This is a genomic window from Bradyrhizobium sp. MI1.3 (genome assembly GCF_055811695.1).
In genome coordinates, this window is sequence record NZ_JBVVPQ010000034.1 from 1 (window position 1) to 56,049 (window position 56,049).

Annotated in this window: 54 protein-coding genes and 1 pseudogene (1 of these 55 only partly in view); 32 read left to right on the top strand and 23 right to left on the bottom strand. The window is 63.5% G+C overall.

The annotated features are described in order from the left end of the window. Positions 1 to 159: 159 nt before the first annotated feature. The 4 genes from fabA to AC0L3A_RS23560 form a co-directional block, all read right to left on the bottom strand. Complete coding sequence (gene fabA / locus AC0L3A_RS23545) at positions 160 to 690, bottom strand: bifunctional 3-hydroxydecanoyl-ACP dehydratase/trans-2-decenoyl-ACP isomerase (RefSeq protein ID WP_354128165.1); 531 nt, start codon at positions 688 to 690, stop codon at positions 160 to 162. Positions 691 to 798: 108 nt separating this feature from the next. Next, entirely contained in the window at positions 799 to 1,866 is a 1,068-nt protein-coding gene (locus AC0L3A_RS23550; RefSeq protein ID WP_354128166.1) for a GGDEF domain-containing protein, read from the bottom strand. 166 nt (positions 1,867 to 2,032) lie between these two features. Continuing rightward, complete coding sequence (locus AC0L3A_RS23555; protein ID WP_354128167.1) at positions 2,033 to 3,619, bottom strand: DEAD/DEAH box helicase; 1,587 nt, start codon at positions 3,617 to 3,619, stop codon at positions 2,033 to 2,035. A 298-nt stretch (positions 3,620 to 3,917) separates the two neighbouring features. Continuing rightward, positions 3,918 to 4,883, bottom strand: coding sequence for an AraC family transcriptional regulator (locus tag AC0L3A_RS23560; RefSeq protein WP_354128168.1), 966 nt, complete (start codon positions 4,881 to 4,883; stop codon positions 3,918 to 3,920). 211 nt (positions 4,884 to 5,094) lie between these two features. Between AC0L3A_RS23560 and AC0L3A_RS23565 the strand changes: the two genes are divergently transcribed. Further along, positions 5,095 to 6,609 (top strand): caspase family protein, encoded by a 1,515-nt coding sequence (locus tag AC0L3A_RS23565; RefSeq protein WP_354128169.1) that lies wholly within the window; start codon positions 5,095 to 5,097, stop codon positions 6,607 to 6,609. A gap of 142 nt (positions 6,610 to 6,751) precedes the next feature. Here AC0L3A_RS23565 and AC0L3A_RS23570 read toward each other — a convergent pair whose 3' ends face one another. After that, positions 6,752 to 6,892, bottom strand: coding sequence for a hypothetical protein (locus AC0L3A_RS23570; RefSeq protein WP_245285860.1), 141 nt, complete (start codon positions 6,890 to 6,892; stop codon positions 6,752 to 6,754). A gap of 151 nt (positions 6,893 to 7,043) precedes the next feature. Here AC0L3A_RS23570 and AC0L3A_RS23575 point away from each other — a divergent pair, with 151 nt between their 5' ends. After that, the gene (locus AC0L3A_RS23575) at positions 7,044 to 8,261 is read left to right on the top strand and encodes an FAD-dependent oxidoreductase (protein ID WP_473255320.1); all 1,218 of its coding nucleotides are present in this window, start codon (positions 7,044 to 7,046) and stop codon (positions 8,259 to 8,261) included. 179 nt (positions 8,262 to 8,440) lie between these two features. Beyond that, entirely contained in the window at positions 8,441 to 9,208 is a 768-nt protein-coding gene (locus AC0L3A_RS23580; protein ID WP_007591542.1) for an outer membrane protein, read from the top strand. 109 nt (positions 9,209 to 9,317) lie between these two features. Here AC0L3A_RS23580 and AC0L3A_RS23585 read toward each other — a convergent pair whose 3' ends face one another. From AC0L3A_RS23585 to parE, 4 genes are all read right to left on the bottom strand, one after another. Further along, on the bottom strand, positions 9,318 to 10,088 hold the full coding sequence (locus AC0L3A_RS23585; protein ID WP_007591541.1) for an SDR family NAD(P)-dependent oxidoreductase: 771 nt from the start codon (positions 10,086 to 10,088) through the stop codon (positions 9,318 to 9,320). Between the two features lie 21 nt (positions 10,089 to 10,109). Next, positions 10,110 to 10,295, bottom strand: a complete 186-nt coding sequence (locus AC0L3A_RS23590) for a hypothetical protein (protein WP_007591540.1) — start codon at positions 10,293 to 10,295, stop codon at positions 10,110 to 10,112. A gap of 222 nt (positions 10,296 to 10,517) precedes the next feature. Continuing rightward, on the bottom strand, positions 10,518 to 11,300 hold the full coding sequence (locus AC0L3A_RS23595) for an outer membrane protein (protein ID WP_007591537.1): 783 nt from the start codon (positions 11,298 to 11,300) through the stop codon (positions 10,518 to 10,520). 480 nt (positions 11,301 to 11,780) lie between these two features. Further along, positions 11,781 to 13,823 carry a DNA topoisomerase IV subunit B gene (gene parE / locus AC0L3A_RS23600; RefSeq protein ID WP_247286189.1) on the bottom strand — a complete coding sequence of 681 codons (2,043 nt, stop codon included), beginning with the start codon at positions 13,821 to 13,823 and terminating at the stop codon, positions 11,781 to 11,783. 273 nt (positions 13,824 to 14,096) lie between these two features. Between parE and AC0L3A_RS23605 the strand changes: the two genes are divergently transcribed. The 6 genes from AC0L3A_RS23605 (at position 14,097) to AC0L3A_RS23630 (ending at position 21,110) form a co-directional block, all read left to right on the top strand. Beyond that, positions 14,097 to 14,627 (top strand): DedA family protein, encoded by a 531-nt coding sequence (locus tag AC0L3A_RS23605; protein ID WP_354128171.1) that lies wholly within the window; start codon positions 14,097 to 14,099, stop codon positions 14,625 to 14,627. A gap of 174 nt (positions 14,628 to 14,801) precedes the next feature. After that, positions 14,802 to 17,402: a DUF3857 domain-containing protein gene (locus tag AC0L3A_RS23610; RefSeq protein WP_354128172.1), complete on the top strand. Its 2,601-nt coding sequence runs from the start codon at positions 14,802 to 14,804 to the stop codon at positions 17,400 to 17,402. 297 nt (positions 17,403 to 17,699) lie between these two features. Further along, entirely contained in the window at positions 17,700 to 18,368 is a 669-nt protein-coding gene (locus AC0L3A_RS23615) for an FMN-binding negative transcriptional regulator (protein ID WP_007591532.1), read from the top strand. Beyond that, entirely contained in the window at positions 18,365 to 19,363 is a 999-nt protein-coding gene (argC, locus tag AC0L3A_RS23620; RefSeq protein ID WP_007591530.1) for an N-acetyl-gamma-glutamyl-phosphate reductase, read from the top strand. Before AC0L3A_RS23615 ends, argC (AC0L3A_RS23620) begins: the two co-directional genes overlap by 4 nt. Positions 19,364 to 19,462: 99 nt before the next feature. After that, complete coding sequence (gene argC, locus AC0L3A_RS23625) at positions 19,463 to 20,392, top strand: N-acetyl-gamma-glutamyl-phosphate reductase (protein ID WP_473255321.1); 930 nt, start codon at positions 19,463 to 19,465, stop codon at positions 20,390 to 20,392. A gap of 130 nt (positions 20,393 to 20,522) precedes the next feature. Then, the gene (locus AC0L3A_RS23630; RefSeq protein ID WP_007591528.1) at positions 20,523 to 21,110 is read left to right on the top strand and encodes a class I SAM-dependent methyltransferase; all 588 of its coding nucleotides are present in this window, start codon (positions 20,523 to 20,525) and stop codon (positions 21,108 to 21,110) included. Between the two features lie 22 nt (positions 21,111 to 21,132). Here the strand turns inward: AC0L3A_RS23630 and AC0L3A_RS23635 are convergent, their stop codons facing one another. Further along, the gene (locus AC0L3A_RS23635) at positions 21,133 to 21,531 is read right to left on the bottom strand and encodes an MAPEG family protein (protein WP_007591527.1); all 399 of its coding nucleotides are present in this window, start codon (positions 21,529 to 21,531) and stop codon (positions 21,133 to 21,135) included. Positions 21,532 to 21,596: 65 nt separating this feature from the next. Further along, entirely contained in the window at positions 21,597 to 23,405 is a 1,809-nt protein-coding gene (locus tag AC0L3A_RS23640; RefSeq protein WP_007591526.1) for a PHA/PHB synthase family protein, read from the bottom strand. Between the two features lie 255 nt (positions 23,406 to 23,660). Between AC0L3A_RS23640 and AC0L3A_RS23645 the strand changes: the two genes are divergently transcribed. From AC0L3A_RS23645 to glpX, 4 genes are all read left to right on the top strand, one after another. Next, the gene (locus tag AC0L3A_RS23645; RefSeq protein ID WP_035992760.1) at positions 23,661 to 23,936 is read left to right on the top strand and encodes a hypothetical protein; all 276 of its coding nucleotides are present in this window, start codon (positions 23,661 to 23,663) and stop codon (positions 23,934 to 23,936) included. Positions 23,937 to 24,150: 214 nt separating this feature from the next. Further along, complete coding sequence (locus AC0L3A_RS23650; protein WP_007591524.1) at positions 24,151 to 25,371, top strand: LL-diaminopimelate aminotransferase; 1,221 nt, start codon at positions 24,151 to 24,153, stop codon at positions 25,369 to 25,371. A gap of 29 nt (positions 25,372 to 25,400) precedes the next feature. Continuing rightward, the gene (locus AC0L3A_RS23655) at positions 25,401 to 26,717 is read left to right on the top strand and encodes a homoserine dehydrogenase (protein WP_007591523.1); all 1,317 of its coding nucleotides are present in this window, start codon (positions 25,401 to 25,403) and stop codon (positions 26,715 to 26,717) included. A 138-nt stretch (positions 26,718 to 26,855) separates the two neighbouring features. Continuing rightward, a complete protein-coding gene (glpX, locus tag AC0L3A_RS23660; protein WP_007591522.1) occupies positions 26,856 to 27,857 on the top strand; it encodes a class II fructose-bisphosphatase in 1,002 nt (333 codons plus the stop codon). Between the two features lie 91 nt (positions 27,858 to 27,948). Here glpX and AC0L3A_RS23665 read toward each other — a convergent pair whose 3' ends face one another. Then, entirely contained in the window at positions 27,949 to 28,845 is an 897-nt protein-coding gene (locus AC0L3A_RS23665) for a hypothetical protein (protein WP_354128173.1), read from the bottom strand. A 465-nt stretch (positions 28,846 to 29,310) separates the two neighbouring features. Here AC0L3A_RS23665 and AC0L3A_RS23670 point away from each other — a divergent pair, with 465 nt between their 5' ends. Beyond that, positions 29,311 to 30,039 (top strand): haloacid dehalogenase type II, encoded by a 729-nt coding sequence (locus AC0L3A_RS23670; RefSeq protein WP_219680299.1) that lies wholly within the window; start codon positions 29,311 to 29,313, stop codon positions 30,037 to 30,039. A gap of 30 nt (positions 30,040 to 30,069) precedes the next feature. Here the strand turns inward: AC0L3A_RS23670 and AC0L3A_RS23675 are convergent, their stop codons facing one another. The 3 genes from AC0L3A_RS23675 to AC0L3A_RS23685 form a co-directional block, all read right to left on the bottom strand. Continuing rightward, positions 30,070 to 31,890 (bottom strand): peroxidase family protein, encoded by a 1,821-nt coding sequence (locus AC0L3A_RS23675; protein ID WP_354128174.1) that lies wholly within the window; start codon positions 31,888 to 31,890, stop codon positions 30,070 to 30,072. Between the two features lie 192 nt (positions 31,891 to 32,082). Then, on the bottom strand, positions 32,083 to 33,054 hold the full coding sequence (locus tag AC0L3A_RS23680) for an MBL fold metallo-hydrolase (protein WP_007591519.1): 972 nt from the start codon (positions 33,052 to 33,054) through the stop codon (positions 32,083 to 32,085). A 190-nt stretch (positions 33,055 to 33,244) separates the two neighbouring features. Continuing rightward, a complete protein-coding gene (locus AC0L3A_RS23685) occupies positions 33,245 to 33,910 on the bottom strand; it encodes a GntR family transcriptional regulator (RefSeq protein WP_088940849.1) in 666 nt (221 codons plus the stop codon). 118 nt (positions 33,911 to 34,028) lie between these two features. Here AC0L3A_RS23685 and AC0L3A_RS23690 point away from each other — a divergent pair, with 118 nt between their 5' ends. From AC0L3A_RS23690 to AC0L3A_RS23730, 9 genes are all read left to right on the top strand, one after another. After that, positions 34,029 to 34,823, top strand: a complete 795-nt coding sequence (locus AC0L3A_RS23690) for an enoyl-CoA hydratase/isomerase family protein (protein WP_219680291.1) — start codon at positions 34,029 to 34,031, stop codon at positions 34,821 to 34,823. Between the two features lie 9 nt (positions 34,824 to 34,832). Continuing rightward, positions 34,833 to 36,092, top strand: a complete 1,260-nt coding sequence (locus AC0L3A_RS23695) for a CaiB/BaiF CoA transferase family protein (protein WP_007591516.1) — start codon at positions 34,833 to 34,835, stop codon at positions 36,090 to 36,092. Positions 36,093 to 36,138: 46 nt separating this feature from the next. Beyond that, positions 36,139 to 37,131: a Bug family tripartite tricarboxylate transporter substrate binding protein gene (locus AC0L3A_RS23700; RefSeq protein ID WP_007591514.1), complete on the top strand. Its 993-nt coding sequence runs from the start codon at positions 36,139 to 36,141 to the stop codon at positions 37,129 to 37,131. Positions 37,132 to 37,324: 193 nt separating this feature from the next. After that, positions 37,325 to 37,807, top strand: a complete 483-nt coding sequence (locus tag AC0L3A_RS23705) for a tripartite tricarboxylate transporter TctB family protein (RefSeq protein ID WP_035992756.1) — start codon at positions 37,325 to 37,327, stop codon at positions 37,805 to 37,807. 11 nt (positions 37,808 to 37,818) lie between these two features. Further along, positions 37,819 to 39,381 carry a tripartite tricarboxylate transporter permease gene (locus AC0L3A_RS23710; protein WP_007591511.1) on the top strand — a complete coding sequence of 521 codons (1,563 nt, stop codon included), beginning with the start codon at positions 37,819 to 37,821 and terminating at the stop codon, positions 39,379 to 39,381. Continuing rightward, on the top strand, positions 39,378 to 40,382 hold the full coding sequence (locus AC0L3A_RS23715) for a 4-hydroxythreonine-4-phosphate dehydrogenase PdxA (protein ID WP_354128175.1): 1,005 nt from the start codon (positions 39,378 to 39,380) through the stop codon (positions 40,380 to 40,382). The genes AC0L3A_RS23710 and AC0L3A_RS23715 overlap by 4 nt, the downstream gene beginning before the upstream one ends. Positions 40,383 to 40,519: 137 nt before the next feature. Continuing rightward, positions 40,520 to 40,681, top strand: coding sequence for a hypothetical protein (locus AC0L3A_RS23720; protein ID WP_473255322.1), 162 nt, complete (start codon positions 40,520 to 40,522; stop codon positions 40,679 to 40,681). A gap of 135 nt (positions 40,682 to 40,816) precedes the next feature. Continuing rightward, positions 40,817 to 41,878, top strand: coding sequence for a glycosyltransferase family 4 protein (locus tag AC0L3A_RS23725; RefSeq protein ID WP_219680282.1), 1,062 nt, complete (start codon positions 40,817 to 40,819; stop codon positions 41,876 to 41,878). 12 nt (positions 41,879 to 41,890) lie between these two features. Beyond that, a complete protein-coding gene (locus AC0L3A_RS23730; RefSeq protein ID WP_219680279.1) occupies positions 41,891 to 42,889 on the top strand; it encodes a L,D-transpeptidase family protein in 999 nt (332 codons plus the stop codon). Between the two features lie 41 nt (positions 42,890 to 42,930). Here AC0L3A_RS23730 and AC0L3A_RS23735 read toward each other — a convergent pair whose 3' ends face one another. From AC0L3A_RS23735 to AC0L3A_RS23750, 4 genes are all read right to left on the bottom strand, one after another. Further along, positions 42,931 to 43,347, bottom strand: a complete 417-nt coding sequence (locus AC0L3A_RS23735) for a cupin domain-containing protein (RefSeq protein WP_354128177.1) — start codon at positions 43,345 to 43,347, stop codon at positions 42,931 to 42,933. 10 nt (positions 43,348 to 43,357) lie between these two features. After that, positions 43,358 to 44,101 (bottom strand): SDR family oxidoreductase, encoded by a 744-nt coding sequence (locus tag AC0L3A_RS23740; RefSeq protein ID WP_007591489.1) that lies wholly within the window; start codon positions 44,099 to 44,101, stop codon positions 43,358 to 43,360. 237 nt (positions 44,102 to 44,338) lie between these two features. After that, on the bottom strand, positions 44,339 to 45,352 hold the full coding sequence (locus AC0L3A_RS23745) for a formylglycine-generating enzyme family protein (protein WP_354128178.1): 1,014 nt from the start codon (positions 45,350 to 45,352) through the stop codon (positions 44,339 to 44,341). Positions 45,353 to 45,764: 412 nt separating this feature from the next. Then, entirely contained in the window at positions 45,765 to 45,920 is a 156-nt protein-coding gene (locus tag AC0L3A_RS23750) for a hypothetical protein (RefSeq protein WP_473255325.1), read from the bottom strand. Here AC0L3A_RS23750 and AC0L3A_RS23755 point away from each other — a divergent pair. After that, complete coding sequence (locus AC0L3A_RS23755; RefSeq protein ID WP_007591473.1) at positions 45,852 to 46,838, top strand: helix-turn-helix domain-containing protein; 987 nt, start codon at positions 45,852 to 45,854, stop codon at positions 46,836 to 46,838. The genes AC0L3A_RS23750 and AC0L3A_RS23755 overlap by 69 nt on opposite strands. 160 nt (positions 46,839 to 46,998) lie before the next feature. Here the strand turns inward: AC0L3A_RS23755 and AC0L3A_RS23760 are convergent, their stop codons facing one another. Next, the gene (locus AC0L3A_RS23760) at positions 46,999 to 48,075 is read right to left on the bottom strand and encodes a methyl-accepting chemotaxis protein (protein ID WP_007591471.1); all 1,077 of its coding nucleotides are present in this window, start codon (positions 48,073 to 48,075) and stop codon (positions 46,999 to 47,001) included. Positions 48,076 to 48,353: 278 nt separating this feature from the next. Here AC0L3A_RS23760 and recJ point away from each other — a divergent pair, with 278 nt between their 5' ends. The 3 genes and pseudogenes from recJ to AC0L3A_RS23775 all read left to right on the top strand — a co-directional run bounded on the left by recJ (position 48,354) and on the right by AC0L3A_RS23775 (position 51,957). Continuing rightward, positions 48,354 to 50,195, top strand: coding sequence for a single-stranded-DNA-specific exonuclease RecJ (recJ, locus tag AC0L3A_RS23765; RefSeq protein WP_354128179.1), 1,842 nt, complete (start codon positions 48,354 to 48,356; stop codon positions 50,193 to 50,195). Between the two features lie 44 nt (positions 50,196 to 50,239). Then, complete coding sequence (locus tag AC0L3A_RS23770; protein ID WP_473255323.1) at positions 50,240 to 51,049, top strand: SDR family NAD(P)-dependent oxidoreductase; 810 nt, start codon at positions 50,240 to 50,242, stop codon at positions 51,047 to 51,049. Between the two features lie 109 nt (positions 51,050 to 51,158). Then, positions 51,159 to 51,957 (top strand): annotated as a pseudogene (locus AC0L3A_RS23775) (aldolase). A gap of 31 nt (positions 51,958 to 51,988) precedes the next feature. Here the strand turns inward: AC0L3A_RS23775 and AC0L3A_RS23780 are convergent. Next, positions 51,989 to 53,209, bottom strand: a complete 1,221-nt coding sequence (locus tag AC0L3A_RS23780) for a lytic murein transglycosylase (protein ID WP_354128181.1) — start codon at positions 53,207 to 53,209, stop codon at positions 51,989 to 51,991. A 135-nt stretch (positions 53,210 to 53,344) separates the two neighbouring features. On the opposite strand from AC0L3A_RS23780, the gene AC0L3A_RS23785 reads away from it, so the two are divergent. From AC0L3A_RS23785 to AC0L3A_RS23795, 3 genes are all read left to right on the top strand, one after another. Then, positions 53,345 to 53,605, top strand: a complete 261-nt coding sequence (locus AC0L3A_RS23785) for a hypothetical protein (RefSeq protein WP_007591459.1) — start codon at positions 53,345 to 53,347, stop codon at positions 53,603 to 53,605. A gap of 59 nt (positions 53,606 to 53,664) precedes the next feature. Then, complete coding sequence (locus AC0L3A_RS23790; RefSeq protein WP_007591458.1) at positions 53,665 to 53,916, top strand: hypothetical protein; 252 nt, start codon at positions 53,665 to 53,667, stop codon at positions 53,914 to 53,916. Positions 53,917 to 53,991: 75 nt separating this feature from the next. Beyond that, positions 53,992 to 54,174, top strand: coding sequence for a hypothetical protein (locus AC0L3A_RS23795; protein WP_007591457.1), 183 nt, complete (start codon positions 53,992 to 53,994; stop codon positions 54,172 to 54,174). An 18-nt stretch (positions 54,175 to 54,192) separates the two neighbouring features. Here the strand turns inward: AC0L3A_RS23795 and AC0L3A_RS23800 are convergent, their stop codons facing one another. Then, entirely contained in the window at positions 54,193 to 54,714 is a 522-nt protein-coding gene (locus AC0L3A_RS23800; RefSeq protein WP_007591456.1) for a MarR family winged helix-turn-helix transcriptional regulator, read from the bottom strand. Positions 54,715 to 54,768: 54 nt separating this feature from the next. Between AC0L3A_RS23800 and AC0L3A_RS23805 the strand changes: the two genes are divergently transcribed. Both AC0L3A_RS23805 and AC0L3A_RS23810 read left to right on the top strand, forming a co-directional pair. Then, on the top strand, positions 54,769 to 55,248 hold the full coding sequence (locus tag AC0L3A_RS23805; RefSeq protein WP_354128182.1) for a carboxymuconolactone decarboxylase family protein: 480 nt from the start codon (positions 54,769 to 54,771) through the stop codon (positions 55,246 to 55,248). A gap of 21 nt (positions 55,249 to 55,269) precedes the next feature. After that, a complete protein-coding gene (locus AC0L3A_RS23810; protein ID WP_007591444.1) occupies positions 55,270 to 55,773 on the top strand; it encodes a cupin domain-containing protein in 504 nt (167 codons plus the stop codon). Between the two features lie 100 nt (positions 55,774 to 55,873). Here the strand turns inward: AC0L3A_RS23810 and AC0L3A_RS23815 are convergent, their stop codons facing one another. Next, positions 55,874 to 56,049, bottom strand: partial view of an amino acid ABC transporter substrate-binding protein gene (locus AC0L3A_RS23815; RefSeq protein WP_354128183.1) — the 3' portion only. It continues 733 nt past the right edge of the window; 176 of the gene's 909 nt are visible here — the last part of the coding sequence; the start codon falls outside the window, past its right edge; its stop codon occupies positions 55,874 to 55,876.

Below are 56,049 nucleotides of genomic sequence, written 5' to 3' on the forward strand. Positions count from 1 at the left end.
GGTGCAAACCGCGGCAGGCCATTCCTCACGGAACAGGTCGAGAATAACTGATCGCGCTATTACAAGGGTGGGCAAAGGCGCTTAGCGCCGTGCCCACCATCTTCCCGCGATTGCGACCTGTAATGGTGGGCACGCTTCGCTTTGCCTCACCCTACGACTTCACTCCACGGTCTTGGTCAGACCAACCCGCATGTCCGTGGCGGTGAAGACGCAGATGCCGTCGGCCAGCACGCGACCGTCGGCAATTCCGAGCACCAGCTTGCCGCGCCGGACCATCCTCATGGAGACTTCGTAGCGCACGCGTTGCGCGTTCGGCGTGACCTCGCCCGTGCACGCGACCTCGCCGACGCCGATGGCGCGGCCCTTGCCCGGGGAGCCCGACCATCCCAGCCAATAGCCGACCATCTGCCACATGGCATCCAGCCCCAGAGAGGCCGGCATCGTGGCATCGCCGCGATAGTGGCAATCGAAGAACCAATGGCCCGGCGCGATGTCGAGCTCGCCGACGATATGGCCCTTGCCGAACTCGCCGCCGTCCAGGCTGATCTCCGTGATGCGATCCATCATCAGCATCGGCGGCGCCGGTAATTGCGCATTGCCCGGGCCGAAATAGCCGCCCTCGCTCGATCTCAGCAGCTCATCCCTCGTGTAGGACGGTTGCGGCGTGTGAAAATCATGCGGGTTGGGCAAGACGACAAGTCCTCCGGATGCTCGCGGGCGGACCCCTCAAGGCGGCGAGAGAGATGTCGTTCGTCCGGTCAGAATGTCAAGCGCGGGTGGCGGTGCGTGGCTTCGGCGTCACGCCACCCGGTTGTGCGTCTCGACTGCGAATTCCGGATCGGCCTCGCAGATCACGCGGTTGCGGCCGTTGCGTTTGGCGGCGTAGAGGCAGGCATCCGCGCGTTCGATCAGCGCATCGGTGTCGTCGCCCGGCTTGAGCATGGAGACGCCGACCGAGATGGTGACGCGGCCGAGGATTTCGCCGGTGGACTTCTTTTTCAATTCCTTGGCCATCACCGCGCGGCGGATGTGATCGGCCACCGTGAGGGCCTGGCGCAGCGCGGTGTTGGGCAGCACGACCGCGAATTCCTCGCCGCCATAGCGGGCGGTGATGTCCTGGCCCTTGATGGTCTGCTTCAGCGACAGGCCGACCAGCCGCAGCACCTGGTCGCCGGTGAGATGACCGTAGGAATCGTTGAACGACTTGAAATGATCGATGTCGACCAGCAGCAGCGACAGCGGCTCACCGGAGGCGAGCGCGCCTTCCACGGCCATGTCGATCATGCGATCGAAATATTTGCGGTTGCCGAGCCCCGTCAGCGGATCGGTGAGGCTCTCTGCGCGGATCGCCTCCAGGCTCTGCTGGAGGTTGCTGATCTCGCTCTTCGACAGCGTCAGCCGGTCTTCCAGCGCCTTGTTGGTCTCGCGCATCTCGCGGGTCGAATGCAGCAGCGTCTCGACGATCGACTTGAGCTGCTCGCGGCTCTTGGCCGATGACAGCTTTTCGGTCGCGCCCGACAGGCTGGCATCGTAGGAGCCGGTCATCCCGAGCGCGTCGCCGAGGACCTTCATCACGTCGTCGATCTCGCCGATGACGCGCGCGCCGACCTTGTCGATGCGGTCGGTAGTCTTGATGTGGGAGAGGTAGGTCTCGTAGATCTGATCGAGATCGGCTTCGGTGAGCTTGCCGCTCCGCGCCAGCGTCTCGTTGATGATCTTGTTGAGTGGAGCGTTGTAGCCGGTGGCGTAGACGTACCAGATCTCGTAATTGCGGGGAATTGCCGTCTGCCGTAGCGATCGGATCTGACCGAGCGCTACCTCGGCGAACGCCATCGTGCGTTCGTGTTCGTCGAGCACCTTGACCACGGAACATACCCCACAGCGATCAGCGTGCCGGCGACCGCAGCAATACTTAAATTATGTTCGTAGGCTAACGGACGATCGTGAACGCCCCGTAAATATACGTCCACGAATGCATCCGAAAAAGTGCGCGCCAGCTTGGTTTCAACCAAAGCCGGGCGCGTATCGTGCTTCAGGCGCCGGCGGGGGAGCGAACCGGACGCAGCAGAAATGCCGGCAGATGCGAGTGGTCGCCCGGCTCGCTGTCGGCCTCGCGTTGGCGGCGCGGCTCGGGACGGCCGATCGACGGCACATGCGACGGATTGGCCTGCTGGCGCGCACCGTCACGCGGCTCGGATGCTGGCCTGGCTTCGCGCGGAGGTCTTGCCTCACGCGAAGGTCTGGCTTCACGCGAAGGTCTTGCTTCACGCGAAGGTCTTGCCTCGCGCGCGGGCTTTGCTTCGGAAGCGGGCCTTGCCTCGGGAACGGACCGTGCTTCGACAGAAGGCTGTGCCTCGCCACGTGGTTCGCGCGGCTCATGGCTGCGTTCGCGATCGCGACCGCGCTGCGGCTTGCCGCGTCCGCCGCGTGAACGTTCACGGCCGCGCTGCTCGCGCGGACGCTCGCTCGCATCGGATGCATCGGTGCGGACTTCGAAATCGCCTTCGGCGCGCGGAATGCTCTGGCCGATCAGCTTCTCGATCGCCACCATCGACTTCTGGTCGAGCGGCGTAACGAGCGAGATCGCCATGCCGGACCGGCCTGCGCGACCGGTGCGGCCGACGCGATGGACATAGTCGTCGGGATGGTGGGGAACGTCGAAATTGAAGACGTGGCTGACCTCGGGGATGTCGAGGCCGCGGGCGGCGACGTCGGACGCGACCAGGAGGGGCAGCTCGCCCTTGCGGAACTGCTCGAGTGCCGCCGTGCGGGCCGACTGGTCCATGTCGCCATGAAGCGCACCGACGCTGAAGCCGTGCTTTTGCAGCGATTTGTGAACGACGGCGACGTCGCGTTTGCGATTGCAGAAGATGATCGCGTTCTGGAGATCCTTGGCCTCGCGCAGCAGTCGGCGAAGCAGCTCGCGCTTCTCGTGCGCCTCGCGCCCGGCCGGGACCTGGCACTGCGTAACGGTGACAGCGGTCGTGGCAGGCTTCGATACCTCGACCTTCTGCGGATTGTGCAGGAAGGTTTCGGTGATGCGCCGGATCTCCGGCGGCATGGTCGCGGTGAAGAACAGGGTCTGCCGCGTGAACGGGACGAGCTTGCAGACGCGCTCGATGTCGGGAATGAAGCCCATGTCCAGCATGCGGTCGGCTTCGTCGATGACGAGCAGCTCGACGCCGGTGAGCAGCAGGCCGCCGCGCTCCGTGTGGTCGAGCAGGCGGCCGGGAGTTGCGATCAGCACGTCAACGCCGCGCGTCAGCTTGGCATCTTGGTCGCCGAAGGAAACGCCGCCGATCAGGAGGGCGACGTTGAGTTTCTGGCCCGCGCCGTAGCGGTCGAAGTTTTCCTTCACCTGCGCCGCGAGTTCGCGGGTCGGCTCGAGGATCAGGGTGCGCGGCATGCGCGCCCGGGCGCGGCCCTTTTCAAGAATGGTGAGCATCGGCAGCACGAAGGCCGCGGTCTTGCCGGTGCCGGTCTGGGCGATGCCGAGCACGTCCTTGCGAGCGAGGACGTGAGGGATCGCCTGTTCCTGAATGGGGGTGGGGGTGGTGTAACCGGTGGCCGCCACTGCGGCGAGGACTTTTTCGGATAGTCCGAGATGGGTAAAAGACATTGAGCCTCTGGTCGAAACCGCCGTTCGGAATCGAGGGTAATAAGGCTGTCGCGTTCCACCCCGAAACGGCGCGCTCTCAAAGAAGCTGGGGGTGCTGACTCACGCGAACAAAGCGCCAGGCTCAGGAATCGCTCTTCGATCTGAGCCGCGTCGCCACGGAACATAGGCGGGAATCGGCCAAAGTCAATGGAGCAGGCGCGGGAAGGCCCTAAAAAACCTGAGGTTTTCGCCCAAATAGCGGGCGAGGCTGCGGTTTTCCGCCCAATCCGGCGATCGGCCGGAGCTGTCCAAACGTCGGCTAACGTCCTTCCGAACCTTGGGCCCGGAAGTCGCCGGGGGCCATCCCGTAGGCGGCGTTGAAGACTCGGTAATAGGTCGCGAGGCTGTCGAAGCCGCAGGAGGTCGCGATGTCGGCGATCAACCGGTCCGGGGCTTCGCGCATCAAGCGGCGGCTCCGGTTCAGGCGTTCCTCCGTCACGGTTTGCGAGAAACTCTTGGCCGCGCTTTCGAACAGCATATGCAGGTGACGCACGGAGATGCCGAGCAGGTCGGCCACCATGGTCGGCGCCAGATTTGGGTCTTGCAGGTGGCGCGCGATCAGGCGCCGTGCGTGCGAGAGCCGGGCGGTCCGCAGCGCGGCCTGCCCGAGGCGGCCGCTGGACCGCAGGATGCCGCGCTCGATCAACGCCAGATGGGCTAAAGCCTGGACGAGGGAAGCGGCATCGGCGGCGCCGTCGTCACCTGCGGCAACCGCACCGAGATCGGCGAAGCAGGCGCCAAGCAGGGGCGCCAGGGTGGAATCGTCGAACGTCCGGGGCGCAAGCTCGCGCATGCGCTTGTCCTGCGTGGAGAGGCCGATCACGGGAATCTTCAGGATCCGCAGGTGGAAGCCTCCTGCGCCGAGGGGCGTCGTGCGATAGGGCAGGTCCGTATGGCTGGTGGCGAAGCTGCCATTGGCGATCGTGAAATCGCTGCCGCGCATGCCGCCGAACCAGCCGCCGCTGCCAAGCTGCTGATAGACGCAGATGCTGTCGCCCGGCGCGTGAGCGATGTCGGTCATGCTGCGCTCGACATTGTAGTGCGAGGCCTTCAGCTCGACGAGGCCCGCTCCGCCAAGCTGACGCAGCGAGAATTCGCCGAAGAAGTCGGCGCGGCGTTCGCGCTCGAGTTCGGCGGTGACGCCGAACAGGCCCTTGGCGCGCACCTCGCGCCAAAAGTCGAAGCGATCGTGCGGCTCGACCTCGTCGGTGCACCAGCGATACACGGCGGCCCCTCGCTTCCAGCGGAATTGCCCACAAGAATTGATTGAGAAAAAGCAGATTCCAGCGGGATCTGCCATAGGCTAGACGACAGAACCTGAGTCCTCAGGGCTGTTGAACCAGCGCTATGGCTGGGCCGACTATCACATCAACGACGCGGTTCCCATGAACCGCTGTTCGAAGGAACCGGCGTGGGCTGTTCTTGAGGGATTTTCGATGACGCGTCGGCTTTTCAGAGTACTGGCAGCGCTTGGCCTCGCGGCCGGCCTCAGCGGTTTCGCGCTTCCCGCCTGTGCCGAGAAGCGCGTTGCGCTCGTCGTCGGCAACAACGACTACAGGAATGTTCCGAAACTGCTCAAGGCGGTCAACGACGCCCGCACCATGGGCGATACGCTAAAGCAGCTCGGCTTCTCGGTGATGGTCGCCGAAAACCAGAGCCGGCAGCAATTTTCGGAGACGCTGCTCGCGTTCGATCGGACGATCGAGCCCGGCGACACCGCGTTCTTCTTCTATGCCGGCCACGGCTTCGAAATCGCAGGCCAGAACTACCTGCTGCCGACGGACGTGCCGGCGGCCACGGAAGGGCAGGAAGAGCTGGTGCGTGACGCCTCCATCCTGGCCGATCGCATCGTCGAGCGCCTCCAGAACAAGAAGGCGCGAACCTCGATCCTGGTGTTCGACGCCTGCCGCAACAACCCGTTCGAGCGCAAGGGTACCCGCGCCGTCGCCGGTGGCGGCGGGCTTGCCTCGATGGTGCAGCTGCCCGAAGGCGTGTTCTCGGTCTTCTCCGCGGGCCCGCGCCAGACCGCGCTCGACCGTCTCTCCAATGACGACGCCAATCCCAATTCGGTGTTTACGCGCACCTTCGCCAAGGAACTGCTCCAGCCCGGCGAGAACCTGGTGCAAGTGGCGCAGCGTACGCGCCGTCTCGTCAGCGAGATGGCCGACACCGTCAAGCACAGGCAAGTGCCGGTCTATTTCGATCAGATGGTCGATGACGTCTTCCTCGGCGGCGTCGCGAAGGATGCCGCCGCGCGCCCGGCCGATCCGCCGGCGCAGAAGCTCGCGGCGCTGCCACCGGTCTCGGTGCCGCGCGTGCCGAAGGAGGAGACCACCAACGCGCCGATCGCGAGCTTCTCGCGCCACAATGGCGGCTGGAGCGTGGTGTTCTCCTTTGCCGATCCGACCCTCGGCGTTTCCTGGCGCATGGCCGGCAATGGCGACTTCCGCGAAACCGGCTTCATCGATACGCTCGACCCGCGCACGCGCAAGAGAATGCCGAACCCGTCGATCGAATTGCCGCCGGACGCGCAAGCCGGCACCATCGAGGTCCGCTATGTCGACCAGTCCGGTGACATGCAGGGCCCGTTCCCGATCAGGTTCAATCCCGAAGCCGCGCTGATCCGCGACCAGCGCAAGATCCTCGACATGACCGCGACGAGCTGGCTGTCATTCCGCGAGTTCAACGGGCTGCTGGTCTACTACACGCACCTCGTGTCCTACCGCTGCGCCATCCGCGAGGTGCGCATCGGCATCGACACCGCCGTTCCGAACCAGGTCTTGAAGATGCCGGGCTGCGACATGCGCGATCCCAGCGCGATCAGCGCCGGCATGCCGCTCTACATGAAGCTCGCGCCGGCAACGCAGTTCATCTCGGTGGAGCTGACCTATCGCGACGGCAGCGTGTCGGAGATCAAGAGCTTCCGCAGCGCGAACCGCAGCAACAATTGAGGTGTCGAGCAGGACGCGTCCGCCGTAGCTATTCGCGGCGCTTCCTGATGAAGCGCTTGACGGCCTCGATCAAGGGCGGAGTCGGCAAGAAGAACGCGCCCATCGCGATCGAGATGATGACGCGGCGCAGCAGGAACTTCTCCTACTCCTCGTACGGATAACCGTTCTGTTCGATGCGCACCGGCGCAAGCGGCGGCCTGCGCGGTGCGATCATGATCAAGACGAAAAGCACGTTGATCAGGATCCAGACGCCGAGCAGTATGAGGATTGTCTGCACTGCCATGTCCTGAATCAGTCGGAATTGGTGGCAAGGCTAACGGCCATTCACAATCGCGGCAAATGAATCTTGCTTGCTGCACTGCACAGAAACCTTGACCCGTAAATGAGGGCCCGGCCGTGAAACCCGTACCTCGCAGCATCCCCAGGGCTCTTCGTTGAAAGTGCGGTGCTGCATCGTCGGCGGCGGACCGGCCGGCATGATGCTCGGCTATCTCCTCGGGCGCGCCGGCATCGATGTTGTGGTGCTGGAGAAGCATGCGGATTTCTTCCGCGACTTCCGCGGCGACACCGTGCATCCCTCGACACTCCAGGTGATGGACGAGCTCGGCCTGATCGACGGATTTCTGAAGCTGCCGCATCAGCGCTTGCAGAAGATGGACGGCCTGTTCGGCGGTCCCCGCGTTCGCATCGCCGATCTCAGCCGCCTCCGCACCAAGTACCCGTTCATCGCTTTCATGCCGCAATGGGATTTCCTGAATTTCCTGCGCGAGGCCGGCCAGCGCTTCGCTTCGCTGAAGGTGATGATGAACACGGAGGCCGTCGATCTGATCCGCCACGGCGAGACCATCGCCGGCGTGCGGGCGAACACGCCTGATGGCATCGTGGACATCGAAGCCGATCTCACCATCGCCTGTGACGGCCGGCATTCGACCGTGCGACAGCATTCCGGCCTCGAGGTCGAGGAGATCGGCGCGCCAATGGACGTGCTGTGGTTTCGCGTCGGCCGCAAGGCGAACGAGACCGAGAACGTGTTCGCGCGCGTCGAGCCCGGCAAGATGATGATCACCTTCGACCGCGGCGACTATTGGCAGTGCGCCTATGTCATCGCCAAGGGACAATACGACGCGGTGAAGGCGAGGGGATTGCAGGCGCTGCTTGACGAGGTCGTCCGCATGGCGCCGATCCTGAAGAACGGCATTGCCGACGTGAAGAGCTTCGACGATTTCAAGCTGCTGACCGTTGCGATCAACCGCCTGAAGCGCTGGACGCAGCCGGGCCTGCTTCTCATCGGCGACGCCGCCCATGCGATGTCGCCGGTCGGCGGCGTCGGCGTCAATCTCGCCGTGCAGGATGCGGTCGCGACCGCAAATTTGCTGGCGGACAAGCTGCAGCACGGCTGTCCGTCGGAGAACGAGCTCGACGCCGTGCGCCGTCGCCGCGAATTCCCGGTGAAGATGACGCAGCGAATGCAGATGATCGTGCAGAACAACATCATCAGCGGCGCCTTGCGAGGCGGCGACCGGCCGTTGAAAGTGCCGCTGATCGTGCGCCTGATCACCGCGCTGCCGTGGCTCCAGGGCATTCCGGCGCGCCTGATCGCGCTTGGCGTCCGGCCCGAGCACGTGCAGTCGAAGGCTGCGGCGGCACGGTAGCGCAAGGACCCGGTAGGGATAACGCGGCGTTAAATCGCGCTCAGGGCGTTGCCTGCGTACAACAGTTCAGATGGATTGAAGGCGCGCTGCTTGCCAATCCGGCGTCTTAACTGTCTTGATTCAAATTTGAGTAAGACCTGCGTGTGAGCGTGCACCCATCAAAGGACACGGGGTGTACCATGCGTACCAAGTTGATTGCCGCCTTCGCCTGCACGACCGCTCTGGTTTCGACGGGCGCCGCTTCCGCCGCCGATCTCGGCGCGCGCTACACGAAGGCGCCGGCCTATATGGAGTCGATGTTCAACTGGACCGGCTTCTATGTCGGCGGCCACATCGGCGGCGCATGGACCAACGAGCAGTTCATCAACAACGGGACCGGCGCGCCGTTCGGCGATCTGACCCTGGGGCAGGGCTACCGTCAGCGCAGCGCCGGCATCATGGGCGGCGCCCAGATCGGCTACAACTGGCAGGCCAACAACTACGTCTTCGGTATGGAAGGCACGATCTCCGGCCTCGACAACAAGGGCACGGTCGTGAACACGGCATTTGCTCCGGGCGGCAACGTCTTTGATTGGCGCGCCAATGTGCTTGCCACCGTCGTCGGTCGCGCGGGCTTCGCCGTGCAGAACAACCTGTTCTACATCAAAGGCGGCTATGCCGGCGTGAACAACCGTCTGTCGGTCACCGATACGGTCGGTCCGGCCACCGGTTCCGGCGGTCAAACCCATTGGGCCAACGGCTGGACCGTCGGTGCCGGCTGGGAATACGGCATCACCCGCAACTGGATCGTCGGCCTCGAATACAACTACGCAGCCTTCGCCAGCCAGACCTATCAACTTGGCGGCACGTCGGGCAACTACAGCTTCGATGCCAAGCCGCGCGACATCCAGTGGGCCGTCGTGCGCGCCAGCTACAAGTTCGACGCGCCAGTCATCGCCCGCTACTGAGTGGGTCAACGAACGACCAAGCAGCCATAAAAGACGATCACTACCCAAATTCAAAAGCCCCGGCATTGTCCGGGGCTTCTTTTTTGTGTGCAGGTTTATCGCGTACGATCTACGCCATCACCGAGAACCCGCCATCGACGGGGATCGCGGTGCCGGTGACGAAGTTAGAGGCGGACGAGGCAAGGAACACGGTAATGCCGGCGAAATCGTCGATGTCGCCCCACCGCCCCGCAGGCGTGCGTGCCAGCACCCGCTCGTGCAATCCCGATACCTGCTGCCGCGCACCGCGGGTCAGGTCAGTGTCGATCCAGCCCGGCAGGATGGCATTGACCTGGATGTTGTCGGGCGCCCATGCGTTGGCGCAGGCGCGCGTGTACTGAACGATGCCGCCCTTGCTCGCCGCGTAGGCCGTCGCGAAGCTCGCGCCGAAGATCGACATCATCGAGCCGATGTTGATCACCTTGCCGTTGCCGGACGCCTTCAGCGCCGGATAGGCCAGCTTCGAGCACAGGAAGGCGCTGGTGAGGTTGGTGTTGATCACCGTATTCCACTCGTCGAGCTCGAGCTCGTGCGGCGGCTTGCGGATGCTCATGCCGGCATTGTTGATGAGGATGTCGATGCGGCCGAGGTCCCCGACGACACGCTCGACCATCGCGGCGATGGCCGCCTTGTCGGTGACGTCGGTGGGAACACTGATCGCCTTCACGCCGCGTTGACTGAGATCGGCAACGGCGGCGGTAGATTTGGCTTCGTTGCGTCCGACCACGGCGATGTTGGCGCCGGCGTCGGCGAGGCCACGGGCCATGCCGAGCCCGATGCCGCCATTGCCTCCCGTGACGATCGCGACCTTGCCGCGGAGATCGAACCGACTGGATGTCATGCTGCTATTCCCTGGTTTCTTTTATTGGTTGCTCTGCCAGATCAGCACCAGCCCGAAGCCGGCCATGGCTGCGCCATAGCCGGCCCATTGCAACTGGTTGACCATGAAGCTCGATCGCGGCCACGCGACGGTGCCCGTGCCCTGTCCGATCCAGAGCAGCCCGACGGCAAGGGCAAACAGGCCTGCTACAAGCAGAAATCTGCGCATGCATTCCTCCCCATTGGTCCGCTCTGTCGTGCCGCAGCATGACGATAGCCGCGGCCCGAAAACTTGCCGGGAGACTAGCCGTAGCCGTGGTCGGGATACAATGGCTGCTGATGCAGGCCGCAGGGTGAATGCATGTCCACGCAAGGTCCGCTGAAGCACCGTACAACGAAAAAGCCCCGGCGATGCCGGGGCTTTGACGTCTGAAGATTAGGTCAGATCAGATCAGTACTTCGCGACGACCGGACCGGTCCAGTTGAAGCGGTAGACCAGCGAAGTCGAGATCGTCTGGTTCCAGGTGTTGGCGCGGATGTCGCGGCCCACAAGGACGTTGCCAGCATCGAACAGTTCGTTCTGGGTCTTGGCGTTGTAGAAGGCCGAGCGATATTCGGTCTTCATGAACCAGCCGGGCGACTGGATGCCGAAGATGTTCAGGTTGTTCTCGACGCCGCCGCCGACGAACCAGCCATTGCGGTTGTAGCTGTTGAGATGGATACCGGCGGGCACGCCGGCCAGGGTCATGAAGTTGGTCTGGCCGAAGTGAGCGCCCGAGTAACCGCCGTTGACGTAGGAGAGAACGTTCGGAGCGACCAGCCAGCCGAGGCGGACACCAGCGGCCCAGGAATCTTCCAGCTTCTGGTTGCCAGTGATGCCAGCGATCGGATCCTGGATGGTAGCACGGATGCTGCCGAACTGACCGTCAGCGAATACGCCGGCGACCCAGGTGCCGCTGAACTGCCAGTCGTAGCCGAGACCGACGGTGCCGAACCAGCCCGAGCCACCCTGGCGCTGATCGATCGTCAGGGGAACTGCGCCGACCGTGGTCTGCACGCGCTGGTCAGCGGCCGAGAGGCCGCCGCCGGCGCCGCCGAAGAGATAGAAGCCGGTCCAGCTGGCGACAGGCGCTGCCATCGGGGCCTTCACGTAGGGACGGGCGCCAAGGTCAGCGGCCGAGGCCGAACCGGTCATCGCGGCAACCGCGGTCAGTGCGAGCAAAATCTTCTTCATCTTAAAATCCCCAAGCTTTGGTCTGTCTGGCAGGCGCGAGCGCACTGAAGTCCGTGTCATCTGATGTCCCGGACTATACCTGCTTCTCTCCGAAATGCTGTTGCAGAGCAGGCACAGTTGCCGGGAAACGCCGCACGGCAGGGATTCCGAGTGTCGCTGTCGAAGTATGAAATAACCCTGCATTATCAAAGTGATACGCCGAATTTTGCGATTTGTATTTTGGTAACTTCTCGTTAGTGAATCCGGCTTTGTCCGAAACGGAGGCAATCCTGCATCAGCCTGACTGGGTGAGTCGTTGGCCGAGTCGCGATGCGACGAGGCAGGGAATCACCGAAATCGAGGCGGACCGTTGGCAGGATGGTCGGGCAGGATCGGCGGGCAGGATCGGCGGGAAAGAGCGGTTGTCGTCCCCAAAAACAAAAGAGCCCCGGGCTTCATGCCGGGGCTCTGGATGGGATACGACCGGGTAGCGCCTGCGGATCAGACGTCCAGCAAATCGTCATTGGCGAATTCGGCCTTGTCCGAGATGAACGCGAAGCGCGCTTCGGCCTTGGTGCCCATCAAGCGCTCCACCGAATCCGCCGTGGTGTCGCGGTCGTCGGCGAGCAGAACCACTTTCAGCATGGTCCGCTTTGCCGGATCCATGGTGGTTTCCTTGAGCTGCGCCGGCATCATTTCGCCGAGGCCTTTGAAGCGATTGACCTCCACCTTGGCGTTGGCGTTGAACTCGCTCTTGATCAGCGCTGCCTTGTGCGCGTCATCGCGGGCGTAGACCGACTTCGTGCCGTTGGTCAGCTTGTAGAGCGGCGGCACGGCGAGGAAGAGATGGCCTTCGTCGATCAGCCGCGGCATCTGCCGGTAGAAGAAGGTGATCAGCAGCGAAGCGATGTGCGCACCGTCGACATCGGCGTCGGTCATGATGATGATGCGCTGATAGCGCAGATCCTCTTCGCGATACTGCGCGAGCATCCCGCAGCCGATCGCCTGCACGAGGTCGGCGAGCTGCGTATTTGCCGTCAGCTTGTCCTTGCCGGCGGACGCGACGTTGAGGATCTTGCCGCGCAGCGGCAGCACGGCCTGGGTTTTGCGGTCGCGCGCCTGCTTGGCGCTGCCGCCGGCCGAGTCTCCCTCGACGATGAAGAGTTCCGAGCCGTCCAGACCGGCATCGCTGCAATCGGCGAGCTTCCCGGGCAGACGCAGCTTCTTGCCGGCGGTCTTGCGCGCGGTCTCCTTCTCTTGCCGGCGGCGCAGCCGCTCCTCGGCGCGGTCAACCACGAAGTCGAGCAGCCTGTTCGCCTGGTTCGGATTGCCCGACAGCCAATGGTCGAACGGATCCTTCATCGCCTGTTCGACGATGCGCTGCGCTTCGGCCGTGGCAAGGCGATCCTTGGTCTGGCCCTGGAATTCGGGCTCGCGCACGAATACCGAGAGCATCACGGCTGCGCCGACCATCACATCTTCAGACGTAATGGACGACGCGCGCTTTCCCTGGCCGACGCGCTCGGCGTGATCCTTCAGGCCGCGCAGCAGCGCGCTGCGCAGGCCGGATTCGTGCGTACCGCCGTCGGGCGTGGGCACGGTGTTGGTGTAGGAGGAGAGGAAGCCGTCGGCATCCGCGGTCCAAGCCACCGCCCATTCGCAGGCGCCATGCGCGCCGTTGCGGCCCGATTTGCCGGAGAAGATGTCGGGATGCACCAGCGTGTCGGCATGGATCGCGGCGGCCAGATAGTCCTTGAGCCCACCTGGAAAGTGGAACGTCGCTTCCGCCGGCACGTCGTCGACGCCTTTGAGCAGTTCGGGCGCGCAATTCCAGCGGATCTCGACACCGCCGAACAGATACGCCTTCGAACGCGTCATCTTGAACAGGCGCTGCGGCTTGAACGCGGCTTTGGCACCGAAGATATCGGTGTCCGGCTTGAAGCGCACGCGGGTTCCGCGGCGGTTGTTGATCTTGCCGAGATCCTCGAGCTTGCCCTTCGGGTGCCCGCGCTCGAACGTCATGCGATAGAGTTTCTGGCTGCGCGCGACCTCGACCTCGAGCAGCGAGGAGAGGGCGTTCACCACGGAGATGCCGACGCCGTGCAGGCCGCCCGAGGTCTCGTAGACCTTGGAGTCGAACTTGCCGCCCGAATGCAGCGTGCACATGATGACTTCGAGCGCCGACTTCTTCGGGAATTTTGGATGCGGATCGATCGGGATGCCGCGGCCGTTGTCTGTGACGGTCAAAAAGCCGTCCGCGCTCAACTCGACTCCGATGAAGGTCGCGTGCCCCGCCAGCGCCTCGTCCATCGAGTTGTCGATAACTTCGGCGAAGAGGTGATGCAGCGCCTTCTCGTCGGTGCCGCCGATATACATTCCGGGCCGGCGGCGCACCGGTTCCAGACCTTCGAGCACCTCGATGTCGGCTGCCGTGTAGTCGGCCTCGGCGCCGCCCGCACGTGGGGCGGCCTTGGCGGCGCGGGGCTTGGGCTCATCGCCGCCGAAAAAATCGTCTTTTGCTTTGGGCTTCAACTGCTTGGACATATATCTTTATGCGCTTTGAGGGCCGCATGAGCGGCGAATCGGTTGGGCCGACTATGCCACTTCTGACCTGGAAAGGTTATCGCAGGCCGGGCCGGGCGGTGTGGTTGGGAGCCAATCCCGGCGATTTTACGCCGCAGCCCCATCAATTCCCGCCAATGTGACGTTCCGGTCCGGTCTGGATCGGACTTTGTGACTTGATGTCACACAAGTCCTTGGCTTACCAGTCCTTTTCATCGAGCAGCACCTTCAGGCAGGGCGGAAAGGCTATTTTGAATGGAGCAGTATGCGCACGCGCTGGCCGATTTCGTGCGCGCTCATCAGACGTGGGCAGCTCCCATCGTGTTCGTGCTCGCCTTCGGGGAGTCACTCGCGTTCATCTCGCTGCTGATCCCGGCCTGGGGCGCGCTGGTCGCGATCGGCGCGCTGATCGGGGTGAGCGGCATCAGCTTCTACCCGGTCTGGATCGCCGGCGGCATCGGCGCAGCACTCGGGGACTGGGTCTCCTACTGGTTCGGCTATCGCTACAAGGAGCATGTCGCCCAGATGTGGCCGCTCTCGCGCTATCCGGAACTCCTGCCCAGGGGTGAGGCTTTCGTGCGCAGCTGGGGCGTGCCGAGCATTTTCATCGGACGCTTCTTCGGCCCCTTGCGTGCCTCCGTGCCACTTGCAGCCGGCATTTTCGAGATGCCCTATTGGAGCTTCCAGGCCGCCAATTTCGTCTCGGCGCTGATCTGGTCGGCGGCGCTGCTGCTGTTCGGCGACGTGATCGCGAAGATCATGGAATGGCTCTGGCGCGTGGTGTGACAAAGCGCGCGGCTTGGAAGGTCGTGGAGAAACTTAAAAGTTGTTCTTTCCGAGAGTGCGGCTGGTAATTTTCACCTGCTAGTTGAGCTGCCGACCTGACGGCCGAGCGCTCAGCATATGATCGTACGAATTTGTTCAGCTTTTCTGGCAGCATCGCTACTCTCGTCGCCGTGCATGAAACTGCGTGCCGCCGAGTCACCGGATAGCGACGGTAGGCCCGGCTGGATCGACCCGGGCTGGCGCCGAACGGTGGCCCGCGATGCCGTTAGCTTCGATGAGAACGGGCTCAGCACCGAGGTCTTCGAGTTCGAAATCAAGGCGCTCGACGAGAAGGGCGCAGCAGCCATCGCGCAGCAACGTTTTCAATACAACAGCTATTTTGACGATTTGACGTCAATCGAGCTTGCCACTCTCAAGGCAGACGGCGGCGTGGTCGCGGTGGATCAGCGCGCCATTCGCGATCAACCGGCATCGACAGATTCCTCATCTCCCTATTTCGACGAGGTGCGCGACAGGATCATCGCCTTTCCGCATGTTGCTCCCGGCGACAGCATCCGCGGGCGTCTGGTCTACAAGGCCAAGCAGCCGAGATTTCCGGGTGAGTTTGCGCGCTTTTGGAGCGAGCCGGCTAACCAGCCACCCGAGTTACTCGAAGTGACCGTTGACGGACCGGCATCCAGGCCGCTGCGGATCGCATTGCGCAACGTCGAGCACCATGAAGAGAGAGTGAACGATCGGATCATCCATCGGGTGCGTTTCCGGCGAGACGCGCCGAGACCCCGGCAGATCGACGAGGAGACTCTCGCGGGTGCAGAGCGTTTCGAGGTGAGCACGTTTGCTGACTATTCCGCTTTCGCGGCGACGCTGAACTCCCGCAACGCCCCCATGGCGCGACCGGATGAGAGGATTACACGACTTTCGCAGGAGATCGTCGGCGACGCCATCGGCGCACGCGCGAAGATCGAGCGCATCTACAATTGGGTGGCCCGTAATATCCGCTACGTCGGCATTGGCCTCGAGGACGGCGGCTGGACGTCTCAGCCCGCCTCGGCCGTGCTTGCGTCGCGCTATGGCGACTGCAAGGCGCACGCGACACTGTTCAAGGCGCTGCTCGCCGCCCAGGGCATAGAAGCCAATCTGGTCGCGGTGAACTCGGACGCAAGGTACATGCTCACCGAAGTGGCGACGCCAAATTTTGACCACGCGATCGCTTACGTCCCGGAGATTGACCAGTACCTCGATCCGACAGCCTCTCTCTTTGCCTTCGGATCGCTGCCGCCGGAGCTTGCGGGCAAGCCGGTCCTCAACATCGACAGAGGTGCCTTGGGCCGCATCCCCATGACCGAGCCGGCGCGCTTCCGGCTGGCCGCGGAAACGGACTACGTCCTTGGCAAGGACGGGAAGCGCGAGGTCCGGTCGATCCTGTCCGGGACAGGCGTCGGTGCACAATTAGGACGCGTGGTCGCGCAGGGCTTGGATGATGCGGATCGGCGGATGGCCGCCAGCCGGCTGATCGAGCAGGCCGGCCTGACCGGCACCGGTGATTATACTTACCCCAATCCGCGCGAGCTGACGGACAACTACGCCATCACGTCAACATTTCAGATCAGCAAAGCCCTCGAAGTTGATCGGCCCACGCGCGTCAGGATGTTGCCTTTGACGGATCCAAGGCAATCGCTCTTGCGGTTGGTTGCGCGCCAGGCGAGCGGGCGGCCGTTTGTTTGTCGGCCGATGGAATACCGCGAGGCCGCTTCGCTCACGATTCCCGAAAACACTTTCTTCTACGAAAAACCGGCGCCGGTCGTCTATTCGGCGACTTTCGAGGGCAGGACAGGCTACGGAGACGTTCACGGCCGGATTGACGTGAGTGGTACCATTGACCTCGATGGCCGAACCATTCGTTCCAACGCAGTTCTTCGCCTTACACTCGATGCGCCGGTCTGTCCGGCAGAGTTTGCTCCGGCAATCGAGAAAGGGTTCGATAAGCTTGACGAGTTCAAGTACGGGCTGATCGGCGTGACCTCGAAAGGCGGATCCTCGGTCATCGACGTCAGCGCCGACTTCAAGGACGGCGTGAGCGCATATCTTGCGCATGATTTTGAACGCGCGATGGAGCGCTTGAAGCCGCTGGCTGAAATCGGAAGCGCACGTGCGCAATTCTATCTGGGAGCGATGTACCGGAACGGAAGTGGGACTAAGCGCAATAGCGCGGAGGCCATCAAATGGTTTCGCCTGTCTGCCGAACAGGGCGATGCCTACGGCCAGGAGAGTCTTGCGTACGTCTATGAGATGGGCCTGGGTACAGCTCGCGACGAGAAGCAGGCGGCCGACTGGTACGCCAAGGCGGCGGATCAGGGGAACGCTTTTAGCCAATCCCGACTTGCAGCTATGTACTGGGACGGACGCGGCGTTCCCCAAGACTTCTCTTTGGCTTTCGATCTGTTTTCGAAGGCGGCTGACCAGGGCTTGACGTTCGCGCAAACACGTCTGGGCCTCTTGCACATCAAAGGCGAAGGCGTGCCGCAGGATCTCGCCAAGGGTATATCCTTGCTGCGCAAGGCCGCTGATCAGAACGACGGGTTGGCCCAATACAATCTGGGGTGGGCGTATGAGAGCGGCACGGGCGTGTCCAAGGACACCCGGCAGGCGATCAAGTGGTACAGCAAGGCGTCCAATCTTGGAAACGGCCAGGCAAGCGCCCATTTATACGAGCTAACCCGCGCAGGTTCCTTTTGGGAGATTCTCTTCAGCCAGCTCGGCATGGCCAGGTGGTAGCGACGGCGAGTGCAGGCCAGCCGATCGAGCGCACCGGCCCCCTCTCTTGGCTACGGCAGCCCGGAATGACCGGTTCCAATACCTTGACGGCTCGCCGATCTGGCCTTATAGCCGCCCGCCATGATCAACGCCGCGACCATTTTGTTCGCCCGCCGCCGCCGCCGCTCTTTAGCGGTTTGGGCGGTCGATCGCGTTTGAGATCATCGTCTTTGCCGCTGGATCCGATCCGCGGCATTCTCTCTCCTGTCAGCGCGATCTGATCCGGCGGCCCCCAAGGAGGCCCAGCAGGAGACAACGATGTACACGCCACCCTTTTTCAAGCAAGACCGCGCCGCGAGCCTGAAATTTGCGGACACGCGCGGCTTCGGCACCGTGTGCGCCTTCGACGGCCACAAGCCGGTCGCCTCGCCAATTCCGTTCTATCTGACCTATGCCGCGGACGGCACGCCGCAGGCTGCCTTTCATGTCGCCCGTCACAATCCCCTGCTAAAGCTTGCGGACGGGACGAGCTCCTGGCTGCTCGCGGTCAACGGCCCCGATGCCTACGTGTCGCCGGACTGGTACGTCTCGCCGGATCAGGTGCCGACCTGGCTGTACCAGTCGGTGCATCTCAGCGGGCCGGTGCGGCTTCTGTCGGATGACGAGCTGGCGGTGCAGATCGACACGCTCAGGGAGAAGTTCGAAAACTGGCTGTTGCCGAAGACGCCATGGACGTCGGGCAAGATGACGGCGGGGCGGCTCGAGGCGATGAAGAAGGCGATCGTGGGTCTGGTCATGGCGGTTGAAGAGGTCGAAGGCAGCTTCAAGCTCAACCAGCACAAGTCCGACGCCGACTATACGGCGATCGCCAACGCTCTTGGCGCGCAAGCCCATGCCGACGCCAGGGAGATTGCGCAACTGATGCAGGACGTAAGGCCGGAAGCCTTCGCATCCGAGACCAACATGCTCGAAAGGAGCGCGCCATGACCTTTTCTGAAGCCAGCCTCGTTGACACCAAAAACGCCCCGAAGACGGGCGCTGCGACGAAGCCCGCCACCGTCTTCGTCGACGGCGGCTCCGGCACCACCGGGCTCGGCATCAACGAGCGGCTGAAGCTGCAGAACGACGTGGTCGTGAAGACGATCGCCGAGGACAAGCGCAAGGATCCCGCCGCGAAGAAGGCACTGATGGAGGAGGTCGACCTCGTCATCCTCTGCCTGCCGGACGATGCTGCCAGGGAAACGGTTGCGCTGATCGACAGCATGGGGCCGTCGGGGCCGAGGGTGCTGGATGCCTCGACCGCGTACCGGGTCGCGCCCGACTGGGCCTATGGCTTTCCGGAACTGACGCCGGATCAGGCTGGCAAGATCAAGGCTGCGAAGAAGGTCTCCAATCCCGGCTGCTATCCGACCGGCGCGATCGCGCTGCTGCGACCGATCGTCGATGCCGGCCTGCTGCCTGCGGACTATCCCGTCACCGTCAATGCGGTGAGCGGCTATTCCGGCGGCGGCAAGTCGATGATCGCGACTTTCGAGGACGGCAGCGCGCCGTCCTTCGAACTCTACGGCCTCGGCTTCGAGCACAAGCATCTGCCGGAGATGCAGCTCTATTCGAACCTGACCCGGCGGCCGATCTTCATCCCTTCCGTCGGCAATTTCCGGCAGGGCATGCTGGTCTCGGTGCCGCTCCAGCTCGACACGCTGCCCGGCAAGCCCAGCGGCGCCGATCTCCACGCCGCGCTGGCAAAGCGTTACGCCGGCTCGAAATACGTCTCGGCGATGCCGCTTCAGAACGAAGCGACCAAGGGCGGCAAGCTTGAGCCGGAAGCGCTCAACGAGACCAATATGCTCGAGCTCTACGTCTTCGCCAGCGACAAACATCACCAAGCGGTGCTGGTCGCCCGGCTCGACAATCTCGGCAAGGGCGCCTCCGGCGCGGCCGTGCAGAACATGCGACTGATGTTGGGCCTTGCCGACGAGTAGCCGATCGAGCGTTGCTCGCGAGGCCAGCCCGGCGGACGAAGCGATGCTGCAACTTTCGGCCCGGCAAGACGATCCAGTGACGCCTGAAAGGAACGCGTGATGAGCTCGAAGAAGATCGGCATTCTCGGCGCCTCCGGTTACACCGGGGCCGATGCGGTGCGCCTGTTGGCGCGGCATCCGAATGCCGAGATCGTCGCGCTCACCGCCAACACCCACGCCGGCAAGTCGATGGGCGAGGTGTTTCCGCATTTCTTCATGCTGGATTTGCCCCAACTCGTGGAATGGGAAGAGGTCGACTGGAGCAAGCTCGATGCGGTGTTCTGCGGGCTGCCGCACGGCACCACGCAGCAGATCATCGCGGCCGTGCTGAAGGCCAACCCGAAGATCAAGGTCCTCGACATGTCCGCCGATTTCCGGCTGCGCGACAAGGACACCTACGCGCAGTGGTACGGCCACGAACATCAGGCACTCGAGTTGCAGGGCGAAGCCGTTTACGGCCTGACCGAATTCTATCGGGAGAAGATTGCCGCGGCGCGGCTGGTCGCCTGTCCCGGCTGCTATCCGACGGCAGCGTTGTTGGCGCTGGTGCCGCTGGCGAAAGCAAATCTGATCGACGTCGATGACATCCTGATCGACGCCAAGTCAGGCGTCACCGGCGCCGGACGCGGCCTGAAACAGAACACGCTATTCAGCGAGGCGGGCGAGGGGATTTCGCCGTATTCGGTCGGCACGCACCGGCATGCGCCGGAGATCGAACAAGAGATCGGCGTCGCGGCGGGCGCGAGCGTGACCGTCAATTTCACGCCGCATCTCAACCGATGTCGCGGGGCGAGCTCTGCACGTCCTACGTCAAGCTCAATGGCGCGACGCCGGACGATTTGCGGGCCGCCCTCGAGAAAGCCTACGCGAACGAGCCGTTCGTGCATGTCGTCAAGAAGGGCGTGCTACCGCAGACCCAGAACGTACGCGGCTCGAACTATGTCCAGATCGGTGTCATCGCCGACCGGATCAAGAACCGCGCCATCGTGATTTCGGTGCTTGATAATCTGGTGAAGGGCTCGGCCGGTCAGGCGATCCAGAACATGAACCTGATGTTCGGATTTCCCGAGACCGCTGGACTGGAGCAGATCGCGCTGTTTCCCTGATCGGAGTGGCCGCCGTGGACCAAGGGACTCTGCAATTCTATCGGAGCAACGCCAGGTCCTATGCGGACTGGGCGAAGGCGCCCTCGACGCGGCTGCGAGGCTTTCTCGCTCTGCTGCCGTCCGGCGGCTCGATCCTCGAGCTCGGCTGTGGCGCCGGCAATCATTCGGCGGTGATGCTGGCCGAAGGTTTTTCGGTGCGCGCCACCGACGGCTCGCCTGAAATGGCCGAGATCGCGTCGCAGCGGCTCGGTCATGCCGTCGAGGCGATGCGGTTCGACCAGCTTGACGCGCACGAGGCCTATGACGGCGTCTGGGCCAGCGCCTGTCTCCTGCACGTACCGCGCGACGAACTCGCCGGCATCCTGGCGCAGATTCGTCGCGCGCTCAGGCCGTCAGGCGTGTTCTACGCCAGCTACAAGATGGGCGAGGGCGATGGCCGGGACAGTCTCGGGCGCTATTACAATTATGCGTCGCCGGAATGGCTCGAGGCGACCTACGCCAGCGCAGGTCCATGGATCACGCTGTCGTCGGACAGGAACGTGATCCAGAGCTTCGACGAGACGCCGGCGAACATGCTGCATCTCGTCGTTCGCAAGGCCTGATTTCAGACTACAAGGCCTGATCTCAAACCACCTTGAAGATCGCGACGGCCAGCACGGCCTGCGCGATGAAGCCGACGGTGAAGGCCAATGTGCGGAACACCGGGATCCCGAGCGCATAGACGATCAGATGCGCGACGCGGGACCAGAAATAGACGGCGCAAGCAAGCACCGTCCATTTCGAGGAATAGTCGATGGCGTTCAGGATCAGCACCAGCGGCGCGAACAGCACGAGGTTCTCGACGGCATTGTCATGCGCGAACATCAGGCGGTTCGCCCATTCCGACTGCGGCTTGTCGGTGCGCGAGGGATTGGCCATCGCGCCACCGAGGCCGCGAATCTGGCAGCGGTTGATGGTGTAGGGAATCCAGAGGATTCCAGTCAGGACCACCGTCAGTGTCAGCCAGAACAATTCACGCGTCATAACCCGGTCCCCTCATCAATTTCTGCCGCAGGCGTGGAGCTTATACGAAAGCGCGGAAGATTCTGCTATGCGCGAACCCTGACATAGCTGCCGGGCGCGTCCTCGATCGGGGGAAACGCCTCGCTGCCGACCGTGCGGGCCGGGACTTCCTCGGGATCGAGTGCGCCCAGCCATTGCCGCCAGTCCGGCCACCACGAGCCCTTGTGCTCGACCGCGCCCTTCATCCACTCGGCGACATTGGCGGACTTCACGTTGTCGTTGGTCCAGTACTGGTATTTGTTCGAGGCGGGCGGATTGACCACGCCGGCGATGTGGCCCGAGCCGGACAATACGTATTTCACCGGACCGCCGAAGAACTGGGAGCCGTACAGCACCGATTCTGCCGGCGCGATATGGTCCTCGCGGGTTGCGAGATTGTAGATCGGCACCATGACCTTGGAGAGATCGAGCAAGGTGTTGTCCAGCACCAACGTGCCGGTCGAGAGCCGGTTCTCAAGATAGCAATTGCGCAGATAGTACGAATGGTTCGACGCGGTCATGCGCGTCGCGTCCGAATTCCAGTGCAGCAGGTCGAACGCGCTCGGCTGTTGGCCCTTGAGGTAATTGCTGATGACATAGGACCAGATCAAATCGTTGGAGCGCAGCATGTTGAAGGCCATCGCCATCTTCGAGCCTTCGAGCACGCCGGCCGCCTTCATGTCCTGCTCGAGGGATGCGATCTGCTCCTCGTCGACGAACACGAGCAAATCACCGGCATGGGTGAAGTCGACCTGTGCCGCGAAGAATGTCGCGGACGCCACACGCTGGCGGCGCTTCTCGGCGAGCCAGGCCAGCGTGGTCGCGAGCATGGTGCCGCCGACGCAATAGCCGGCGGTGTGCACCTTCATCTCGCCGGTGACCTTCTCGATCACGTCCATCGCCGTGAGCGGGCCTTCCTTCATGTAGTCTTCCCAGCTCTTGGCACCGAGCCGCTTGTCGGGATTGACCCATGAGATCACGAACACGGTGATGCCCTGATCGACGCACCACTTGATGTAGGATTTCTCCGGCTTGAGGTCGAGGATGTAGAACTTGTTGATCCAGGGCGGGATGATCAGGAGCGGCGTCCGCAGCACGTTCTCCGTCGCCGGCGCATACTGGATCAGCTGCATCATCTCGTTCTGGTAGATCACCTTGCCGGGCGTCGTCGCCATGTTCACGCCGACGACGAGATTGTCCGGGTCGGACTGACGGATCTTCAGCGTGCCCTTGCCGGCGGCGATGTCCTCGGCCAGCATCTTCAGCCCGCGCGCGAGATTTTCGCCGCTGCTGGCCACCGTCGCGCGCAGCACTTCCGGATTCGTTAGCACGAAGTTGGACGGCGACATCGCGTTGGTGAGCTGCTGGACGTAGAACTCGGCCTTGCGGCGTGTCTGCGGATCGAGCCCCTCGGCGTCGCGCACAAGCTCCTGCGCAAATTTGGTCGTGAGCAGATAAAGCTGCATCACGAAATCGAAGAACTGGTTCGACTTCCATTCCGGATCGGCAAAGCGCTTGTCGCGCGGCGAGGGCGCGATCGCGGGCGGGGCGTCCTGACCGGCCATGCGGCGCGCCGCCGAGCCCCAGAGGTCGAGATAGTCCTTGGCGAGCTTGGTCTGGAGTGCGGAAGACCGCGACGTATCCGACAGCCAGTATTCGGCGACGGCGGTGAAGGTCTTGACGACCTCGGCTAGCTCGGCCGGCGGACGATCCTGCACCTCGCCGCTTTCGCGCGGCTTCAGGTACGCGGCGAGCGCCTTGCCGCCGCTCTCCATCGCCCGCGCGACATTCATCGCGAAGGCTTCCGCATCGAACTTCGTCTCGGGTTTGGGCGTATCGATCGTGGCCATACTCATGAGCAGAACAGTAACGATTCATTCCGTATTCGTCACCGCGAAGCTCGCATGTTTGGCGTTAAACACTCGCGAAGATGTGTTGCAGTGCGACAAATTTTCTTGGTTCCGTCACAATCGAGCCGCACCGCTCGGCTTGGTGGGTATCTGGGCTATTTTCTCGCTCGCACCATTTGGGCAGCAATGGTTTGAGCTTGGGCGCGGGCTTGGGTAAGGTTGCCCGGGGCCGTGCTTTGGGACGAAGTGGGGATTTCCCTAGTGTTGGCGTTGAGGGACCTGCAAAAGTCGCGGCGGATCTGTGGCGCGCTGCTGATGGTGGCGCTCGCCCTAGGCGGCTGCTCGAGTCAGCTTGCGGATATGACGCCTTCCGATGCGCAAGCGCATCCCAGGGAGGCCGGGAGCTATCTGCCGGTGCACGATCTGCCTCCGGATCGCGATCAGGCGGTCATCCCGCCGGACCAACGCGCCAAGATCGAGGCCGAGCTTGCTGCCGCGCGCGACCGTCAGGCGGTCGCCACCAAGGACGCGAAATAGGGCCCTGCAAGGTAATCGCTGGCGCCTCCGCCTCGCCGTGCTAAAAGACCTTAGTTCAGCCGAGAGTCAGGGCGAACGACTTCAGTCAACGTCGTCGATAATTGCTCTAAGTATTTGATCTTGAGTAATTTTCGCGAAGGACGCAGGCGCCTTCCGCCTGGTCTTTATGTCCTGTCGATTCTGTCCTGACCGGTTGCCCGGAGCCGAGAGAGCCATGGAAGAGTTTTACCGCATCCGCCGCCTTCCGCCTTACGTATTCGAACAGGTCAACCGGGCCAAGGCAGCCGCGCGGAATGCCGGCGCCGACATCATCGACCTCGGCATGGGCAATCCGGACCTGCCGGCGCCGGCGCATGTGCTGGAGAAGCTGAAGGAGACGCTGGGCAAGCCGCGCACCGACCGCTACTCGGCCTCCCGCGGCATCCCCGGGCTGCGCCGGGCCCAGGCCGGCTACTACGCCCGCCGTTTCGGCGTGAAGCTCAATCCCGACACCCAGGTGGTGGCGACGCTCGGCTCCAAGGAGGGCTTTGCCAACGTGGCGCAGGCGATCACCGCGCCCGGCGACGTCATCCTTTGTCCCAATCCGAGCTACCCGATTCACGCCTTCGGCTTCTTGATGGCGGGCGGCGTGATCCGCTCGGTGCCCTCAGAGCCGACGCCGCAATTCTTCGAGGCGGTCGAGCGAGCGATCGTGCATTCGATCCCGAAGCCGCTGGCGCTCGTCGTCTGCTATCCTTCGAACCCGACCGCCTATGTTGCGAGCCTCGACTTCTACAAGGACCTGGTCGCGTTCGCGAAGAAGCACGAGATCCTGATCCTGTCCGATCTCGCTTATGCCGAGGTTTATTTCGACGAAAGCAACCCGCCGCCCTCGGTGCTCCAGGTGCCGGGCGCGATGGACGTCGCCGTCGAGTTCACCTCGATGTCGAAGACCTATTCGATGGCTGGCTGGCGCATGGGCTTCGCGGTCGGCAACGAGCGCGTGATTGCGGCACTCGGCCGCGTCAAATCCTATCTCGACTACGGTGCGTTCACGCCGATCCAGGTCGCAGCGACCGCCGCGCTGAACGGACCGGACGATTGCATCAAGGAGATGCGCGACACCTACCGCAAGCGGCGCGACACGCTGGTGGAATCGTTCGGCCGTGCCGGCTGGGAGATCCCGCCGCCGGAGGCGTCGATGTTCGCCTGGGTGCCGCTGCCGGAAGCCTTCCGCAGCGTCGGCAGCATGCAGTTCGCGACCCTGATGGTGGAGAAATCCGGTGTCGCGGTCTCGCCCGGCGTCGGCTTCGGCGAGCATGGTGAAGGATATGTCCGTATCGCCATGGTGGAAAACGAGCAACGGATCAGGCAGGCCGCGCGCGGCGTGCGCCGCTTCCTTGAAAGCGGCATCGAAACGTTGCACAACGTCGTTCCGCTCGCCACTCGGCGTTAAGTTCTCTTCCGCAGGTTTTCCAAGGCATCATGGTTGCACCCCTGAAAGTGGGCATAGCGGGGCTCGGCACCGTGGGCGCCGAAGTTGTCCGTCTGATTGAAACGCAGGCGCGCGTGCTTGCCGGCCGCAGCGGCCGCGGCATCCGCGTCGTCGCCGTCACCGCGCGCTCGAAGGCCAAGAAACGCGGCGTCGATCTGCGCGGCGTCGAGTGGGTCAAGGATCCGCTTGCCCTCGCCACGCATCCCGGCATCGACTGCTTCGTCGAACTGATGGGGGGCTCCGGCGATCCCGCCTTGTCGGCGGTCGAGGCCGCGCTCGCTGCCGGTAAATCCGTCGTCACCGCCAACAAGGCGTTGCTGGCAAAGCACGGCCTCAAGCTGGCAAAGGCCGCCGAAAAGCACGGCGGCGCGCTGAATTTCGAGGCAGCCGTCGGCGCTGCGATCCCTGTCATCAAGACGTTACGCGAAGGCCTTGCCGGAACCGGCATCAACCGGGTCTACGGCATCCTCAACGGCACCTGCAATTACATCTTGACCCGGATGGAGCAGGAGGGCCTGTCCTTCGCCGAATGCCTGAAGGACGCGCAACGGCTCGGCTATGCCGAGGCCAATCCGTCCTTCGACGTCGACGGCCACGATACCGCGCAAAAGCTCGCCATTCTCGCCAGCCTCGCTTTCGGCACGAAAGTTGCTCAAAGCGCGGTGTATGTCGAAGGTATCTCCTCCATCGCGCCGGAAGATCTCCGTGCCGCTGACGATCTCGGTTACCGGCTCAAGCTCCTCGGCGTCGCGGTTCGCACCGCCAAGGGCATCGAGCAGCGCGTGCATCCGACCATGGTTCCGAAATCCTCGTCGATCGCACAGGTGATGGGTGTCACCAATGCGGTCACGATTGATGGCGAGGGCATCCCGCCGATCACGCTGGTCGGCCCCGGTGCCGGCGGCGCTGCGACCGCATCCGCCGTCGTGGCCGACATCGCCGACGTCGCGCGCGGCATTCGCGCCAATCCGTTCGGCCGGCCGATTTCGCAGCTGCGCGATACCAAGAAGGCGCCGATGGAGCGCCATGAGGGCGGCTACTACATCCGACTTCTGGCACGCGATTTCCCGGGCACCGCGGCTGCGATCGCGACGCGGCTTGCGGAGCAGAAGATTTCGATCGAGTCGATCGTGCAGCGCCATCCCAATGGCGGCGCTGCGCCGGCAGACGGCAAGGCGGTCCCGGTGCCCGTCATCCTCATCACCTATGCCACGCACGAGGACGCCGTGCGCCGCGCGCTCGCGGCCGTGCAGAAGGACAAGGTGATCAGTGGGCGACCCCAGGTCATCAGGATCGAGAAGAACTGAGCATGACCTGGAAAAGTGTGAAGCGGTTTTCCGGAAAGGTCATGCTCCAAGAATAAGACACGGTTCGAACGAACTGTGGGTGTTACGAGTTGATGCGACGGAGATGTCCGTCCAAAACTGTTTCGAAGGAGTGAGCCGATGTCGACCCATATTTCAGTCCCGCCGCAAGCGTTGCTCGAGCGCATTCTCACGCTGGAGATCGTGCGTGTGACGGAGCGGGCGGCGGTGTCTTCGGCGCGTCTGCGCGGGCACGGCAACGAGAAGGCGGCCGACCAGGCCGCGGTGGACGCGATGCGGCGCGAGCTCAACAAGCTCCCGATCGAGGGCACCATCGTCATTGGCGAGGGTGAGCGCGACGAGGCGCCGATGCTCTTCATCGGCGAGAAGGTCGGCATGAACGCCGGCCCGCAGGTCGACATCGCCGTCGATCCGCTCGAAGGCACCACGCTGTGCGCCAAGAACATGCCGGGCTCGATCGCCACCATGGCGATGGCCGACGGCGGCACGCTGCTGCACGCGCCCGACGTCTACATGCAGAAGCTCGCGATCGGTCCCGGCTATGACAAGGGCGTCGTCGAGCTCGATGCGACACCGGCCGAAAACGTCCACCGCCTCGCCAAGGCCAAGGGCGTCAAGCCTGACGGCATCACCGTTCTCGTGCTCGACCGGCCGCGCCATGCCAGCATCATCGAGAGCGTACGCTCGACCGGCGCCGCCGTGCGCCTGATCACCGACGGCGACGTCGCCGGCGTGATCCACTGCGCCGACCCCGACAATACCGGCGTCGACATGTATCTCGGCACCGGCGGCGCGCCGGAAGGCGTGCTCGCGGCCGTGGCGCTGCGCTGCATCGGCGGTCAGATGCAGTGCCGTCTCATCCTCGACTCCGAAGAGAAGCGCGAACGCGCCGCCAAGATGGGCGTCAACGATCCCAAGATGATCTACGGCATCGAGGACATGGCGCGCGGCGACTGCCTGTTTGCCGCCACCGGCGTCACCACGGGCTCGCTGCTGTCAGGCGTCAAATTCCGCAAGGACGGCGTGATCGAGACCGAGACGGTGGTGATGCGTTCCGTCACCGGCACCGTGCGCTACATCAAGGCCGAGCATCGCGAACTGGCGAAGTTCCATTTGGACTAGTGTCAGCGACGTCCGCCTGCGTTCGTTCGGCGAATTTAGCCGGACGTCGTCGCATACAGCACCAGGATGGACATGATCCATCGCCTGTCTACTAAGGGCTGCGCGGCGCGGCCGGCATGAACAAGAACGCATCGCGCAAGGTCAGAGCGAGTTGGAGCGCTTTTTGGAGCTCACCAACTTCCTCAGCCCGAGGCAGCAAAAAAGCCCTCGCTGACGCAATGTCTCCGCTCGCGAGCGCGCGGCGCGCATTCGTGTCCGCCTCGGCATAGGCGTCGGTCGCGAGCATTTTGGACAGCTCTTGCGATACGCCGCCATCGAGGATTTCCAGGCGAGCTTCCGATACGTAGTGATCTGGCCGCAGCTCTATCAGGTTCTCTGACTTCGCCGGATCGAAAAGCCCGACCTTGCCCAGCATGATCAGAAGCGGGTGATTTCGCGCGAGAGATGACGGAATGATCTGGTAGGTCTTGAGCCTTCCAGCTCGGTCCTGAAGAGAAAAGAACGAAATGACCGGCCCGATCCGAAAGCGCGAGTTGCGGTGGAGCACCGCAACGTGACCGATGTTCTCGTCATCGTCTTTGTACACCGTCCCGCTCTCGATGTTTTTGTCGAGGCCATTTGCAATCAAATAGGACGAAGCGTTGGCAACACGAAGCGTGACGCCGCGTTGGTCGAGTCCGTCCACCTCAAATTCGATCTCGCGTCCGATGAATGCGGACAGTCCGACCGTATAGGCTCCGACGGTCTCTCCGGAACGGAAGGGAATGATTTCCATCCACAATCCGAACGGATGATCCGGAAACGGCTCGAACGAGCGGCGTGACTGCTCGAGCCACATCTCGGGCGAGCGGCCCACATTGCCGCGCCAGACGACGCCGAGACAGCCGGGAAGTGCTTCAAGCATGGCGCCGACAAAGGCAGTCGTAAGGCGCACACTCTCGGCGAACCCAAGCGCTTTCGGTTCTGAGTTGTCTTCGGCGGAGCCCATTGTCGCGACGACGAGGTGCGCGCGGTGGCGGCCGGCGGCGTGGAAAGCCTCCGGGCCATACCCAGGAGGCTCGCTGCCACAGCTGCTGATCGTAGGGCATGGGTGCGGGCATCAAGAGGATGGTCATGAGATGATCGCCGACGCGGATGAACATCGGACCGTCGGTATCGTTACTTGGTGCGACTGGGCTGCGGTCCCACCGCAAGCCAGGATGACGAACGCGTAACGTCTCGATTAAAGATGCCTCGTCCGGAAGGCGGGCATCCTCAAGCAATATACATGCAACAGGGATGGTGGTCATGACAGATGCGCTGCACCCCGACTGGTTGAGACCCGTCACTTTGTTCATCTTGCGCGTGTTTGATGTGCGGGACTAGCGCTATTGTTGCACGGAAAGGATCATGCTTTAAAGCCTTTCATCTGAGACGAAGCCAGCTGGGGCGCGGAAAATCCGCGAAGCGAAACATGACCACGACATCCGATCTCTCCGCCGTCAAAGCCCTCGTCTTCGACGTGTTCGGCACAGTCGTCGACTGGCGCACCAGCCTGATCACGGACTTCATGTGGTGGGCGAAGGGCCGCGGCATCTCCGCCGACTGGACCGCACTCGTCGACGGCTGGCGCGGCATGTACATGGCCTCGATGGATGACGTGCGCAAACATCCCGAGCGCGGCTATGTCATGCTCGATGATCTGCATCGCCGCTCGCTGGAAAAGCTGGTCGCGCAATTTTCGATTCCAGGCCTGACCGAAGCCGATCTCGATCACCTCACCAGGGGCTGGCACCGCCTGTATCCGTGGCCCGACAGTGTCGCGGGCCTGACGCGGCTGAAGACGAAATTCGTGATCTCGCCGCTGTCAAACGGCAATGTCGCGCTGCTCACCAACATGGCGAAGTTCGCAGGGCTTCCCTGGGACCTCATCATGTCGGCCGAGCTGTTCGAGCACTACAAGCCCGATCCCGAAACCTATCTCGGCGCCGCGCGCCTGCTCGGCCTCAAGCCGGAAGAGGTGATGATGGTCGCTGCCCACAACGGCGATCTCGCTGCCGCGCAGAAGAACGGGCTGAAGACGGCTTTCGTGGCGCGACCGACCGAATACGGTCCGCTCCAGAAGGTCGATTTCGAGGCCACCGGCAATTGGGACATCGTCGCCAGGGATTTTGGCGGAATCGCCGACAAGCTCGGGTGCTAAGGTGGCTGCGACTTTGCAGAGGGCCAAGGCTCAGCCTCGCAGCACGTTCCACGGGGCGAAGGCGTTGTTGACGCCCTCGAGCGCCGGTCCGAGTTGCGGCACATGCCGCAGCAGCACCGATTTCATTCCGTTGTTGTGGATCCAGTCCAGACCGAAATTGGTGTAGACTTCCGCCCGGTAGTCATCGGTGAAGAACCGGTCGCTCTTGAGACGCCGCGATGCCATCAGGATGAAAATGCGGAAGGCGGTATCGCTGAAGCCAAAACCATCCGGCAGGTCCTCGGCCAATAGTCCGACCATCAGATCAACGCGATCGACGTCGCCCTTGTAGATCGCGCGCATCTTCCTGGCCGCGCCGGGGATGCTGGTGATTTCCTCGAATGTGTTGACCCGCTTCTTGCCGACCAGTTCGCGAAACCGATTGTAGCGCGGCACGCCGCGCTCGCGATCGCGCATGATATCGATGGCGGCCACGTCCAGCAACGGCTGGCCGTCTTTGGTGAACTGGCGCAGGAAGTTCGGATAATTGTGCAGGCGAATGGCGCCGGGATGGGCGGTGCCGAACGAGTACAGCAGGTCGACGAAGCCGTGAGTCTGCATGAACTCGCGGGAGGCGGGGCCCTGCATATCGACCAGGTCGCTAAGGGTAACCTGTGTGCTATCGAGCCGCCGTACATCCATCTTTTCGGGGATCAGCGGGTGCAGGCGGTACACGGCGGTGAATTCCTCGGTCATCGCGTAGGGCGCGCTGTGCTGGTCCGTCGGAGAGCCGATGATGCCAAAGGCGGCCTCGCTGTTCTTGCCGAGCACTGCGCGCAGCACCCGGCACGGGATCCCCGACCAGTTGGCGTGCATGCTGAAGTCCAGTGCGGGATGGCCGAGGATGCCTGGCGTCCATTCGACGGTGTGGATCTTGGCGATCAGGGCTGCGTTGATCAGGCGCGCATGCTGGAATAGCGCCTCGTCGTTCCAGGTCGGATACCGCGTCTTCAAGCCGTCGCAGATGACATTGTGCTCGCGTGCAAAGAGGTTGTGCAGCAGGCTGAGCCCCACCCACCAATTGTCATTGAAGCCGGTGAGATCGGCGCCCGGATGGACTGGATCGGCTGGAAGCATCCCATCATCGCCGACAGCGATCTTCCCATCTGCCCCGGAACGGATCTGCATCTGCCTCGCGCGGTCGCTGCCGTAGATCTGTCCGGCGTCCCACCAGTGCGAGTTGAGGTTGCGGAACGTGGGGGTCGCGCCGAGCCATGGTTCACGTGGCGTCTCGTCGCAAACGGTTCGACGGATCTTCATGCAGCCGTCGATCCGCTCATCCGCAGGCCATTCGTCGTTTGGCTTCAGCGGAATTTTGAACTCGTTTCCCGACTTAGGGGCCCCATGGCTGAACCAATTATGGGTTTCGAACTGGATCCAGGCGGCGGCCAGCAGATTGAGGCTGGTCGCGGGAATGAATTCGCGGCGCGCCAGCAATTCCTCCGAGATCAAGCGCGGACTGGGTTCGAGCAGGTCGTCCAGGCTGCCCGGTACACATTCGGGCAGCGCGAAATTGCGTCCGAACCGGGCGCCAGCCATCCCCATGCGCGGATGGTCGAGGCTGTTGAACGAGCCGTCGGCGGAACGCCAGCGGTCATTGCCCGTGCTCCAGCGAGGCGATGTCGTGCCGTAGCCGGTATGGTGCAGATTGTGCTCACGCAGCCGGTCGCGGAACGCCGAGAGATTGGCAGCTCCGAGCAGGGTCGGCAGTTTGTCCCATGTGACAAAGAAGTTGACGGCCCGATAGACAACATCCGGGACCCATTGGAGCCGGTCACGATGGAAGACAAAACCATCGTTCTCGCGGGACATTGACGCTCCCAAACAATTCACGTCAATAAATGCGATCTGCAATTAGTAGCTGTAGTTCAATAACACCAAAATGTCCGCCTGCCAACGCCGCCGGAGACATTGCGGATTGCAATTGCTTGCCGGTCAGCCGGACAGCGGTAATCGTTCGGGCGGTCCGGGCGGCGCGTGCGCCACCCGGACCTGATCCGCCGATTACAACGTCATCTGCATCGGTTCGGGATAATAGTGGAATCCTTCGCCGGCCTTGGCAACATGGCCATAGCCCGGCCAGGCGAAGTGATAGGACATCACGGGCGTCTTGTTCGCCGCAAGCATAGTCAGCAGCTTGACGCGCGACTCGGCCGCCTGCTTCGGGTCGGTGTCGTAGGAGAATTCCATCCGCGGCCGCTCGAGCAGCAGAACGGGATGGTGCGAGAGGTCGCCCATGAAGGCGAAGGACTTGCCGGCCGACGAGACCATGAAGATGGTATGGCCGACGGTGTGACCGGGCGCTGCGATCGCCTGAACGCCGGGCAGGAATTCCTGGCCATCCTTGAAGAACACGATGCGGTCGCGCACCGGCAGCAGGTTCTTGCGGGCGTGAACGACGAAATCCTTGGCGTCGCTGCCGAGCTTGCCTTCGTCGGTCCAGAAGTCGAAATCGGTCTGCGAGATGTAGATCTGCGCGTTCGGAAACAGCGGCTTGCCGCCGTCGTCCACGATGCCGCCGATGTGGTCGATATGCGCATGCGAGCAGACCACCGCATCGATGTCCCCAGGCTTGATGCCTGCCTCGGTCATGCTCTTCTGCTGCCGGCCGGTGGTGGCGCCGAACATCTTCGAGCTGCCCATGCCGGTATCGAACAGAATGAGCTTGTCGCCGGTGTTGACGATCGGCGAGTTCTGTTCGAGCACGACATTGTCCGGCGACAGGAAATTGTCGACAAGCATCTTCTTCACCTCTTCCTTGGGAACGCCGGTGAAGGTCCCGGAGGGGTCGCCGAGCGGCAGCGGTCCGTCGGAGACGATGGTGACTTCGGCATCGCCGAGAACGAAGCGGTGCCAGTAAGGCGTCTGGGTGCCGAGCTTGGGAGCGCGCGCCATCGCGCTGCTGCCGAGCATTGCGCTGGCACCAAGGCCAGCCCCGAGAGCGAACAAGGATCGACGTGAGACATCGATTGTCATGCGTTTCCTCCGCTTTTGTCTTTTGTTTTGCGCAATTGTTTGCGCGTTACATTCGGCCCGCGCCGATCGCCTCGCGTCAGCACGATCCGACCGCACGGCTGAATGCAATCAATGATTGTGTCGCGATTGTGTCTCTTGACCGCGCGTTGTAGGGGGGCCGCGAGTTTCTTTCTGCGTCGCGAATGCCGTCTCACGCAATCCGCGGCACCAGGTCACTGCCTTCCGTTTCAGCAAAGCCCGCCTGCAAAACCTCTTCGCGCTTGTGGCGTAGATGCGCGCGCAGGATATGGGCGAGGCCGACGCCGTCGCGCCTCTGCAGTGCATTCAGGATGGCATCGTGCTCCTTCACGGCGACCGCCCAGCGCTCGGGCGTCATCGGCGTGACATAACGCGCGCGGCGGATGCGCGCGGTCACGGACGTATACAGCCCTGCAAGCACCGGGTTTCCGGCCGCAGCGACGATGCCTTCGTGAATGGCGCGGTTGCCGCGATAGTACCGGATCAGGTCGCCCTCGCGATGATGATGCACCATCTCCGCATGCGCGGCGGCGATCGCGTCGATCTCGGGATCGGTGATGCGTTCGCAGGCGAGTTCGCCGGCGAGCGCTTCGAGACCCTGGCAGACCTCGAAGAGGTCGCGCATGTCCTTGTCGGTCAGTTTTGCGGCGCGCGAACCGCGATGCGGCAAAAGCTGCACGAGCCCTTCGGCGGCGAGCACCTTGAGCGCCTCGCGTAGCGGCGTGCGCGATATCTGAAGCCGCTCGCACAGCTCGCGCTCGGGAATCCGCGCGCCGGGCGGGATTTCGCCGTCGAGCAGGATGGCCCGGATGCGGCCGACGACTTCCTCATGGAGCATGGGTCTGAAGTCCATTTGAATGCAAAAATGAGGCTATATGCGAATTAATGCAAGTTCCAGCTTGTAAATCGATCATTTTGCATTCAAAAATGTAGAAAAGCAGAAGGACATGAGGAAAATGGACCAGCAGGTGGTGGCGGAAGACCTCGTTTTCGAGCGCCAGGACGGTATCGGGCGGATCACCTTCAACCGCCCGCAGGCGCGCAATGCCTTCACCTTCGCGATGTACGAGCGGCTCGCCGCGATCTGCGAGGAGATCAACGACGATCACGCGATCAAGGTGCTGGTGCTGCGCGGGGCCGGCGACAAGGCCTTTGCCGCGGGCACCGACATCAATCAGTTCCGCGATTTCAAGTCGCCGCAGGACGCGATCGACTACGAAAACCGCATCGATCGGGTCCTGACCACGCTCGAGCAATGCCGCGTGCCGACGATAGCAGCGATCAACGGGTTCTGCACCGGCGGCGGCGCGGGCATCGCCGCGGCCTGTGATCTCCGCATCGGCACCCAAAGCGCGAAAATCGGCTTTCCTATTGCCCGCACGCTCGGCAATTGCCTGTCGATGTCCAATGTCAGTCGTCTCACCGCGCTGATCGGCGCTGCCCGCGTCAAGGATCTGATCTTCACCGCGCGCCTCGTCGACGCGACGGAGGCGGCCAGTGTCGGGCTGCTCGGCGAGGTCGTCGAGGATCTTACCGCGCTCGACAGGCGCGCCGACGAGGTTGCCCGATTGCTTGCCAGCCACGCGCCGCTGACGCTGAATGCGACCAAACAGGCCGTGGCGCGTCTGCAAAGGCGGCTGACGCCGGACGAGGGCGAGGACCTCATCCTGATGTGCTACACGAGCCAGGATTTTCGCGAAGGGCTCGATGCTTTCCTCACCAAGCGCGCGCCGCAATGGCGCGGCCAATAGGACGCCCCGATGCAAAGCGATCGCTCGCAATCAACCTCCGGCCGTTCGGGGCCGCTTGCCGGCCTTAAGGTCATCGATCTCACCCATGTCATGGCGGGGCCGACCTGCACTTTGATGCTGGCCGACATGGGCGCCGACGTGATCAAGATCGAGAAATCGCCGAACGGTGACGACACCCGCCATTCGGTGCCGCCGAAGATTGGCGACGAGGCGGCCTCCTTCCTGATGATGAACCGCAACAAGCGTGGCATCGTGCTGGATCTGAAGACCGAGGGCGGCAAGCAGGTGCTGCGGCGGCTGATCGCGGGCGCCGATGTGCTGGTCGAGAATTTTGCGCCGGGCGCCATGGAGCGCCTCGGCTTCGGCTACGACGACCTGCACAAGCAGCATCCAGCGCTGATCTATTGCTCGCTGTCGGGCTTCGGCCGCACCGGACCCTACAAGCACCGCCGCGGCTTCGATCTGGTCGCCCAGGCGATGAGCGGCATCATGAGCTTTACCGGCGAACGTCCCGATGGTCCGCCGGTGAAATGCGGCCCGCCGCTGTCCGACATCACCGCCGGCCTGCTGGCGAGCATGGGCATCCTCGCGGCCTACACGCACCGTCTCAAGACCGGCGAAGGGCAGTGGGTCGAGACCTCGCTCTATGAGGCCGCGCTGGTGCAGACCTACTGGCAATCCACGATAGCGCTGGCCGCTGGCACTGCGCCGCGTGCGATGGGTTCGGCCCATCCGCTCAACGCGCCGTACCAGGCCTTCGAGGCCTCGGACGGCTGGCTGGTGGTCGGCGGCGCCAACAAGAAGCACTGGCTGTTGATGCTGGAAGCCCTCGGTGCGAGCGAACTCGCCTCCGATCCGCGCTTCGTCACCGGGGCCGACCGCATGGCCAATCTGAAGGAGCTCGAAGCTGTCCTGAGCGAGCGCTTTCGCACCCGGACGCGGGCGCACTGGCTCGCTGCGCTGGACGAGAAGGGCGTGCCGTGCGGACCCGTGCACGACATGCTGGAGGCGCTTCGCGATCCGCAGACGCTGGCGCGCGAGATGGTCGTCGAGGTCGAGCATTCCACGCTCGGACCCGTGAAGACGATCGGCTTGCCGGTCAAGTTTTCGCAGACCCCGGGCAAAGTGCGCACGGGCGCGCCGGTCTACGGTGAGCATACAAGCGAGGTGCTGGTCGAGCACGGGTTCGACCAGAAGCAGATCGAAGCGCTGGAAAAAGAAGGCGCAATCGTCCTGGCATCAGGAAGACGCGAGGAACGCGTCGCCTGACCGGACGTCGAAAACAACAAGATACAAAAATCAGCTGGAGGACATCATGGGTCGGACGTCAACACTTCTGCTCTCCGCCGCCGCAATTGTGCTCGCCGGCACGATGCCGGCGCTCAGTGCCTGGCAACCGCAAAAGCCGATCGAGTTCGTAGCGACCGCCGGGCCCGGCGGCGGCACCGACAATCTCGCGCGCGCCGTGCAGAACATCATCACCAAGCACAAGCTGGTGGAGCAGCCGATCGTCGTCGTCAACAAAGGGGGCGGCAGCGGCGCGGAAGGCTATGTCTACGGCAAGGCGTCCGCCGGCGATCCCTACAAGGTGATCTTCGGCACGTCGAATGCCTGGCAGCAGCCGCTCGTCTCCAAGGTCGCCTTCAACTACACCGATCTCACTGCGATCGCGGCGATGGCGCAGGACGAGTTCCTGCTCTGGGTCAAGCAGGACGCGCCCTACAAGACGGCGGGCGACTATCTGAAGGCGGCCGCCTCGGGCGAATTCAAGATGGGTGGCGCGCAGTCGAAGGATACCGACGAGGTGCTGACCCGCATGATCGAGAAAGCCGGCCACATCAAGCTGACCTACATCCCCTTCAAGAGCGGCGCAGAGACTGCCGTGCAGCTCGCCGGCGGACACCTCGACTCCCACGTCAACAATCCCAGCGAAAGTCTCGGGCAATGGCGCGGTGGAACGCAACGACCGCTTTGCGTTTTCAGCCCGAAGCGGCTGCCGCAGGGCGCCAAGGTCACCGCGACCGAAGGCTGGGGCGACGTTCCGACCTGCGTCGAGCAGGGCCTCGACATCAAGCAATATGAGCAACCGCGGACGGTGTGGCTCCCCGGCAAGGTCACCCCGGACCAGGCCGCGTTCTATGTCGACCTCATGAAGAAGGTGCAGGCGACGCCGGACTGGAAGGACTACATCGAGAAAACCTCCCAGGTCGACACGTTCCTGACTGGCGCCGAACTCGACAAGTTCATCAAGGAGGACCTCGAGCACGTCAAGCAGGTCGCGGGCGAGCAGGGCTGGTTGGTCAAGTGAGGCGGCCGATGGCGTTCGATCGCGCAGCCGAGTTCAACCACCGTCCTCATCCTGAGGAGCCCGCCGCAGGCGGGCGTCTCGAAGGATGGCCGGGGATGGGATGTCGTCCGGAGCCGTCCTTCGAGACGCGCGCCAAAGCGCGCTCCTCAGGACGAGGATTGAGCAAACATCTGGCGCTTCGCTGGAGCGGCCCATGATCTCGCGCCGCGCCCTCGAACTTGCGACCGCCGTTCTCACCGGCAGCTTTGGTGTGGCCGTCGTCGTCTCCAGTCTCGATAACGGCATCGGCTGGTCAAGCGCGGGCGTGGACGCCGGCACGTTCCCGTTCCTGACCGGGATCATCATCGTGCTCGGGAGCTTCTACAACCTGGTGCGCGGTTTGATGCCGGTTGCGTCACTGGCGAACGTCCCCATCGCCATCACATCGATCGAGCTGCGCCGGCTTGCCGGCCTGTTCGTGCCGGCCGCGATTTTCGTGGCTGCGATTCCGTTGGCCGGGATGTACGTCGCCTCAGCCCTGTACATCTTCGCGGTGCTGGCGATCCCCAGACAACAATCCGTGCCGCGCGCGCTTGGCATGGCGGCGGCGACAGCGCTCGCGCTCTACGTCGTGTTCGAGCGCATGTTCCAGGTGAGCTTGCCGCACGGCGCGCTCGCCGCGGCGTTCGGCTTCTGACGGAGAGGCCGATGGACAATCTCGGAGAACTCCTTCACGGCTTTGGCATCGCGATCACGCTGCCGCATCTGGCGCTGATGGTGATCGGCGTGCTGCTCGGCATTCTCGTCGGCGTGCTGCCTGGGCTGGGTGCTCCGAACGGGGTGTCGCTGCTGCTGCCGCTGACCTTCGGCATGCAGCCGGTCTCTGCCATCATCCTGCTCTCCAGCATGTATTGGGGCGCGCTGTTCGGCGGGTCCGTGACCTCGATCCTGTTCAACATCCCGGGCGAGCCGTCGTCTGTCGCCACCACCTTCGACGGCTACCCGATGGCGCGCGATGGACGTCCGACGACAGCGCTCGCCACCGCCTTTGGCTCGGCGGCATTCGGCGCGCTGATCGGCGTCATCCTGATCACCTTCCTCGCATCGTGGGTCGCGCAGGTCGCACTCGCCTTCGGGCCGGCGGAATATTTTGCAGTCTATTTCCTGGCCTTCGCCAGCTTCGTCGGCATGGGCGGGGCGGCGCCGATCAAGACCGTCGTCGCACTGGCGATCGGCTTCGCCATTGCCGCCATCGGCATCGACACTGTCTCCGGCAGCGTGCGCCTCACGATGGGCGTCGACGAGCTGGTCAAGGGCGTGAACTTCGTCGTCGCGGTGATGGGCCTGTTCGGCATCGGCGAGCTGCTCGTCGCCGTCGAGGAAGAGTTTCATGCCCGCGCAGTCTCGTCGAAGATAGAGTGGCGCGAGGTGTTTCGTGCCGTCGGCCGCCTGCCGCGACATAGCGTTGCGCTGCTGCGGAGCGCGGCCATCGGATGCTGGATGGGGATCACGCCTGGCGGCCCGACTGCGGCGTCGTTCATGAGCTACGGCATCGCCCGACGCTTCTCGCGCCGTGGCCGATACTTCGGCACGGGAGAGGTCGAAGGCATCATCTCGCCGGAGACGGCCGATCATGCCGCCGGCACCAGCGCGCTTTTGCCCATGCTCTCGCTCGGCATTCCCGGCTCGGCCACCGCGGCCGTCATGATGGGCGGGCTCATGATCTGGGGCCTCAATCCCGGGCCGATGCTGTTCGTCGACCAAAAGGACTTTGTTTGGGGCCTGATTGCGTCGATGTATGTCGGCAACATCGTCGCCGTTGTGCTGGTGCTGTTGACCGTGCCGGTCTTTGCGGCGCTGATGCGGATTCCCTTCGTGATCATCGCGCCGCTGATCGTGATCATCTGCGTTGTCGGCGCCTATTCGGTGTCGAACTCCTATCTCGATGTCGTCATGATGCTCGGCTTCGGGATCGTCGGCTATCTCTTCAAGAAGCTGTTCTATCCGCTGGCGCCACTCGTGCTCGCGACCGTCATCGGCGACAAGGCCGAGGACGCGTTCCGGCAGTCGATGCTGATGTCCAAGGGATCGCTCGGGATATTCTTCGCCAACAAGCTGGTGACATGCCTGATCGTGGCGGGCATCGTGCTGTTGCTGCTTCCGCTCGTGCTGCAGCTTGCGCGCTTGCTGCGCAAGCCTGCGCCGTCGATCCACGAGACGACAGTCCAGAACACAGCTCGAGAGACCGCTCGAGAGAAGGTGATCATATGACCGCAAAGCCGCTCATTGCACTGGCAATGGGAGATCCCGCTGGCATCAGCCCGGAATTGACCGCAAAGCTCGTGGTGCAGGACGACATCCGCGCCCGCGGCCGGATCGTCGTGATCGGCGACCGGCGCGTCTTCGACCAGGGCGCGCGGATTGCCGGCGTCAACCCGGAGCTGACCATGGTGGAGCAGGGGGCCGATTTGCGCGCGGCGGAGGGCGAGACGCTGTTCGTCGATCTCGGGCACCTCGATCCCGGCGAGGTCCAGCACGGGATCGCGAGCCTCGCCGGCGGCAGGTTCGCGCTTGCCAACTACAAGCACGCGCTCGAACTCGGCCGCGACGGCCGGGTCGATGCCGCCTGCTTTACGCCGTTCAACAAGCAGGCGATGCGGCTGGCCCGCGCCGAGTATGACGATGAGATCGCGTTCTCCGCCGAAGTGGTCGGACTCAAAACTCCCGCAAGCGAGTTCAATGTGCTGGACCGGCTCTGGAATGCCCGCGTGACGTCCCACATCCCGCTCAAGGACGTCGCCGCGCGACTGTCCGGCGAACGTATCCATCGCGCGCTCAAGCTGACTGATGCCTGCATGCGCAATGCCGGCTTCGCCCGGCCGCGCATCGCGGTCGCCGGTCTCAATCCGCATGCCGGCGACGGCGGTAATTTCGGCCGCGAGGAGATCGATGTCATCGCACCCGTGGTCGCGGCCGGCCAGCGCGAGGGCATTGCCGCCGAAGGGCCGTTCCCGGCCGACACCGTGTTCCTGCGCGCCAAAAGCGGCGCCTTCGATGCAGTGCTGACGATGTATCACGACCAGGGCCAGATCGCGATGAAGCTGATGGGCTTTGATCGCGGCGTGACGTTGCTCGGCGGCTTTCCATTTCCGATCTGCACGCCGGCGCACGGCACTGCCTACGACATCGCCGGCCAAGGCATTGCATCAGTCGGTGCCAGTCGTGCCGCGGTGTTGCTCGCCGCGGAGATGGCCGTGCGTCGCGTCGCCTGATTTCTCCGACGGGGAGGTGGGCGCCTGCTTGTGTCTGCGGTGGCCACGCAGTTTCGGACTTTCCGGGAAGAAGTGGAAACTTCCGTCCTCGTAACGAGTTGCCGTCGCATGAACGTCTCCAATCTCGGAGTTGGAACATGGTCGACGACGACCCGCTACGAACGGCGGTGGATATTGCTTGGTCCGTTTACCGCGCCCGGCATCGCCACGTCAGATGGAAAGCGCGCGGGAGCGATGCCGAAGAACTCACGCAATTCGGGATTGCCTTCCTCGATCGGCTTCCTGACGACGAATGTTGAGGCTCATGGAAGGGCTCGTCTGCCGGGTCGCGGCCGCAAGTGCCAGGCCGAATTGGACGCTGCTCGCGATTTCGAACCTTCTGTCCGCCGCGATCATTCTGGTCGTGCGTGCGGCGGTTTAACGGGTAGCCTCTCATGCGCATCGCTCAGATTGCTCCCCTCGCCGAAAGCGTCCCTCCGAAACTTTACGGCGGCACCGAGCGGGTAGTGGCCTGGCTGGTGGATGGGCTGGTCGAGCTCGGCCACGAGGTCACGCTGTTTGCGAGCGGCGATTCCAGGACGAATGGTGCGCTTCATCCGGTTTGGCCACGCGCGCTGCGTCTCGGGCGGAAGGGGGCGGACCCGACGGCCGCGAGCGCCATGCTGATGGAGGCGATTGCAAGGCGTGCGAAGGAGTTCGACGTGATCCACGCGCATGTCGACTGGCTGTCGTTGCCGTTGCTCAGCCGTCTCGGCGTGCCGTTCCTCACGACCATGCACGGTCGCCTCGACTTGCCTGGGCTACCCGACGTAGCCAGGCAATTCCCTGAAGCATGCTTTGTGTCGATTTCCGATCATCAGCGCCTGCCGCTTCCCGATGCGAAATGGATCGGAACCATCCAGCACGGGCTGCCGTCCAACCTGTTTCGTCCGTCCTACGAACAGGGGTCCTATTTGGCGTTTCTCGGGCGTCTCACCGCAGACAAAGGTCCGGAAGACGCCATTCGCATCGCACGTGCGGTCCAGATGCCCCTCCGCATCGCCGCGAAGGTCCCCCGCGCCGAGACAGCCTACTTCAGGAAGCACATCGAGCCCAACATCGACGGTAAGAACATCCAGCTTGTTGGTGAAGTCGATGACGCGGAGAAACAGCCCTTCCTTGCCGAAGCCGCTGCGCTGTTGTTTCCGATCGACTGGCCGGAGCCGTTTGGGCTGGTCATGATCGAAGCGATGGCATGCGGAACCCCGGTGATCGCCTATCGCTCCGGCTCTGTCCCCGAAGTCGTCGAGCACGGATTGACAGGCTTCATCGTCGAGAACGAGGAGCAGGCCGTCAGGGCAGTCGGCGAATTGGGCAAGCTGGATCGAAGGAAGGTGCGCGCCCGCTTCGAGGAGCGCTTTTCCGCGAGCCGAATGGCGAGGCAGTACGAAGACCAGTACCGCAAACTGGCTGCCGCCGCGGCTCGGGAGTTGATCACTGAACCGTCGGAAACGTGAAAGGACCCGGCGATGTCGCTCGGAAAAGCGGGGCAGATTTGCATCTTTCTGGTCTTCGCTCTGGCTGCGCCGCCGGCGTTCGCCGCGGAGATCGACGCCGCTGCCATCAAGGTCGCTGAGCCGTCGAAGAAAACCCTGTCGAACGATAAGCCGACCGCGGCGGGTGTCCGGTTGCAGGTCCTGCTGGACCGCGCGCACTTCTCGCCCGGCGAGATCGACGGCAGGTTCGGCGAGAACGCCAAAAAGGCGTTGCGGGCCTATGCCGAAGCGCGGCAGCTGCCGGTTTCGGACACCGTGACGGACGATGTCTGGACCGCGTTACGGGCGGACGACCGGCCGGTGACGATGACCTATGCCATCACCGAGCAGGACGTGGCGGGTCCTTTCCTGAAAAAGCTGCCGTCGAAGATGGAGGACATGATGGAGCTTACAAAGCTAGGCTTCACCAGTGCGCGCGAGGCCCTGGCCGAGAAATTTCACATGAGCGAGCAGCTCCTGGCCGCGCTCAACTCCGGGCGCCATTTCGATCGCGCCGGCGACACCATCGTCGTGGTGGACACATCAGGCGCAGGCGAGGGCATCTCCACCAAGGCCGACAGGATCGAGGTCGACAAGGTCAGGCAGACTGTAAAACTGTTCGACAAATCGAATGCGCTGATCGGATTTTATCCCGCGACGGTCGGCAGCGAAGAGAAGCCGTCGCCTTCAGGCACGCTCAAGGTCACGGAAGTCAGCCGAAATCCGTACTATCGCTACAATCCCGCTTATCGTTTCAAGGGCGTCCATTCCCGCAAGCCCTTCACCATCAAGCCCGGCCCGAACAATCCGGTCGGCACGGTCTGGATCAACCTGTCTGCCGAGGGCTACGGCATTCACGGCACGCCTTCGCCGGAGAAGATTTCCAAGGCGGAATCTCACGGCTGCGTGCGTCTGACCAATTGGGATGCCGAGCGCGTCGCCGGCCGTGTCTCGAAAGGCACGCCGGTGGCATTCGTGGGCAGCCCCGGATGAACGAACGCCTCGAGGTGGCAACGCCGCTCGCCGATTGTGCGCTATTTCGGGATCGGCATCGTCAGCTCCTTGTCGGCCGTATCCACCACGAAGACAGCCAGCAATTTTGCGGGTTCGGTGTCGCTGGCATTGGCGCTGACGGCATGACGGTCGCCGGGTTTTTCAGAGAAGTTCTCGCCCTTGTGAAAGACCTTGGCGGGGCCGTCATTGACCTGACTGCGGATCGCGCCTTCCAGGACGGTGGCGTAGATGAAAGCCGAGGGCGCGTGGATGTGGGCCGGCGAGGAGCCTCCGGGACCATACTCGACCAGCACGCCTTTCATGCTCTTCCCCGGGACATTGGGCAGCGCCTGGTCGAACACGACGGTCGCCTTGGCCGTGGGGGCCGCCGTCTCGGCGGCATGGGCCGTCAGGAATGATGCGGCATAGACAGCGGTTGCGATCAGCAATTTGCGCATGGGAGTCTCCTCAAAGCCTCGCGAGCCATGTTGCGAGCGACGTTTTGCCGAGCCGCGCCTCGCCGAGAGGGTTCAGCGATGTGTCGTCGATGGGAGCGCCGTAGTACGGCGCCTTTGGGTCTCCCACCACGGGTCGAGCGTCGCCGGACGCCTTCAGGCGCCGTGCGATGAATTCGTTGAAGGGCGCCTTCTCAGGTCCTGCGATATCGATCGTGCCGTTGAGCGGCTGGCCCATCGCGACCTCTGCGAGGCGATCAGCCACGTCGTCGGCCGCGATGGGTTGAAACAATGCCGTGGGAACGACGATCCGGCCCTCGGCCGCACCCATGTCACCGATGGCGCTGAGGAATTCGAAGAACTGGGTGGCGCGGACGATCGAGTAGGGGACCGGAGATGCCTTGACGATGGTCTCCTGCGCCAGCTTGGCACGAAAATAGGCGATGTCGGGCGAGCGCTCGGTCCCGACGATCGAGAGCGCCACATGATGCTTCACGGCCGCAGCCGCCTCGGTCGCAGCGAGGTTTTTGCTCGAACGCTCGAAGAATTCAAGCACGGCGGCAGGCTCCCAGGACGGCGCGTTGGCAACGTCAACCACGACATCCGCACCCGCCAGCACTGCTGCGAGGCCTTCCCCGGTCACGGCGTTCACGCCTGACTTCGGCGAAGCCGCAACAGCGTCGTGGCCTTGTTGCTTGAGCTTCGTTACGAGCTTGGATCCGATCAATCCGGTCCCGCCGATCACGACGATCTTCATGGCCTATCTCCTCGGCACGTTGCGAGCGCGAGCCTTTCAGGATCGACGGCGCCCGCGTCGCGAAAGCGATGAGGCGACTCTTACCGGGGAAATGGGGCAGGCTCTTGCCTGTAACCGGCCTGCCTTGTCCAAAAATGCTGAAGACGTCTGTCCAATCGCCGATAGATAAAGTTGCGTATCGAAATAGTCCGACGCACGGAGCGCACCGCTGACGCCGGCATCCGCCAGCGGCGCTCGCTAGATTGCAGCACGTCCTTCTCGTTGGCGTTCGGTTACAGACGGCATTCGCACCACGCAGCGGAACCCGACATGGCCGGTCGAGGTATCGACCGGCTCGGCGTGCCGCGCAGCCGGGCGATATCGGCGGCAATAGTTCGGCGCGCAAAGATGCGAGCCGCCCTTGAGGACCTTGCGCGGAATCTGGATGTCGGGGAGGCGAGGGTCGTAGCTTGTGTGCTCACCGCCGCCGCGGGGATTTTTGGGGATGCAGCAGGGCTTTGCAGCGTCGGCGGCGTGCTTCGACGACCACCAGTCGGAGGTCCACTCCCAGACGTTGCCGATCATGTCGTAGAGACCGTAGCCGTTCGGCGGGAAGGCCATGACCGGCGAGGTACGCTCGTACCCATCCTCGCCGAGATTCTGGACGGGGAAGTTGCCCTGCCAGATATTGGCCATGTGCTTGCCGCCCGGCACCAGCGCATCGCCCCAGGCGTATTCCTCCGCCTCGAGGCCGCCACGCGCGGCGAACTCCCACTCCGCCTCCGTCGGCAAGTCCTTGCCGGCCCAGTGGGCATACGCTGCCGCATCGCTAAAGGAGACGTGAACGACCGGATGGTCGTCGAGGTCCTTGATGTTGCTGCCGGGACCATAGGGATGGCGCCAGTTGGCGCCGCGCAGGAAAGTCCACCACTGGCTCCAGTCGGTGAGATCGGTGATGCGCGGCAGCGGGGAGAACACCAGCGATCCCGCGTAGAGCATCTCCGCCAGCGCGCCCGGATAGTCCTTCGGATCCGGAACGACCTGCGCCTCGGTGACATGGCCGGTTGCGTTGACGAACTGCTTGAACTGCCGGTTAGTCACGGGCGTGCGGTCGATCCAGAAGCCGTCGACAGCGACGCGATGGCTCGGCGCTTCCTCGGGATAATGATGGTCGGATCCCATGCGAAAGGTTCCGCCGGGAATGAAGACCATCTCGCCGGTCTTCAAATCATCCGGCAACCACTCGCAGTGATCCAGATCCGCTCGCAACATGGTGGAAGCTCCGATACCCGCATTCCACCCGATGCTACTGCGCTACCTCTGGCAGACTTCGACGATGGCTCCTTGTCCGGCCCATTGGACGCATTGTCTGGTCCCCCACTTTTTTGGCGCTCCGGGCAGAGGAGGACGCTGCATTGCGTCCACATCTCTTTCCTTTGCACGCACGTCTTCGAACACGCGGCAAATCCATGCCGCGTGCGCTCTGCCACCCGCAGAACGCTTCCGCTTAATATCGCTAAGGTTGCAAATGATACCCGAAGATTGGACGGCTGTGATGTGCAATTTGTGCCAGTCTGCCCGGGCAGTGAGACCTAATGCCCCATGGCTCAGATCCTTCAGTGCAGAGGCATTTGAGAGCAAATCTTGCGACAAATTCGGCGATGACTTGCCTGAAAACGCGAAGTCAGCTTGTCGTACCCACCTCGCGTTGTAGTGGTACTTCGCTATCGCGTGCCGCAGAATTGTCGCGCTTCAGTAACACGGTACAGCCATGGGGCAATTCCTTCTGGTTGATTCGCGCAAGCTGGATGGTTTCGAAGGTCTTCAGCAGGCCGTCCACGGCTCGCATGTCGATGTGATGCAACTCGGCCGCGGTCGGTTGCGCGGAACTTTATCCCATGTCGGCATCGGCGACTTCTCGCTCAGCATTGGTGCTTTCAACGTCGGCATGCGCACGCAGCGGGTTTCCAGCGACGACAGACTGATCATCGGGATGCTGCTCGCGGCCGAAGAGCGCGTCGCCCACTGGTCGTTCGACATGCAGCTCAATGATGTGCTCGTCATTCCGCCGCGGCTCGAACATGACGGTGTTTTTCACGGCGGCTCCGCCTACGCCGCCATGCGATTCGACATCAACGAGGTCGCGACGCTGTTCGGCGGAGAAGCACGGCTAAGCGATCCCGACACCTGGCGCAGCCGCGGTCATTTCCGCGCGCACATCGAGACCGGCGCGATCGCCTCGCGCCGCCTGGTCCGGATCATGTCGCACCTGCGCGACAACAAATATGGGCTGACGCTATCAACTGCCGATTTCTGGAAACGATCGATCGCCGAATGCATGGCTGCCAACGTCGCGTCGTCGCTGCCACCCGACGGGAATGGCTGGCTCCCTTCCGCACGCCGGCTGATCCGCAAGGTCGAGGAGTTTCTCGACGACGCCGGCACCCGTCCGGTGCACGTGTCGGAAATTTGCGCGGCGCTCGGCGTATCGCGGCGCACCCTCCACCGCGCCTTTCAGGAGGTATTCGGTCTCGGTCCGGTCACCTTCCTCAGGCACAAGCGTCTCTGCGCTGTTCATTCGATCCTGCACCAGAGCGCACCTGGCTCGACCACCGTGACAGCCGTCGCCATGCAACAGGGCTTTTACGAGCTCGGCCGGTTTTCGCAATATTACCTGGCAATGTTCGGGGAGCGTCCGTCGCAAACGCTTGGAATTGCGACGGTGCAGCCCGTCGAAGACGATATCACCAGAACCTAGCGCTCTGAGTCTGGACCGCGAACGACGCCATGATGGCATGCGTGCCGGTGTTTTGCCGGCGTGAAACGGCGAAAAAAACCGTCATGAAAACAACCAGATGGCTACTGTGCATGGGGTTGTTTTCACAGTTTTGAGTTGGATAGGCAGGCCGCCTTCAGCTTTACGCCCCGCAGACGATCACGCCATACCAGCCCAGACCCCGATAGGTCTCGTAGCCCGGGGTGGCATGGAACGCGACCAGCGTGCCCGAGCCGTCCTGATAGAAGCCGGAACGCTGGCCATTGAGCGACAGCGAGATGCGTTCGCTGAGAATGCCTTGTCCGTCGGAAGCGGCGATCACGCGAAGATTGGAGTCGACCAGCAGCACGCGCGCCTTGTCGCTGTCGCCGACACGCACGCCTTGCACGATGGCGCGGGCCTGTGCCTCCCAGTCGAAATGGATGGCGAGCACCCCGATCGGCGCGCCGTTAGCCTGTCCACCGGCGCGGACGCTGGCGCAATAGGTCGCGACCTGGGCATTGCCGAGCAGCGGCTGGTTCTCGACGTCGCCGGCGACATAGTCGTCGCCGGAGCGCAGGGTCTTGGCCTCGCGAAACCATTTGGTGTGGGCGACGTTCTGGCCGACGGCGTGAAACCGGTCGGCGCGGCCGTTGGCGATGACGTTGCCATCGAGGTCGCAGAGCCAGAGGTCGAGATAGACGGTGTAGGCGCCCAAGATCACGCCGAGACGCTGCGAGGCATGGGACACGGCCGCGCCGTCGGGCGAGGCCGCGCAATCGACCAACGCGGAATCGGTCGCCCACCAGCGCACGTCGCAGGTCCGTTCATAGAGGTTGCGGTCGATGAGCTCGATGGCGTTGAGCGACAAATCGACCATGCGCTCGCCGCGCGAGCGCTGGCTCATCCGGTCGATCGAGGAGACGAGATCGCCGGTCCGTTTCGTCAATTGGCTTTCGAGCTCGCGGGCGATGGTCTCGACCTGCTGGCCGACGCCACGGACCTCCTGCGCCACCACGGCGAAGCCCGCGCCCTGTGCGCCGGCACGCGAGCTTTCGATCAGCGCGTTCAGTGCCAGCATCTTCATCTGGTTGGTGATCTGCTGGATCGACTTGGTCTTATCGACCGCGATCTGGTTGACCTCCGCCGTAAGGCGGTTGATCAGCGCGGAGATGTCGGAATCATCCTCGGCGGATTCATTTGCGATCGGCTTGGCTTTGAGACCCAGCGCAGCAGACATCGGGGGCTTCCCTTGGCAATGAGGTCTGATCTGCAACGAACCCGGAACAATCACTGACAGATCGAATACAATTCTTTTTCGAAGATTCCGCCTAACGCCTGCTTAATTTGCTGTTTTGCGGAATGCTCAAATGATAGTCAGTCCGCGCAGCAAAGCGGCAATCCACCGCTTTGTGCGGCGCAGACATTGCAAATCCCGGGGGATTGCGGGCCAATCGTTCCGTCGGCCGGGCGATGCAATACCTCCGGCTCCCAGGTTCCTCAAACCGACCGCTGTTCATGACGCCGCCCGCCACCGCCTTGCCCGTCGAAGCGCCCCAGGCGTTCCTGGGAGTGGCGCGCTCGCTCACCGACAAGCTCTGGCGCGACCGGCTGGATGCGCGCGGGGCGGCGAAGGCGCTTGCCATCGTGCAGCGCCACCAACTGCCCGAGCTGCTGGCGCGGGTGCTGGCAGGTCGCGGTGTCGACAGCGATGCCGTCGCCGATTTCCTCGATCCAACCATCCGCAAGCTCCTACCGGACCCGTTCACGGTGACGGAGATGGAAGCCGCCGCGAAGCGGATCGCGGATGCCGCGGGAAGCGGCGAGAAGGTCGCGATCTTCGGCGATTACGATGTCGACGGCGCGACCTCGGCGGCGCTGCTGACCTGGCATCTGCGCCATTGCGGGCTCGATCCGCTGATCCACATTCCCGACCGCATCTTCGAGGGCTACGGGCCCAACACGGAAGCCGTGCGTGCGCTGGCCGCAAAGGGCGCCACGCTGCTCGTCACCGTCGATTGCGGTACCACCAGCATCGAGCCGCTCGCCGAAGCAAAACGTCTCGGCATGTCCGTCGTCGTGATCGACCATCATCAGGCCGGCACGGAGTTGCCGGAGGTCGACGCGTTGGTCAATCCGCACCGGCTCGACGATCTCTCCGGTCTCGGCCATCTCGCCGCCGTCGGCCTCGTGCTGGTGACGCTGGTCGCGGTCAATCGTGAGCTACGCCAACGCGGCTTCTGGAATGCGGAGATGCCCGAGCCGGATCTGCTCGGCATGCTGCATCACGTTGCGCTCGGCACGGTTGCCGATGTCGCGCCGCTGATCGGGCTCAACCGCGCGTTCGTCGCCAAAGGCCTGATCGCGATGCGGCGGCGCGACCATGTCGGCCACACCGCGCTGATGGACGTGGCGCGGCTCAACGGCCCGCCGGAGGCCTGGCATCTCGGCTTCATGCTAGGGCCGCGCATCAATGCCGGCGGCCGCATCGGCCGCGCCGATCTCGGCGTGCGGCTGCTTTTGGAGGGTGACAGCGTCGAGGCCGCGCGGATCGCCGCCGAGCTCGACCGCCTCAATAGCGAGCGCCGTATCATCGAGCAGGCGGCCGAAGCGCAGGCCGAAGCCGAGGCGCTCGCCTCGATCGGGCTCGAGGACAAGATCGGCGTGATCGTGACGGCCTCCGAAGGCTGGCATCCCGGCGTGGTCGGTCTCGTTGCGTCCCGGTTGAAGGAGAAGTTCTCGCGGCCCGCCTTCGCGATCGCGCTGGAGCCCGGCGGCATCGGCACCGGCTCCGGCCGCTCGATTGCCGGCGTCGATCTCGGCAAGGCAGTACGGCAGGCGGTCGCCGACGGCATTCTGCTCAAGGGCGGCGGCCACGCCATGGCCGCGGGCGTCACGCTGCGCAAGGAAAAGCTCGCCGAATTTCGCGCCTATCTCGAGCATGCGTTGGCCCGCGACGTTGCCGAGGCGCGCCACGTCAACGAGCTCTACATCGACGGCGCGGTCTCCGCGCGCGCGGTGACGACCGAGCTTGCAACGACGCTCAACCGCGCAGGTCCGTTCGGCAGCGGCAATCCGGAAGTCGTGTTGGCGCTGCCGGCGCACCAGCTCGTCTATGCCGACGAGGTGGGACAGGCACATTTGAGGCTACGCTTCAAGTCGGGCGACGGCGCCATCGTCAACGGCATCGCGTTCCGTTCGATCAGACAGAAGCTTGGCAACGCGCTCGTCGCCAATCGCGGCCAGCAATTGCATGTCGCGGGATCATTGTCGGTGGATCGCTACCAGGGCGCCGAGCGTGTGCAATTCCGCGTCATCGACGTCGCGCTGCCCGACCAGGGACCATCCATGATTAGATAGGTCCGGCAAACAACAAAAAACGAATAGCAAAAAAGGGAGTGAACATGGCAGGGCAGGTTGAGGGCAAGGTCGCGCTGGTGACCGGCGGCGCCTCCGGCATCGGCGAGGCCGTCGTCGAGATGTTCGCGCGCGAGGGCGCCACCGTCATCGCCACCGACATCGACGAGCTGCGCGGCCCCGAGCTCGCCAATCGCATCACCAAGGCCGGTGGCAAGGCGATTTTCCTGGAGCAGGACGTCACCAGCGAAGAGCGCTGGATCGAGATCACAGCCGAGATCGCGAAGCGCTTTGGCCGGCTCGATATTCTCGTCTCCAACGCCGGCATCGGCATTGCCGTGCCCTCGATCGTCGACATGACGCTCAGCGATTGGCGCAAGCAGAACGCGATCAACCTCGACGGCGTCTTCCTCTCGGTCAAGCATTGCCTGCCCCTGATGCGCAAGACCGGCGGCGGCTCGATCGTCATGATGTCCTCGCTCGCGGGCCTGCGCGGCGCGCCCGGGCTGTCGGCCTATTCGGCGACCAAGGGCGGCGTGCGGCTGTTCGCAAAGTCGATCGCGATGGAGTGCGCGGCGGCCTGTGACGGCATCCGCGTCAACTCCGTCCATCCCGGGATCATCGACACGCCGATCTGGGGCAAGATCCCGACAGGTGCGACCGGCAACCAGGGCAACGCGCCGATCGACCCGGACGAGCGTGCGCGCGTCGCGACGCCGCTCGGCCGTGCCGGCCAGGCTCTGGAAATTGCCTCCGGCGTGCTGTATCTGGCCTCCGATGCCTCGCGCTACGTCACCGGCAGCGAGCTCGTCATCGACGGCGGCATGAACGCCGGCGGCGTGCCGCGGCGGGCGTAGGCCCCCGCCCGGGCGGCGAAGGGCAGGGTGGCGCCCGCGGGGGCTGACGCGCAGGCGTCGGACCTGTACAACGCGGGCGTCTTCCGATCGACAGAGGTGTCCTTCCGCCATGGCGCACAGCCTTCACTCTTCGTCATCCACGCCAGCAACGTTTCGATCGAACCGTCCGGATCTCGCGAGCGACGCGATCCGCAGCGCGCGCGAGGATCTTGCCGCCTGCTTTAGGATGGCGGCGCGCAACGGCTTTGAGGAGGGCATCTGCAACCACTTCTCGGCCGTGGTGCCGGGCCATGACGATCTCTTCCTGGTCAACCCTTACGGCTACGCCTTCCGCGAGCTGACCGCGTCAAAACTTCTGATCTGCGACTTCCACGGCAATGTGCTCGACGGCGAGGGCGTGCCCGAGGCGACCGCGTTCTACATCCATGCCGAGATGCACAAGCGCCTGCCGCGCGCCAAGGTCGCCTTCCACACCCACATGCCCTACGCCACGGCGCTGTCGATGACCGAGGGCGATCCGCTGATCTGGGCCGGCCAGACCGCGCTCAAATTCTACGGTCGAACGGCCGTGGACCGCGACTACAACGGCCTCGCACTCGACAACCGCGAAGGCGCACGCATCGCATCGGCCGTGGGGGATGCCGACATCATCTTCATGAAGCATCACGGCGTGATGGTGCTGGCGCCGACCATCGCGGAGGGCCTGGGACGATCTTTATTATCTCGAACGCGCCGCCGAGGTGCAGGTGTTGGCGATGTCGACCGGGCGACAGGTACTGCCGGTCGATCCCGCGATTGCGGCCGAAACCTACAGGCAGATGCGCGAGGGCGATTCCGAATCCGCGCGGCTGCATCTTGCCGCAATCCGCCGCCAGCTCGATGCGGAAGAGCCGCAGTACCGGCACTAGCGATCGCGTCGTAGCCCGGATGGAGCCATAACTAAGACCCCTGGCGCAGCTTCGCCAGCACCTTCAGCCCGCCATAGCCGTCCGCAGGCGTGATGCCCGCGCGCTGCTGAAAGTCCTTGATCGCTTTCATGGTGTCGTTGCCGACACGGCCATCGGTGCCGCCGGTATCGAAACCCGCCTTGGTCAGGCGCGTCTGCATCTCCTGCACCTCGGCGAGCGTCAATGCGCGCTCGGAGCCGGGGAATGGCTGGATGAAAGGCGGGGCGCCGAGGCAGCGGTCGCCGAGATGGCAGATCGCCAGCGCATAGTTCATCGAGGGATTGTAGCTCTTCACCGCGTTGAAATTCGGTCCCAGCAGAAATGTCGGCCCGCCCGCAACCGGCGTCCACATCTGCGCGGATGCGGAGGCTTGCGGAAACGGCTGGCCGTCGGCGCGGGTGACGCCGGCCGCCTGCCAAGCCGCATAGGTCCGGCTGCCGCTCATCTCACCGGGCGTGCGCACCTCGTAGCCCCAATGCTCGCCGCGGTGCCATTTGCCGCGATTGACGAGATATTTTGCGGTCGAGCCCAACGCGTCGTCGGGCTTGCCGAACGGCGACACCTTGCCGTCGCCGTCATAGTCGATGCCGACATTGAGCCAGACTTCCGGCATCCATTGCGAATGCCCCATTGCGCCGGCCCAGGATCCCTGCATCTGCTCAGGCGTGCTCCAACCCTTGTCGACGATGCGCAGCGCGTTGATCAGCTCAGTTTCCCAATAGGCTTTTCGGCGCGGCTCGTTCCAGGCGAGGGCGGCGAGCGAGGGAAACACCGGCGTCATGTGGTTCTGCTGCACCAGCGGATCGCCATAAGCGGACTCGACGCCCCACAGCGCCAGCAGCGTACCGCGCTCGACGCCGAAATCGCGCTCGATGCGCGCGAGCAGCGCCTCGTTGTTCTTCAGCGCGATCTTGCCGTTGATGATGCGCCAGTCGGAGACGCGACGGTTGATGTATTGCCAGACCTGCTCGTGGAATTCGGGCTGGTTGCGCATCTGCTTGAAGACGCTCATGTCGGGCTCGACCCGCGCCATCGCGCGCTGCCATGTCGCAGCCGAGATGCCTTTCGCCATGGCACGTGCGCGGAAAGACTCGCGCCATTCGTCGAAGCCTGGAGGTGCGGCGAAGACATGCGTCGGGAAAGCGAGCAGGGTGGCTGCACCGATGGTGAAGGCGCGGCGGGTATGATGGACCGAGGAATCAGCGTGTTTCATCGACTTATTGTAGCCGGAAACATGGCTCCTGTGAGTCGGTTCCTGGAGGCTCGGAACGGGACGTCCAGTCCTGTTCCTTCCGGAACAAATTGTCGCACTCCCGCATTCCCTCCGCATGCAATCGAGGAGGACGAGATGAGGAAATATCTGTTTGCGGCCGCCATGGTCACCGCTATCGCAGCCCCCGCATTCGCCGACGAAGTCGGTGTTCATGTTGGTCCGGTCGGCGCCGGTGTGACCGTCGGACAGTCCCCGGAATATCGAGAGCGTGACCGCGATCGTGATCGCACCACCGTGATCAAGGAGCGCGAGCCTGCCGACCGCACTACGGTCATCAAGAAGGAAGATGAATTCGGTAACCGCGAGAAGACCGTAATCCATCACGACAACGACTGACGGAGCAGGGCCCCGGCCGATTGTCGGGGCCCGCTTTCTGTTCGAAAATTCGGGGTTGAATGAAGATACGCGCGCATGCGGAGAGCCACGTCGTCGAGCTCGACGACGGATCGCAATGGCAGATTTTCCCTGGTGATCTCGCGACGACGCTGAGCTGGAAGCCCGAAACCGATTTGCGCCTCGAGCCGAGCGGGGATCGGATGAGTTCACATGTACTCGTGAATGGCACCGATCAAAGCCGCGTGCGGGTGATTGCGGCGGGCGAGGCTTGGCCGGACGGTGAGGTTAAGAAAGTATTGAAGGGCGGGTAGGCTTGGTCGAACATCCCCAAATTTGGGCCCCGTCACTTTACTGTCGGTTCGCTTCCATCTGCGCAGAATGCACTTATGCGGGAGCTGTTCGACATCATCCGTGCGAATCCCTGGCCGTTCGGCGCCGGACTCCTCGTCGTGGTCCTGATGATCATCGCCGAGAATTTTGGCCGCAGCATTCAAGGAGGCGGTGCCGGAGGCGGCGACTTCTCCGATGCCGGCGGGTGTGACGGCGGTGAGGGAGGCGGGGGCGACTAGACTTGGCCTGGTCCTCGCCTAGTCCTCCTGCAGATCAGTTGGGATGCCGGCGAGCCAGCGGCGAATACTCGCCTCGGTGCCGGCATCCAATCCCGCGGCCAGACGCTTCTCCAGCGCGATCACACGCTCCCTGCACGCCTTCAACAACGTCGCTCCCCGCGACGTCAACGTCCATTGCTGGATGCGGCCGTGGACGGGGTGGGGTGTCATCTCAATCGCGCCGTCGCGCTCGAGATTGCGGATGATGACGCCGACCGTCTGCGGAGTCAGGAAGGTGAGACGGGCGACGTCGGCGCCCGACAGGCCGGGATAGGCATTCAGCATCGTCAGCACCGCGAATTGCGGTGGCGTCACGCCGAGATCGGCGAGTGTCCGCTCCATCGTGAGACGGACTGCGGCATGGGCCTGGCGCAAGAGATAGCCGAGATAGCCTTGCTCGCCACGCTTGCCTTCGCCGGGGGCGGGCAGGCGCACGGCGTCAGGGCCGGCGGTTTTGCTCCGGGATTTCGATCTCGTGATCTTGGGCGACTTGCGCAACATATAAGAGCTCTTATAAGATGTAAGCCTTCTTATAATAACACGAGGTGAATGGCAATGTCACATGCCCGCAGCGAATACGAGGATTTCAAACGGATTGCGCCCGATGCCTATGATCTGGTGCTCGCGTTGGGCCGGGTTGCGGCGGACGCCGGCCTCGACAAGCAGCTTCTCGAGCTGGTCAAGTTGCGCGCCTCGCAGATCAACGGCTGCGCCTTCTGCCTGCAGCATCACATCCTGCTTTCGGAGCGGATCGGCGTGCCCGTCGACAAGCTCAATTTGGTCGTGGTCTGGCGCGAGGCGCCGATCTTTTCCGCGCGCGAACGTGCCGCGCTGGCCTGGGCCGAGGCGCTGACCTGCCTGCCCGACGGCGTCGGCGAAGACGTGTACGCCGAGGCGAGCCGTGAATTCTCCGAGACCGAGCTGACGTACCTGACCTCGGCGGTCGCCTCGATCAACGTCTGGAACCGTTTTGGTGCGGCGTTTCGCTGGACGCCGGCGACGCGGCCCGTCGAAGCCAATGCCGCAGCGTCCTGATTGCAACGAAGGGAGATCATGATGACAGCAATGAGTTTTCCCACCGCGCCGCGCCCGGCGTCATCGCGTTCGATGGCGATCGCCGTCGTCGGCGGTCTCGCGTGCGCGCTTGCGATCGGCAAAGCGCTGCCGGTGACGATGGACACCATTTCCGGCGCACTCTCGCCGCTCTGCGCCACCGCCGCCGAAAGCTCGCCGCTCGACAAGGTCGAGCCGATCGGCTCCTACGCGCTGCCGAACGTGCCGGGCAAGCGCGTCACGATCGTGCGCGTGTTCTACGGCCCCGGCGGGTTCTCGCGGCCGCATCGTCACGCAGGATCCGTCACCGCCTACATCACCAAGGGCGAGATCCGCTCCCAGCTCGGCGGCGGCCCGGTCGAGACGTTCGGCGTCGGCCAGTCCTTCTTCGAGCCGCCCGGCTCGACCCATCTGGTCTCGGCCAATGCGAGTACCACGGAGCCGGCAGAATTGATCGCGGTGTTCGTGGCGGACGAGGGCGCGCAACTCACGACGTTGCTGGATTGATCCGTAGCCCGGGTGAGCGAAGCGACACCCGGGGCAGTCGTAGCGTGAGTCCGGGATGTCGCTTCGCTCATCCGGGCTACGTTACCAGCGTGCTCTCTCGTCAGCCGCCGTAGGATGCTGGATCAGGATTGTCCGACGGATGCTCGAACGACTTCTTCATCGACACCGGCATGGGTACGTGAAAGTTCAGGCCGCGCGGCGGCACCGGCTCCATGAACCATTTGTTGTAGATCTGCTCGATCTCCGGGCTCTTGTAGAGTTTTGCGGTCGCGCGAT

Coding starts and splice junctions, on each gene's coding strand:
- AC0L3A_RS23555 (WP_354128167.1), bottom strand. CDS start 3,619: ATGTCTTTTACCCATCTCGGACTATCCGAAAAAGTCCTCGCCGCAGTG.
- AC0L3A_RS23565 (WP_354128169.1), top strand. CDS start 5,095: ATGACGCGTCGGCTTTTCAGAGTACTGGCAGCGCTTGGCCTCGCGGCC.
- AC0L3A_RS23570 (WP_245285860.1), bottom strand. CDS start 6,892: ATGGCAGTGCAGACAATCCTCATACTGCTCGGCGTCTGGATCCTGATC.
- AC0L3A_RS23580 (WP_007591542.1), top strand. CDS start 8,441: ATGCGTACCAAGTTGATTGCCGCCTTCGCCTGCACGACCGCTCTGGTT.
- AC0L3A_RS23585 (WP_007591541.1), bottom strand. CDS start 10,088: ATGACATCCAGTCGGTTCGATCTCCGCGGCAAGGTCGCGATCGTCACG.
- AC0L3A_RS23590 (WP_007591540.1), bottom strand. CDS start 10,295: ATGCGCAGATTTCTGCTTGTAGCAGGCCTGTTTGCCCTTGCCGTCGGG.
- AC0L3A_RS23595 (WP_007591537.1), bottom strand. CDS start 11,300: ATGAAGAAGATTTTGCTCGCACTGACCGCGGTTGCCGCGATGACCGGT.
- parE (WP_247286189.1), bottom strand. CDS start 13,823: ATGTCCAAGCAGTTGAAGCCCAAAGCAAAAGACGATTTTTTCGGCGGC.
- AC0L3A_RS23605 (WP_354128171.1), top strand. CDS start 14,097: ATGGAGCAGTATGCGCACGCGCTGGCCGATTTCGTGCGCGCTCATCAG.
- AC0L3A_RS23610 (WP_354128172.1), top strand. CDS start 14,802: ATGAAACTGCGTGCCGCCGAGTCACCGGATAGCGACGGTAGGCCCGGC.
- AC0L3A_RS23615 (WP_007591532.1), top strand. CDS start 17,700: ATGTACACGCCACCCTTTTTCAAGCAAGACCGCGCCGCGAGCCTGAAA.
- argC (WP_007591530.1), top strand. CDS start 18,365: ATGACCTTTTCTGAAGCCAGCCTCGTTGACACCAAAAACGCCCCGAAG.
- argC (WP_473255321.1), top strand. CDS start 19,463: ATGAGCTCGAAGAAGATCGGCATTCTCGGCGCCTCCGGTTACACCGGG.
- AC0L3A_RS23635 (WP_007591527.1), bottom strand. CDS start 21,531: ATGACGCGTGAATTGTTCTGGCTGACACTGACGGTGGTCCTGACTGGA.
- AC0L3A_RS23640 (WP_007591526.1), bottom strand. CDS start 23,405: ATGAGTATGGCCACGATCGATACGCCCAAACCCGAGACGAAGTTCGAT.
- AC0L3A_RS23650 (WP_007591524.1), top strand. CDS start 24,151: ATGGAAGAGTTTTACCGCATCCGCCGCCTTCCGCCTTACGTATTCGAA.
- AC0L3A_RS23655 (WP_007591523.1), top strand. CDS start 25,401: ATGGTTGCACCCCTGAAAGTGGGCATAGCGGGGCTCGGCACCGTGGGC.
- glpX (WP_007591522.1), top strand. CDS start 26,856: ATGTCGACCCATATTTCAGTCCCGCCGCAAGCGTTGCTCGAGCGCATT.
- AC0L3A_RS23665 (WP_354128173.1), bottom strand. CDS start 28,845: ATGGGCTCCGCCGAAGACAACTCAGAACCGAAAGCGCTTGGGTTCGCC.
- AC0L3A_RS23670 (WP_219680299.1), top strand. CDS start 29,311: ATGACCACGACATCCGATCTCTCCGCCGTCAAAGCCCTCGTCTTCGAC.
- AC0L3A_RS23675 (WP_354128174.1), bottom strand. CDS start 31,890: ATGTCCCGCGAGAACGATGGTTTTGTCTTCCATCGTGACCGGCTCCAA.
- AC0L3A_RS23680 (WP_007591519.1), bottom strand. CDS start 33,054: ATGACAATCGATGTCTCACGTCGATCCTTGTTCGCTCTCGGGGCTGGC.
- AC0L3A_RS23685 (WP_088940849.1), bottom strand. CDS start 33,910: ATGCTCCATGAGGAAGTCGTCGGCCGCATCCGGGCCATCCTGCTCGAC.
- AC0L3A_RS23690 (WP_219680291.1), top strand. CDS start 34,029: ATGGACCAGCAGGTGGTGGCGGAAGACCTCGTTTTCGAGCGCCAGGAC.
- AC0L3A_RS23695 (WP_007591516.1), top strand. CDS start 34,833: ATGCAAAGCGATCGCTCGCAATCAACCTCCGGCCGTTCGGGGCCGCTT.
- AC0L3A_RS23700 (WP_007591514.1), top strand. CDS start 36,139: ATGGGTCGGACGTCAACACTTCTGCTCTCCGCCGCCGCAATTGTGCTC.
- AC0L3A_RS23705 (WP_035992756.1), top strand. CDS start 37,325: ATGATCTCGCGCCGCGCCCTCGAACTTGCGACCGCCGTTCTCACCGGC.
- AC0L3A_RS23710 (WP_007591511.1), top strand. CDS start 37,819: ATGGACAATCTCGGAGAACTCCTTCACGGCTTTGGCATCGCGATCACG.
- AC0L3A_RS23715 (WP_354128175.1), top strand. CDS start 39,378: ATGACCGCAAAGCCGCTCATTGCACTGGCAATGGGAGATCCCGCTGGC.
- AC0L3A_RS23720 (WP_473255322.1), top strand. CDS start 40,520: ATGGTCGACGACGACCCGCTACGAACGGCGGTGGATATTGCTTGGTCC.
- AC0L3A_RS23725 (WP_219680282.1), top strand. CDS start 40,817: ATGCGCATCGCTCAGATTGCTCCCCTCGCCGAAAGCGTCCCTCCGAAA.
- AC0L3A_RS23730 (WP_219680279.1), top strand. CDS start 41,891: ATGTCGCTCGGAAAAGCGGGGCAGATTTGCATCTTTCTGGTCTTCGCT.
- AC0L3A_RS23735 (WP_354128177.1), bottom strand. CDS start 43,347: ATGCGCAAATTGCTGATCGCAACCGCTGTCTATGCCGCATCATTCCTG.
- AC0L3A_RS23740 (WP_007591489.1), bottom strand. CDS start 44,101: ATGAAGATCGTCGTGATCGGCGGGACCGGATTGATCGGATCCAAGCTC.
- AC0L3A_RS23745 (WP_354128178.1), bottom strand. CDS start 45,352: ATGTTGCGAGCGGATCTGGATCACTGCGAGTGGTTGCCGGATGATTTG.
- AC0L3A_RS23755 (WP_007591473.1), top strand. CDS start 45,852: ATGGGGCAATTCCTTCTGGTTGATTCGCGCAAGCTGGATGGTTTCGAA.
- AC0L3A_RS23760 (WP_007591471.1), bottom strand. CDS start 48,075: ATGTCTGCTGCGCTGGGTCTCAAAGCCAAGCCGATCGCAAATGAATCC.
- recJ (WP_354128179.1), top strand. CDS start 48,354: ATGACGCCGCCCGCCACCGCCTTGCCCGTCGAAGCGCCCCAGGCGTTC.
- AC0L3A_RS23770 (WP_473255323.1), top strand. CDS start 50,240: ATGGCAGGGCAGGTTGAGGGCAAGGTCGCGCTGGTGACCGGCGGCGCC.
- AC0L3A_RS23780 (WP_354128181.1), bottom strand. CDS start 53,209: ATGAAACACGCTGATTCCTCGGTCCATCATACCCGCCGCGCCTTCACC.
- AC0L3A_RS23785 (WP_007591459.1), top strand. CDS start 53,345: ATGAGGAAATATCTGTTTGCGGCCGCCATGGTCACCGCTATCGCAGCC.
- AC0L3A_RS23790 (WP_007591458.1), top strand. CDS start 53,665: ATGAAGATACGCGCGCATGCGGAGAGCCACGTCGTCGAGCTCGACGAC.
- AC0L3A_RS23795 (WP_007591457.1), top strand. CDS start 53,992: ATGCGGGAGCTGTTCGACATCATCCGTGCGAATCCCTGGCCGTTCGGC.
- AC0L3A_RS23800 (WP_007591456.1), bottom strand. CDS start 54,714: ATGTTGCGCAAGTCGCCCAAGATCACGAGATCGAAATCCCGGAGCAAA.
- AC0L3A_RS23805 (WP_354128182.1), top strand. CDS start 54,769: ATGTCACATGCCCGCAGCGAATACGAGGATTTCAAACGGATTGCGCCC.
- AC0L3A_RS23810 (WP_007591444.1), top strand. CDS start 55,270: ATGACAGCAATGAGTTTTCCCACCGCGCCGCGCCCGGCGTCATCGCGT.